Annotated in this window: 36 protein-coding genes and 2 riboswitches; of the genes, 12 read left to right on the top strand and 24 right to left on the bottom strand. The window is 71.1% G+C overall.

Translation table 11 applies throughout. The features are described from left to right. From AB0305_RS13690 to AB0305_RS13660, 7 genes are all read right to left on the bottom strand, one after another. Positions 1-282: hypothetical protein (locus AB0305_RS13690; protein ID WP_366173180.1), on the bottom strand; the 282-nt coding region annotated here is incomplete at its 3' end. 6 nt (positions 283-288) lie between these two features. Further along, positions 289-439, bottom strand: a riboswitch (cyclic di-AMP (ydaO/yuaA leader). A gap of 174 nt (positions 440-613) precedes the next feature. After that, positions 614-2,323 (bottom strand): AarF/UbiB family protein, encoded by a 1,710-nt coding sequence (locus AB0305_RS13685; RefSeq protein ID WP_364137577.1) that lies wholly within the window; start codon positions 2,321-2,323, stop codon positions 614-616. A gap of 5 nt (positions 2,324-2,328) precedes the next feature. Further along, positions 2,329-2,868 (bottom strand): PadR family transcriptional regulator, encoded by a 540-nt coding sequence (locus AB0305_RS13680; RefSeq protein WP_364137575.1) that lies wholly within the window; start codon positions 2,866-2,868, stop codon positions 2,329-2,331. A 104-nt stretch (positions 2,869-2,972) separates the two neighbouring features. Further along, positions 2,973-3,881 carry a polysaccharide deacetylase family protein gene (locus AB0305_RS13675; RefSeq protein WP_364137573.1) on the bottom strand — a complete coding sequence of 303 codons (909 nt, stop codon included), beginning with the start codon at positions 3,879-3,881 and terminating at the stop codon, positions 2,973-2,975. Positions 3,882-4,016: 135 nt separating this feature from the next. After that, complete coding sequence (locus tag AB0305_RS13670; protein ID WP_364137954.1) at positions 4,017-5,459, bottom strand: LCP family protein; 1,443 nt, start codon at positions 5,457-5,459, stop codon at positions 4,017-4,019. Between the two features lie 202 nt (positions 5,460-5,661). Further along, positions 5,662-6,090: a heme-binding protein gene (locus tag AB0305_RS13665; RefSeq protein ID WP_364137571.1), complete on the bottom strand. Its 429-nt coding sequence runs from the start codon at positions 6,088-6,090 to the stop codon at positions 5,662-5,664. After that, positions 6,087-8,273 carry a malate synthase G gene (locus AB0305_RS13660; RefSeq protein ID WP_364137569.1) on the bottom strand — a complete coding sequence of 729 codons (2,187 nt, stop codon included), beginning with the start codon at positions 8,271-8,273 and terminating at the stop codon, positions 6,087-6,089. Before AB0305_RS13660 ends, AB0305_RS13665 begins: the two co-directional genes overlap by 4 nt. A 310-nt stretch (positions 8,274-8,583) precedes the next feature. Between AB0305_RS13660 and AB0305_RS13655 the strand changes: the two genes are divergently transcribed. The 3 genes from AB0305_RS13655 to AB0305_RS13645 all read left to right on the top strand — a co-directional run bounded on the left by AB0305_RS13655 (position 8,584) and on the right by AB0305_RS13645 (position 12,752). Further along, positions 8,584-10,380 carry an L-lactate permease gene (locus AB0305_RS13655; RefSeq protein WP_364137567.1) on the top strand — a complete coding sequence of 599 codons (1,797 nt, stop codon included), beginning with the start codon at positions 8,584-8,586 and terminating at the stop codon, positions 10,378-10,380. A gap of 50 nt (positions 10,381-10,430) precedes the next feature. Then, the gene (locus AB0305_RS13650) at positions 10,431-11,813 is read left to right on the top strand and encodes an FAD-linked oxidase C-terminal domain-containing protein (RefSeq protein ID WP_364137565.1); all 1,383 of its coding nucleotides are present in this window, start codon (positions 10,431-10,433) and stop codon (positions 11,811-11,813) included. A 183-nt stretch (positions 11,814-11,996) separates the two neighbouring features. Further along, on the top strand, positions 11,997-12,752 hold the full coding sequence (locus tag AB0305_RS13645) for an IclR family transcriptional regulator (protein ID WP_290257998.1): 756 nt from the start codon (positions 11,997-11,999) through the stop codon (positions 12,750-12,752). Between the two features lie 25 nt (positions 12,753-12,777). Here AB0305_RS13645 and AB0305_RS13640 read toward each other — a convergent pair whose 3' ends face one another. After that, positions 12,778-13,479, bottom strand: a complete 702-nt coding sequence (locus AB0305_RS13640; protein WP_364137563.1) for an isocitrate lyase/phosphoenolpyruvate mutase family protein — start codon at positions 13,477-13,479, stop codon at positions 12,778-12,780. Positions 13,480-13,622: 143 nt separating this feature from the next. Between AB0305_RS13640 and AB0305_RS13635 the strand changes: the two genes are divergently transcribed. Beyond that, on the top strand, positions 13,623-14,534 hold the full coding sequence (locus AB0305_RS13635) for an NAD(P)-dependent oxidoreductase (RefSeq protein WP_364137561.1): 912 nt from the start codon (positions 13,623-13,625) through the stop codon (positions 14,532-14,534). 9 nt (positions 14,535-14,543) lie between these two features. On the opposite strand, the gene ligD is transcribed toward AB0305_RS13635, so the two are convergent. Further along, complete coding sequence (gene ligD, locus AB0305_RS13630) at positions 14,544-15,773, bottom strand: non-homologous end-joining DNA ligase (RefSeq protein ID WP_364137559.1); 1,230 nt, start codon at positions 15,771-15,773, stop codon at positions 14,544-14,546. Between the two features lie 159 nt (positions 15,774-15,932). Between ligD and AB0305_RS13625 the strand changes: the two genes are divergently transcribed. Beyond that, a complete protein-coding gene (locus AB0305_RS13625) occupies positions 15,933-17,096 on the top strand; it encodes an AI-2E family transporter (protein ID WP_364137557.1) in 1,164 nt (387 codons plus the stop codon). Between the two features lie 44 nt (positions 17,097-17,140). Here the strand turns inward: AB0305_RS13625 and AB0305_RS13620 are convergent, their stop codons facing one another. The 3 genes from AB0305_RS13620 to arfB form a co-directional block, all read right to left on the bottom strand. Next, positions 17,141-18,829: an alkaline phosphatase family protein gene (locus AB0305_RS13620; RefSeq protein WP_364137555.1), complete on the bottom strand. Its 1,689-nt coding sequence runs from the start codon at positions 18,827-18,829 to the stop codon at positions 17,141-17,143. Beyond that, complete coding sequence (locus tag AB0305_RS13615) at positions 18,826-19,932, bottom strand: alkaline phosphatase family protein (protein ID WP_364137553.1); 1,107 nt, start codon at positions 19,930-19,932, stop codon at positions 18,826-18,828. The genes AB0305_RS13620 and AB0305_RS13615 overlap by 4 nt, the downstream gene beginning before the upstream one ends. 171 nt (positions 19,933-20,103) lie before the next feature. Continuing rightward, a complete protein-coding gene (gene arfB, locus AB0305_RS13610) occupies positions 20,104-20,526 on the bottom strand; it encodes an alternative ribosome rescue aminoacyl-tRNA hydrolase ArfB (RefSeq protein WP_290257990.1) in 423 nt (140 codons plus the stop codon). 144 nt (positions 20,527-20,670) lie between these two features. Continuing rightward, positions 20,671-20,757, top strand: a riboswitch (Fluoride riboswitch). Between the two features lie 78 nt (positions 20,758-20,835). Here arfB and AB0305_RS13605 point away from each other — a divergent pair. The 4 genes from AB0305_RS13605 to AB0305_RS13590 are packed head-to-tail and all read left to right on the top strand — an operon-like array spanning position 20,836 to position 23,616. Next, positions 20,836-21,432, top strand: coding sequence for a universal stress protein (locus AB0305_RS13605; protein ID WP_364137551.1), 597 nt, complete (start codon positions 20,836-20,838; stop codon positions 21,430-21,432). Then, a complete protein-coding gene (locus tag AB0305_RS13600) occupies positions 21,432-21,968 on the top strand; it encodes a CrcB family protein (protein ID WP_364137549.1) in 537 nt (178 codons plus the stop codon). Before AB0305_RS13605 ends, AB0305_RS13600 begins: the two co-directional genes overlap by 1 nt. Then, positions 21,965-22,342: a fluoride efflux transporter CrcB gene (gene crcB / locus AB0305_RS13595; protein WP_364137547.1), complete on the top strand. Its 378-nt coding sequence runs from the start codon at positions 21,965-21,967 to the stop codon at positions 22,340-22,342. The genes AB0305_RS13600 and crcB overlap by 4 nt, the downstream gene beginning before the upstream one ends. Beyond that, a complete protein-coding gene (locus AB0305_RS13590; RefSeq protein WP_364137545.1) occupies positions 22,339-23,616 on the top strand; it encodes an MFS transporter in 1,278 nt (425 codons plus the stop codon). Before crcB ends, AB0305_RS13590 begins: the two co-directional genes overlap by 4 nt. Before the next feature lie 4 nt (positions 23,617-23,620). Here AB0305_RS13590 and AB0305_RS13585 read toward each other — a convergent pair whose 3' ends face one another. The 5 genes from AB0305_RS13585 to AB0305_RS13565 form a co-directional block, all read right to left on the bottom strand. Further along, on the bottom strand, positions 23,621-25,180 hold the full coding sequence (locus AB0305_RS13585) for a long-chain fatty acid--CoA ligase (protein ID WP_364137543.1): 1,560 nt from the start codon (positions 25,178-25,180) through the stop codon (positions 23,621-23,623). Positions 25,181-25,207: 27 nt separating this feature from the next. Continuing rightward, complete coding sequence (locus tag AB0305_RS13580; RefSeq protein WP_364137541.1) at positions 25,208-26,404, bottom strand: acetyl-CoA C-acetyltransferase; 1,197 nt, start codon at positions 26,402-26,404, stop codon at positions 25,208-25,210. Positions 26,405-26,468: 64 nt separating this feature from the next. Then, positions 26,469-27,731, bottom strand: coding sequence for an acyl-CoA dehydrogenase family protein (locus AB0305_RS13575; protein WP_364137539.1), 1,263 nt, complete (start codon positions 27,729-27,731; stop codon positions 26,469-26,471). A gap of 145 nt (positions 27,732-27,876) precedes the next feature. Beyond that, entirely contained in the window at positions 27,877-28,632 is a 756-nt protein-coding gene (locus tag AB0305_RS13570) for a TetR family transcriptional regulator (protein WP_364137537.1), read from the bottom strand. Next, positions 28,629-29,549 (bottom strand): helix-turn-helix transcriptional regulator, encoded by a 921-nt coding sequence (locus tag AB0305_RS13565; RefSeq protein WP_364137535.1) that lies wholly within the window; start codon positions 29,547-29,549, stop codon positions 28,629-28,631. Before AB0305_RS13565 ends, AB0305_RS13570 begins: the two co-directional genes overlap by 4 nt. Before the next feature lie 85 nt (positions 29,550-29,634). Here AB0305_RS13565 and ilvD point away from each other — a divergent pair, with 85 nt between their 5' ends. Together ilvD and AB0305_RS13555 are read left to right on the top strand one after the other, a co-directional pair. Further along, complete coding sequence (gene ilvD, locus AB0305_RS13560) at positions 29,635-31,494, top strand: dihydroxy-acid dehydratase (protein ID WP_364137533.1); 1,860 nt, start codon at positions 29,635-29,637, stop codon at positions 31,492-31,494. 85 nt (positions 31,495-31,579) lie between these two features. Then, positions 31,580-32,080 (top strand): DUF664 domain-containing protein, encoded by a 501-nt coding sequence (locus AB0305_RS13555; protein WP_364137531.1) that lies wholly within the window; start codon positions 31,580-31,582, stop codon positions 32,078-32,080. 51 nt (positions 32,081-32,131) lie between these two features. Here AB0305_RS13555 and ggt read toward each other — a convergent pair whose 3' ends face one another. The 7 genes from ggt to AB0305_RS13520 form a co-directional block, all read right to left on the bottom strand. Continuing rightward, positions 32,132-33,958: a gamma-glutamyltransferase gene (ggt, locus tag AB0305_RS13550; protein ID WP_364137529.1), complete on the bottom strand. Its 1,827-nt coding sequence runs from the start codon at positions 33,956-33,958 to the stop codon at positions 32,132-32,134. Between the two features lie 91 nt (positions 33,959-34,049). Next, positions 34,050-34,529 (bottom strand): NUDIX domain-containing protein, encoded by a 480-nt coding sequence (locus tag AB0305_RS13545; RefSeq protein WP_364137527.1) that lies wholly within the window; start codon positions 34,527-34,529, stop codon positions 34,050-34,052. Beyond that, positions 34,526-35,443, bottom strand: a complete 918-nt coding sequence (locus AB0305_RS13540; RefSeq protein ID WP_364137525.1) for an SDR family oxidoreductase — start codon at positions 35,441-35,443, stop codon at positions 34,526-34,528. The genes AB0305_RS13545 and AB0305_RS13540 overlap by 4 nt, the downstream gene beginning before the upstream one ends. A 395-nt stretch (positions 35,444-35,838) precedes the next feature. Continuing rightward, a complete protein-coding gene (locus AB0305_RS13535; protein WP_364137523.1) occupies positions 35,839-36,339 on the bottom strand; it encodes an N-acetyltransferase in 501 nt (166 codons plus the stop codon). A 256-nt stretch (positions 36,340-36,595) separates the two neighbouring features. Further along, complete coding sequence (locus AB0305_RS13530; RefSeq protein WP_364137521.1) at positions 36,596-37,639, bottom strand: NAD(P)-dependent alcohol dehydrogenase; 1,044 nt, start codon at positions 37,637-37,639, stop codon at positions 36,596-36,598. Between the two features lie 218 nt (positions 37,640-37,857). Further along, on the bottom strand, positions 37,858-38,130 hold the full coding sequence (locus AB0305_RS13525) for a hypothetical protein (RefSeq protein WP_364137519.1): 273 nt from the start codon (positions 38,128-38,130) through the stop codon (positions 37,858-37,860). Between the two features lie 30 nt (positions 38,131-38,160). Beyond that, complete coding sequence (locus tag AB0305_RS13520) at positions 38,161-39,183, bottom strand: LLM class flavin-dependent oxidoreductase (RefSeq protein WP_364137517.1); 1,023 nt, start codon at positions 39,181-39,183, stop codon at positions 38,161-38,163. A gap of 156 nt (positions 39,184-39,339) precedes the next feature. On the opposite strand from AB0305_RS13520, the gene AB0305_RS13515 reads away from it, so the two are divergent. Beyond that, on the top strand, positions 39,340-40,728 hold a 1,389-nt coding region (locus AB0305_RS13515; protein ID WP_366173182.1), incomplete at its 3' end, for a helicase-related protein.

Raw genomic sequence — 40,728 nt, 5'->3', positions numbered from 1 at the left:
GGCGGCGGCCGCCGTGCTGGCCGGTGCGGCCGGTGTTGCCGACGGCGAGGCCGGGGCGGAGGCGGGGGCGGCCTGGGAGACCTCCGACGCCTGCGCCTGGGTCAGGCTGTTCAGGGTGGCCTGGCCGAGTGAACCGAGGCCGACGACGGCGACGGCCGCCGCGGCGGCGAGGGACAGGACGCGGGGGGACTTCAGCCGAAGGGCGGTGCGTCGAAGGGGGGAGGGAGCGGACTGGTCACGACGGCGCGCGGGGGCGCACGTCTGATCCTGGGGTGCAGACATGGAAGGTTTACCTCTCAACGCCTGCGGAGTTAGCTGTCGGGTTCGGATGAGGTCATCCGGCCGTGGGACACCACGGCTTCACCCCGAGGGCAGGCCAACGCCATACCCGGGACACTTGGGTCCCCCGCCTCTGCCTTATATCTAGCGGATCCCGGGCGCGGCAGAGCTCAGCGACGCACGGAATTGGGACCAACGTTGACGGTCCACCCGTCGACCGTACGGCATCGAGCCGGTTAATCACAATTAAGTAACGGCAGTCACCGGCCTCCGCGTGGCGGCTTGAGATGCAGCCGGGCCGCGTCAGCGGCGGGCTTAGGGAACAAAGCGGCGGTCAGGGTCCGCGGCGTCCCGGCCAGGCGGAATGCAGCAGCGGGAGCACGGAGACGGCCAGGAGTGCCGTTCCGAGCACCGGGTCGTCGTGCCGGAGGATGGCGCCGGCAATCAGCAGGGCGGCGAAGAGGAGGGCGGACACCGCGCGGCGCACGGTGCGGTCCAGCCGGGCCACCTGGCGCTCCAGCCGGGGGTTGCCCACGGTCAGGGAACCCTCCTCGGCGCGCGCCGCCAGCCGGTCGAGGCGCTGCGGCAGGCGGAAGGCCACCGCCGCGGCGTCGAAGACCTGGCGGCCGGCGTCCTGCAGGAGGTTTCCGCGCTCCTCGCGCAGCAGCCGTGCCGCGTACGGCTCCACCGAGTCCCAGAGGTTGAAGCGCGGGTCGAGGGAACTGCACACCCCGGAGGTGAGCGACATCGCCCGGATGATGAGCAGGAAATTCTCCGGGACCTGAAACGGCAGCGAGCGGACCAGTTCGCCGAACTCGTTGGCGAAGGCCAGGAACTCCCGCGGGTCCACCTCGCGCAGTTCGGCGAAGCCCATGCCGCCGAAGCGGGTGAACAGCCGGGACATGGCCCGCTCCAGTTCGGCGGTATCCGCCGTGGGCAGCAGCACCCCGATCTCGCCGATCGCAGAGACCAGGCCTCCGCCGTCGCGCGCGGCCGCCGCGATGAGCAGCTTCCGCAGCCCGCTCCGGGTGCCCGGGGGCACCTCGCCCATCATGCCGAAATCGATGAACGTCAGCCGCCAGGGCAGCCCTCCGGCGCCGGGGGCCGGGGTGACGAAGATGTTCCCCGGGTGCGGGTCGGCATGGAAGAACCCGGTGGTGAAGAGCTGGTCGAACATCACCGATGCGAAGAGCGGAGCCACCTCCACGGGGTCTATCCCCGTGGCGCGGAGGCCGTCCGTGTCCGTGATCTTGATGGCGGTGACGTCTTCCAGGGTCAGGACCCGGCGGGTGGTCCGTTCCCAGGCGACGCGGGGGACCGCCACCCGCTCGTCGCCGGCGAAGTCGGCGTCGAACCGCTCGGAGTTGGCCGCCTCCTGCAGGTAGTCGACCTCCTCGAGGCTGGTCTGGGCGAACTCCTCCACCAGGGAGGGCATGTCCGCCCGGTCCGAGACCAGCCGGAAGTGGCTCAGCCAGCCGCCCACCCGGCGCAGGGCGGCCAGGTCGACGTCGACGATCGCCTCGATCCCGGGGCGCTGAACCTTCACCACGACGCCGCTCATGCCGGCATCCTCCGCCGCCGCGGGCAGCAGCGTCGCGCGGTGCGCCTGCCCGAGGGACGCCGCGGCGATGGGCGTCTCCTCGATGACGGCGAAGATGTTCTCCAGCGGTGTGCCCAGTTCTGCCTCGGCCAGGTCCCGGATGGCCGGGAACGCGACCGGGGGAACCTCGTCCTGGAGGTCCTCGAGTTCCCTGGTGATCTCCGGCGGGAGGACGTCCAGGCGCGAGGAGAGGAACTGGCCCACTTTGATCATCAGGCCGCCCAGCTCCACGGCCAGGGCGCGGAAGCGCCGGGCGAAGCGGATCATCCGTCGGGTCCGGCTGCGCTCGGTGATCCGTCGCAGGCCCAGGCGGGGGAGCAGCAGCTCGTGCCACCAGGTCACGGCGAGGTGCCAGGCCGCGAAGCGCAGGATCCTCCGGTAGCGGGCGCGGGTGCTCCCTGTCCCGGCCGCCGGGTCCGCCCGGGCCCGGCCAGCCTCCGCCACCCGCGTCAGTCCTGGGCCAGGATCGAGTACAGCCGGCGGCGCGCCTCGTCCAGCACGGCCACGGCCTGCTTGACCTGCTCCGGCGTGCCGGTGCGGCCCACCTGGGATGCGGCCTGGGCCAGCTCGATGCCGGCCTTCGGCAGTGCCCCGAAACCGGGGGCCTGGTCCGCGTCGGCGGACTCCCAGGGAGCGGAGGTGCCGCCGGAGACCTCTTCGCGGCCGGCGTCCGTCAGGGAATAGATCTTCCGCCCGTTGGACTCCTCGGCGCGGATCAGGCCCTCGTCGGCCAGCAGCTGCAGGGTCGGGTAGACGGAGCCGGCGCTCGGCTTCCAGCTGCCGCTGCTGCGCTCCTCGATCTCGCGGATGATCTGGTAGCCGTGCATGGGCCGCTCCGCCAGGAGCGCCAGTACGGCCGAGCGGACCTCGCCGCGGCCGGCGCGGCTGCCGGTGCGCTTTTCGAAGCGTGAACGCAGGTCCTCGACGGCCTGCCACATGCCATCAAAGCTGGGGGCGCCGAAACCGCCCATCGGGTATGAGTTACGCATGATGCTCTCCTCCAGGGGTTCGCTAACGATACTTAACGATACGTCCCGATATGCGGAAACAACAGGGTTGCGCTGTGGGCGATAGGGCTGCGGGTGTGGGAGCCTCAGGCGGCTGCGGGCCGGGGGAGGTGGACGAAGGCCTCGCCGCGCTGCTTCATCGCATCGAGGGCGCGGGCCAGGCCGGCCGCGGTCCCGCCGGCGGGGTGGTTGCCGTGGGAAATGACGATGTCCCCGGCGTGTGCGCCGGAGATTTCCTTGGCCACGGCCGGGGCGGGGAGCGTCGCACCGGCGTCGCCGTTGACGGAGAAGCCGACGGGTGTGACCCCGAGGGCGTGCACGATCTGGGCGGAGACATCGTCCAGATAGGCGGTCCCCGGCCGGAAGAAGAGCGGGCGCTTTCCGGTGAGCTCCGCGATGCGGGCGTCGTTGGTCATGATCTCGTCGTAGACCTCGCCCGGGTTGCGGGTGCCCGGAATGTTGTAGGCGCTCTTGCCGGACACGGACAGTGGCCGGTGTGAGGTGCCATGGTTGGCGAGCTCGAAGAGGGGATCCGCGGCGAGTTCAGCGGCCAGGGCGGCGTTGGCGGCGATCCAGCGGTGGTTGAGGAACAGCGTTGCCGGAACCCCGTGGCGGCGGAGTTCGATGAGGACGCCGGTGTCCGCGGCGTTGCCGCCGGTACCGCCGCAGAAGTCAAAGGTCAGGGCGACGCCGGCGGGCGCGGGCAGGCGCGAGAGCACGCCCGGGGCGGCGAGCCCCCAGTAGCCGGGGGTGCGATGGGAGAAGGCCCCAATGACCTGGTCGCGGGACGGGGCACCCTGGGGCTGGGCCGTGGCCGGGACCGGGGCAGGCTGCGCGTCGGCGCCGGCCGTCTCCACCAGCGGCCCGTCGGCCGGGGTTGCGTCGGGCTCGCGGAGATCCTTCGGGCGGCTGTCCTGAGGCAGCGCCGCCAGGGCCCCGAGGGAAAGGGCGGCAGCGGCCGCCAGGAATGACCTCCGGTCAGGGGTCCACGCCACGTGCATGTCCTTTCTCTTCGCGGCCCGGCTACTGGGTAGTCTGCGGAATCCTGCCGTCTCAAACCTCGCCCATCGTAGTGGACGCCGGGGCGTGCCGGCGCCCCGGTGACGCGGGGTCCGGTTGCGTGTCGCCCGCTACCCGCCGGCGGTGGCCTGGCAGGTCGTGTCGCTGCCGGTCTGGGACACTGCCCCGCCGGCCTGCGACGGCGGCGCCGCGGGCTTGGAACCCGTGGCGAAGTCCTCGCCGGCGTAGAGCTGGACGCCCTGAACCCCGGGGACCTGCTGCACGCTGGAGGCCGGGAGGCCGAACACCGCCGCCACGTCGGCGGCGACGTCCTCGAACCCGGAGCCGAAGTAGACCATGGTCTGCTGGCGCGGCTGGGCCGGGATGCGGGAGAGCTTCGTGAACCCGGCGTCGGAGAGGATCGTGCCGATCTCGGTGCCGCGGCTGGCGACGTTGGTGCCGTTGGCCACGGTGACCGGCTGCAGTGCCTTGTTGTAGGCGGGGGCGGCCGGGGCGCTGGAGGTCTCCGGGGCCGCCGAGGCCGGCGCGGGCTGGGACAGGTCCGGGCTGCGGCGCAGTGCGGCGAAGAGGTTGTCCGCCGCCGGCTCGTCCAGGGTCAGCCGGTTGGGATCCGACGGGGCCGGAACGGTGGGGGTGGTGATGAAGTTGACCTTGGCCGGGTCGATGTTCTTCAGCCGGTTGGCGAGGGTCAGCATGGTCGGGACCGAGGCGAGGCCGTCGTCGACGGTGAGGTTCTTGGTCATGGTGTCGGCAATGCTGAGCACCTTCTGCGGGTCGCTGAGCGTGCCGTCGGCCTTCAGCTTCCGGGTCAGGGACGCCAGGAACGACTGCTGGGCCTTGATCCGGCCGAGGTCCCCGCCGTTGGCGAAGGCGTGCCGGGTGCGCAGGAAGGCCAGGGCCTGTTCGCCCTGGACCTGGGAGGTGCCCTTGGGCAGCTTCAGGCCGGAGTCGGGATCGTTGACGGCGGTGTCCACGCAGACGTCGACGCCGCCGACGGTGTTGGAGAGTTCTTTCACCGCGTTGAAGTCGGCCATCATGAAGTGGTCGATTTCCATGCCGGTGAGCTTGTTGACGGTGTCCACCGCGCAGCCGATGCCGGCCTCGGCCATGGCGGAGTTGATCATGACTCCGGAGCGGGCCGCGTGCTGTTCGTTGGTGGCGCTGTCCTTGCAGGCGGGGACGTCCACCAGGAGGTCGCGGGGGAAACTGACGACGTTGACGTGGCTGTTGTCCGCCGAGATGTCCAGCAGCATCATCACGTCCGACTGTCCGTAGCCAGAGGAGTCGGCCGTCGAGCCGTATTGGCCGTTCTTGCCGCTGCGGGTGTCGCTGCCCAGGACCAGGATCTGCAGCCGGTCCTTACTGTCGTTGACCGGGCCCTCGGTGCGGACCCCGCCGGCGCCGAGCGCAGAGGTGCTGATGTTGGACTGGAGCCGCCAGAGCCAGTAGCCGCCGAAGGCGATCACGCCCACCAGGAGCACGGCCGCGGTGATGCCGGTGATCTTGAGCCAGCGCGGCCGGCGGGCCCGACGGTAGTTGCTGCTGCCCTCCACCAGGGTGCCGTAGCCCGGGTAGGGCTCAGGGGTCCCCTTGCCCGGGGCGGACGATTCGTGACGCAATGGAGCAACCTCTCGACAGACTCTCGAACCCGGCCATGATACTGGCCGTCGCTGGAGATTTGCCCGGAAAACGCCAGCGGCACCGGCCGGGGCGTGATGTCCCTGCCGGTGCCGCTGTCAACGAGCGAGTGGTTTCTCAGTCCACCTGGGCGGTCAGGCCGGCCGCCCGGACGGCGGTTGCGGCCGCCGTCTCGTCGTTGTCCGAGGTGTCCCCGCTGATGCCCACGGCGCCCAGCAGTGCGCCGTCGCTGTCGCGGATCAGGACCCCGCCCGGGACCGGGATCAGCCGGCCGCCGATCGCCGCGGCGGCCGCGGCGATGAAGTACGCCTGCTGCTCGGCGCGCGCCATGATCGAGCGGGAGCCCATGCCCAGGGCCAGCGCCCCGTAGGCCTTGCCCTGGGCGATCTCGAAGCGGTTGTTCGACGCGCCGTCCTGGCGGGCGGCCGCGGTGACGTGGCCGCCGGCGTCCAGGACGACCACCGTGAGCGGCTTGAAGCCGTGCTCGGCGCCCGTTGCGAGGGCCTGGTCGATGATGGTCCGGGCTGTGTCCAGGGTCAGGGTCATGAGGCGTTCCTTGCGAGGTCGTTGGCGTGCTTGTGGGCGGCCCGGCGGCGGTGCAGCACGGGTTCGGTGTAGCCGGAGGGCTGGGCGGCCCCCTCGAGGACCAGTTCGCGGGCGGCGAGGAAGGCCTCGCCGTCGAACGCGGGGGACATCGGCTGGTAGCCGGGGTCGCCGTCGTTCTGCCCGTCGACGACGGCGGCCATCCGCCGCAGCGAGGCCTCCACCTCCTCCTGCGTCACGATGCCGTGGAGCAGCCAGTTGGCCACGTGCTGGGAACTGATCCGGCAGGTGGCGCGGTCCTCCATCAGGGCGGTGCCGTGGATGTCGGGGACCTTGGAGCAGCCCACGCCGTCGTTGACCCAGCGGACCACGTAGCCCAGGGTGCTCTGGATGTTGTTGTCCAGCTCGTTCCGGCGGTCCTCGGCGGACCAGCCGGCCGGGTCGCCCAGCGGGATGGTGAGCAGCTGCCGGAGGGTGGAGCGGCGGTTGCCGGCCAGTTCGGCCTGCCGGGCGTCGACGTCCACCTGGTGGTAGTGGATGGCGTGCAGTGTCGCCGCGGTGGGGGACGGGACCCAGGCGCAGTCGGCGCCGGCCTGCGGGTGGCCGGCCTTCTGCGCCAGCATGTCCGCCATGTTGTCCGGGGCGGCCCACATGCCCTTGCCGATCTGGGCCCGTCCGGCGAAGCCGCAGGCCAGACCCGTGTCCACGTTTGACTCCTCGTAGGCCTTGATCCAGCTGGAGTTGCGCATATCCGCCTTGCGGACCATGGGGCCGGCGAGCATGGAGGTGTGGATCTCATCGCCGGTGCGGTCCAGGAAGCCGGTGTTGATGAAGGCCACGCGGTCCCGGGCTTCCTTGATGCAGGCCTTGAGGTTGGCCGAGGTGCGGCGTTCCTCATCCATGATGCCGATCTTCAGGGTCAGCGGCTCGAGCTTGAGTACCTTTTCGGCGCCGGCCAGCAGCGCGCAGGCCACGGCGACCTCCTCGGGGCCGTGCATCTTGGGCTTGACCACGTAGGCGGACCCGGCACGGGAGTTCCGGCCGGCCGTGGCGCCGCGCAGGTCGTGCACCGAGCCCAGCCCGGTGAACAGTGCGTCCAGGATCTCCTCGGGGACGGGCTGCCCGTCGGCGTCCAGGACGGCGTCGCTGGTCATCAGGTGGCCCACCTGGCGGATCAGCAGCAGGGAACGGCCGGGCAGGACCAGCTCGGAACCGTCGGGGGCGGTGTAGCTGCGGTCCTCGTTCAGCCGGCGGGTGTAGCTGCGGCCGCCCTTGGACACCTCGGCGGTGAGCGTGCCCTGCATCAGCTTCAGCCAGTTGCGGTAGCCGTCCACCTTGTCGCCCCCGTCGACGGCGGCCACGGAGTCCTCGAGGTCCATGATGGTGGTCAGCGCCGATTCGAGGACGATGTCCTTGACGCCGGCCGGATCACCAGAGCCGATCGGATGCCCTCGGTCCACCTGGATCTCGATGTGCAGCCCGTGGTGGACCAGCAGGATGGCTTCGGGCTGGTCTTCGGTGCCGCGGTAGCCGACGAACTGGGCGGGATCGGCCAGGCCGGTGGTTCCGCCGGGGGTCTCGGCGGCGAGCGCGCCGTCGGTGATCCGGTAGGCCGTGACGTCGGCGTGGGAGCCGGAGGCCAGGGGCGTGTGCTCGTCCAGGAGCCGTCGGCCGAAGTCGACGACGGCGGCGCCGCGGACGGGGTTGTAGCCTTCCGTGTGCCCGCGGCCGTCGGCGTCGTCGATGGCGTCGGTGCCGTAGAGGGCGTCGTAGAGCGAACCCCAGCGGGCGTTGGCGGCGTTGGCGGCGAACCGTGCGTTCAGCAGCGGGACCACCAGTTGCGGGCCGGAGACGCTGGCGATCTCGCTGTCCACGCCGTCGGTGCTGATGCTGAAGTCGGCCGGTTCCTCCACCAGGTAGCCGATCGAACGCAGGAACTCCTCGTACGCCTCGGGATCGATCTCAGCGCCGCCCTGGGTGCGGTGGTACTCGTCGATCTGCTGCTGCAGCCGGTCGCGGACCTCGAGGAGTTCGCGGACGCGGGGGGAGAATTCGGCGATCAGGCCGGCCGCGCCGTCCCAGAACTCCCCGGCGTCGAGTCCGGTGCCGGGCAGCGCCTCGTCCCGTACGAAGGAGTACAGCTCCTCCGCGACGTGGAGTCCGTTGGTCTCCAGGTGATTCGACATTCCGGTCACGCTCCGTTCAGTTGCTGTGGTGCATTGCGGTGGCTCTGCGGTGTCTCAGCAGTTCCGTAATGCGGAAATAAAATATCAATAAGTAAAAACTATCCAGCCCCGCGGCGGACTGTCAACGCCCGTTCGCGGACCGTCGACGGTGGTCCGACCATTCTGCGGCAACCTGTTGACTGTGATGTGGATCGCACATATGGTCTATCCACACAATAAGAGATTTATTTCGCCATGCGGAAAATCTTCCCGTCGCCCCATGACGCCCGGGTCAGAGGCCCGCCACCACTCGTAAAACAAAGGAGTTTTTGTGAGTCCCAGGTTTGAGCCGTTTCAGCAGGTCGTAGACCCGATCGCCGGGTCCCTTGCTGTTTCCGCCGTGGTGGCCGCGCTGCCGCTGCTCCTCTTGTTCGTCCTGCTCGGCGTGTTCCGGGTCAGGGCGCCGAAGGCAGCCATCGCCAGCCTGCTGCTCTCGATCGTCCTGGCGATCGTGGGCTGGCATATGCCGATTGTCCAGGTCCTCAGCGCCACCGCCCAGGGTGCCTTCTACGCGATCTTCCCGATCCTCTGGATCCTCATCAACGCGTTGTGGGTCTACAAACTGACCGTGGCCACCCCGTGGTTCGAGGCGCTGGGCCGCACCATCCGTTCCATCTCGAACGACCTGCGGATCCTGGCCATCCTGGTGGCGTTCTGCTTCGGCGCCCTGCTCGAGGCCCTCGCCGGCTTCGGCGCGCCGGTGGCCATCTCCGGGGCCATGCTGATGGCGGCCGGCATGAAGCCGCTGAAGTCGGCCATCGTGGCGCTGCTGGCCAACACCGCGCCGGTCGCGTTCGGCGCCATGGCCGCGCCGATCATCGCGCTCAACGGTGTCACCAACATCCCGCTGCACGACCTCAGCTCCATGGCCGGCCGGCAGACCCCGTTCGTCGCGGTCCTGGTCCCGCTGATCCTGGTCTTCATCGTCGACGGCAAGCGCGGCGTGCGCCAGACCTGGCCCGTCGCCCTGGTCTCGGGCGTCGTCTTCGGCGTGGCCCAGTTCCTGGCCTCGAACTTCCTGGTGGTGGAACTGACCGACGTGATCGCCGCGATCGCCACCGTGGCCGTCGTCCTGGTGATGCTCCGGTTCTGGCAGCCCGCCGAGATCGTGGGGATGCACGATGTCGCAGACACAGACACAGGCAGCGACACCGACGCCGCCGAAGCCGACCTGGTGGGCGCCACGGCCACCGGGCGCACCGGCTACGGCACCTCCTCCGGCCTGGGCGGCGTCAGCCGCAACGGCCAGCCCCTTCCGGCTCACGCTGCAGGCGCTGCCGGATCGGACGCGGCCGGGACCGGCACGGACACCGTCGCCCGGCCGCCGGCCCGCGATGTGTGGATGGCGGTGGCCCCCTACCTGATCATCATGGCCGTCTTCTCCATCGCCCAGCTTCCCGGCGTCAAGAACTGGCTCACCGCCGTCGGCTCCGTCACCTTCGACTGGCCCGGCATCGACGCCGTCGACCCCTCCGGCCACCAGGTCTCCGCCCACAAGTTCAAGCTGGACCACCTCAAGGCCACCGGCACCCTGCTGCTGATCTCCGGCATCATCACCATGGCGCTGTACCGGCTCAAGCCCCTGCAGGGACTGCGGATCTACCGCGACACCCTCTTCCAGCTGCGCTGGACGATCGTCTCGGTCACCTCCGTCCTGGCCCTGGCGTTCGTCATGAACGTCTCCGGCCAGACCAACTCACTCGGGTTCGCCCTCGCCTCCGCCGGCGGCTTCTTCGCCTTCCTCTCCCCGCTGCTGGGCTGGATCGGCGTGGCCCTCACCGGGTCCGACACCTCGTCCAACTCGCTCTTCGGTCAGCTCCAGGTCACCGCCGCGCAGCAGACCGGCCTCTCGCCGGTCCTGATGGCCGCATCCAACTCCTCCGCCGGCGTCCTCGGCAAGATGCTCTCGCTCCAGAACCTCGCGGTGGCCTCCGCCGCCGTCGGCCTGGACGGGGCCGAGAGCGTCCTGTTCCGCAAGCTCCTCGGCTGGAGCCTTGGCCTGCTGGCCTTCATCACCATCCTTGTCCTGCTGCAGTCCACCCCGGTCCTGGGCTGGATGGTCCCCTAGGGACCCCGCCCGCGCCGATCACCTCCTGCACCCGATAGAAAGCAGTCCCCGTGAGCACCACCGCCAATGACACCACCGCCACCCGTTCCGCCGCCGGCCTGATCGCCGCCGCTCGGAACGGCTCCACCGAGGAAGCCGACCGCCGGAGCGTCAACACGGACCGCTCCGGCTACACGCCTTCGTCCCTGCCGGACGGCGTCGTGTACGCCACCGCCGTCAAGGACGTAGTGGACACCATGGTCCGGGCGACGGCGGACCGGATCCCCGTCGTCGCCCGGGGAGCGGGGACCGGCCTCGCCGCCGGCTCCTCCGCCCAGGCGGGGGAGATCGTCCTGGACCTCTCGCGGATGAACCGGATCCTGCGCATCGATCCGCTGGAGCAGCTGATCGTGGTCGAACCGGGGGTGCTCAACGCCGAGGTCAACGCCGCCGCGGCCGAGCACGGACTCTTCTACGCGCCGGACCCGGCGAGCACGGCCATCTGCTCGATCGGCGGCAACATCGCCACCAACGCCGGGGGCATGCGCTGCGCCAAGTACGGAGTCACCCGCGAATCCGTGCTGGCGCTCAAGGTGGTGCTGCCGGACGGCCGGATCCTGGTCACCGGCCGCGAGACCATCAAGGGCGTCACCGGCTACGACCTGAATGCGCTGTTCATCGGCTCCGAGGGCACCCTGGGCGTGGTGGTGGAAGCGACGCTGCGGCTGCGGCCCATGCCGGTCTCCACCGCCACGGTAGCCGCCTACTTCCCGGACATCGTCGCCGCGGCCGAGGCGGCGTCGGCGATCATCGCCTCCCGCATCACGCCCTCGGTGCTGGAACTGATGGACGGGCCCACCCTCGCCGCCGTCGACGCCGCCCTCGGCACCGACTACCGCAGCCGGGGCGGGGCCTTCCTGCTCGCCCAGACCGACGGCTACGGCGCGTTCCTGGAGCAGGACGTGCTGATCAAGGCGATCGAACCGTTCGCCACCTCGTACGAGAAGGCCACGGACCCGGACCACACCGCGGAGCTGCTCCGGGCCCGCCGCGAGGCCATCCCGTCCCTGGAACTGCTGGGCACCGTCTGCATCGGCGACGTCGGCGTTCCGCGCGGCCGCCTGGCCGAGATGGTCACCGGCATCGAGGAGATCTCCCGCCGCACCGGCGTGAGGATCTTCACCGTGGCCCACGCCGCCGACGGGAACCTGCACCCGATGATCGTCCTGGACGAGGGACAGCCTTCCACCGAGGGCCCGGCGAAGGCCGCGCTGGCGCAGATGTTCGAGCTGGCCCGGAGCCTCGGCGGAACCCTGACCGGCGAACACGGGGTGGGACTGCTCAAGCGCGACTGGCTGGTGGACGAGCTGGGCAACGATTCCCTCGGCCTGCAGCACGCTATCAAGGGCGTCTTCGATCCGCTGGGCATCCTCAACCCGGGCAAGGGCATCTAGGGGCATCCTTCCGGGGGATCCGGTGGTGGCCGCGAGGCCCTGCGGTATCGTGGGCCTCGGAAACTTTCACGATGCGGATATTTCGCTCCGCGGTGCGCTCACCCGGCGCGAAGGGTGTCCACGCAACGTGAGTCAGGAAAAGGTGCCGGCCGGCGACGGCCGGCACCCAAGAGGAGGGGTGGCATGGCGGAACGGGCCGCAGGCGGCGTGCAGTCGGTGGAGCGGGTCTTCGAGCTGCTGGAGCTGATCGCCGACGCCGGGGGAGAGGTGATGCTCAGCGAGCTCTCCTCGGCCACCGAGCTGCCGCTGCCCACCATCCACCGGCTGCTGCGGACCCTGGTGACGCTGGGCTACGTCCGCCAGCTGCCCAACCGCCGGTACTCCCTGGGCCCGCGGCTGATCCGGCTGGGCGAGGGGGCGTCCAAGCAACTGGGAGTGCTCGCCCGGCCGCAGCTGAAGCCCCTGGTGGACCGGCTGGGCGAGACCGCCAACGTGGCCATGCTCGACGGGGACATGGTGGTCTATGTCGGCCAGGTCCCCTCCCGGCACTCCATGCGGATGTTTACCGAGGTGGGCCGGCGCGCGCACCTGCACTCCACCGGCGTCGGCAAGGCGATCCTCGCCCAGCTCGACGACGAGCGGGTGCGGGCGATCGTGTCCCGGACCGGCATGCCGGCCGCGACGCCCAAGAGCATCGGCGACGTCGAGACCCTGCTGCAGGACCTGGACACCATCCGGCGCCGCGGCTACTCGATCGATGAGGAGGAGCAGGAACTCGGGGTGCGGTGCTTCGCCGCCGCGGTGGCCGACGCCCCGACGCCGATGGCGATCTCTGTCTCCGGCCCGGTCTCCCGCGTGGACCAGGCGTTCGCCGACCGCGCCGTCCCCCTGCTGCAGGAGGCCGCCGCCGCGATCTCGGCGGAACTGAGCCTCGCCTAGGCCCCTCGCGGGCCTGCTCCCGGGGCTACTCCGGACCTTCCGCCCCACCTTCCGCCGGACCTTCTACCTGCGGCCGGAGCGCCGCTGCGTAAGACTCGAGCCGGTGCTGCATGTCCCAGTACGGGGTGGCGGACGGGACGGTGCGCCCGTCCCGCAGGGCCGCGACGGACGCGATGGCGGCATCCACCGCCGCGCGGTAGGGCAGCGACCCGGAACTGACGCGCCGCACCCCGAGCCCACCAAGTTCCGCCACGGTCAGGGTGGGATGCGGCAGGACGTTCACCGGCAGCTCCAGGGCCCCGGTGATGGCCTCGATCTCGGCCGGGTTCGCAAGCCCGGGGACGAAGATGCCGTCCGCCCCGGCGTCGGCATAGCGCCGGGCCCGCACCAGCACGGCGTCCACGGTCGGGTCCTCCTTGAACCACAGGTTGTCCACCCGGGCGTTGATGAACACGCCGGGGCAGCGGTGCCGGACGGCGGCGATCTTCGCGGCGGCGTCCTCCGGGGCCACCAGATGCCCGTCCAGGCTGTCCTCCAGGTTGATGCCGGCCACGCCCGCCTCCACCAGGCCCGCGACAAAATCGGCCGCCTCGCCGGGATCCGTGGAGTAGCCGTCCTCGACGTCGGCCGTCACGAACACCGGCAGCCGGCACAGCAGCGGCACCAGCGCCGCCGTCGCCGCCTTGCTGGCCCGCCCGCCGTCGGGATAGCCGGCGCTTGCCGCCACGCCGAAGCTCCCGAAAAGTGTCCATGTGTCCTCCTTCTCTCCTCCCCGCCGTTGTTCCAGCCGGTGCCCGCCCCTGGATATGGGTCTACGCCGGGTCCCGGAGTCCGTCAACGGCTGTCAGGCTGTGCGGCTAGCATGGCCGCATGAACGAGACGACGAAGAACACCGCCCGCACCGTGGCCGTGCTCGGCCTGGGCATCATGGGCGCCGCGATGGCCCGCAACCTTCTCCGCGCCGGCCTCGACGTCCGGGTCTGGAACCGCGACCCGGCCAAGACCGGCCCCCTGGCCGATGCCGGCGCGCACGCGGCCGCGACCCCCGCCGAGGCGGTCGAGGGCGCCGACGTGGTCCTGACGATGCTCTACGACGCCGCCGCGGTGACGGAGGTGATCCGGCAGGCAGCCCCCGGCATCACGCCCGGCACCGCCTGGGTGCAGTCCACCACGGTAGGCGTCCACGACGCCGGGGCCCTGGCGGAGCTTGCCCGCGAGGTGGGACTGGAGCTGGTGGAGGCTCCGGTGTCCGGCACCCGCGAACCCGCCGAGGCCGGCCAGCTGCTGGTGATCGCCGCCGGTGCGCCCGCGGTGCGGGACGCCGTGGCACCGGTCCTGGACGCGATCGGGGCGCGCACCACCTGGACCGGTGAGGATGCCGCCGCCGGTACCGCCGCCCGCCTGAAGCTCGTGGTCAACAGCTGGGTCATCGCGGCCTCCAACGCCACCGGCGAGATCCTGGCCCTAGCCGGGGCGCTGGGGGTGGAGCCGCAGCAGTTCCTCGACCTGATCGAGGGCGGCGGACTGGATCTGCCCTTCCTGCGGGGCAAGGCCGGACTCATCCTCGGCGACAAGCTGGACCCGGCGTCGTTTGCCGTGGACACCTCGCTCAAGGACGCCCGGCTGATCCTGGCGGCGGCAGCGGAACAAGGCATCCGCCTCGACGGGACCGAGGCCGCGGCGGCCCGGCTGGAGCGGGTGGCCGCCCAGGGCCGGTCCAAGCAGGACATGGCGGCCGCGTACTACGCCAGCACGCCGGCGGACGGCGGGGCCGGGGACTAACGGTAACCGTCAGGACCGGCCGGCCCAGGGATCGTAGTCGGCCAGCAGTTCTTCCTGCGGCGGCCGCCGGTCCTCCGGGATGTGCTGGAGGTTGATCCGGACCCGGTACCAGAGCGAGCTGGAGCCGCGCATCCCGTCGACCAGGACGTCGGCGGGGTGCAGGCCTGCCGCCGTCCCGGCATGGCCCGCCTTCCACGCCTCAAGGGCCGCGAGCGCCTCCGCCTTGGTCCTGGTCCGCGCCACCTCGATCAGCGGCATCACGGACTGGCGCCGCCCGGAGCCGTCCTTTCCGGCGCCCCTCGGCGCCTTTTCCGCCGGGCCCAGCGTCCCGGCCAGCTCCAGCAGGGCCGCCAGGCTGCCGGCGGCCTCATCGATGCCCGCATGCGGGTCGCCGTCCTTTGCGTACCGGTCCGGCAAGGTCAGCACGGTGAACTGCTCCGGCCGGGCGGACGGCACCTCCTGCCAGGTCAGCGGCGCGGACACCCGGGCGTCGGGGAGCGGACGCACCGAGTAGGCGGAGGCCACGGTGCGGTCCTTGGCGTTCTGGTTGAAATCGACGAAGACGCTCTCGCCGCGTTCCTCCTTCCACCACCGGGCGGTCGCTAGGCCCGGGGCCCGGTTCTCCACCTCCCGGGCCAGGGTCTCGGCGGCGAGGCGCACCTGCGGGTAGGACCAGTCCGGCGTGATGCGGACCAGGATGTGCAAGCCGCGGGAGCCGCTGGTCTTCGGCCAGCCGACCAGCCCGACGTCGTCGAGCACGCCCCGGGCGATCAGGGCGGTGTCCACGATCTGCTCCCAGCCGACGCCCGGCATGGGGTCCAAGTCGATCCGCAGCTCGTCCGGGTGCTCGAGGTCGGCGGCCCGGACGGGGTGCGGGTTCAGGTCGAGGCAGCCGAGGTTGACCAGCCAGGCCAGCCCGGCGGCGTCCCGGATCACGGCCTCCTCCGCGGAGGTCCCGGAGGCGTAGTGCAGGGTCGCGGTATCGATGAAGTCCGGATGGTTCTCCGGGACCCGCTTCTGGAAGAACGGCTCCGCGTCGATGCCCTTGGGGAACCGTTTGAGGACCATCGGCCGGCCGCCCGCGCCGCGGAGGGCGCCGTCGGCGACGGCGAGGTAATAGTGCACCAGGTCCAGCTTGGTCAGCCCCGGCCCGGGGAAGACCACCTTGTCCGGGCTGGAGATGCTCACCTCGTGCCCGGCCGCGGTGATGATCTCAGGCGGAGTCTTCGACGGGCTCATGCGGCCACGCTAGCAACGTTCCCGCGCCCCAACCAGAGGCCACCGCGGCCCGCTGCCAGCCGGCCATCAGGTTCTGCCGGGATAATCCGCAGTCAGCAACGGTACACACCGCGTGCGCCCGGTCCGCGGGCTGCTCGGCGGTGACGAAGGAGGATCCCCATGTGCGAGCAGGAATACCAGAATCCGGCGCCGGAGCCCGCCGCGCCGTCGCCCGCCGCGCCGTCGAAGGGTCCGGCGGCCCTCTGGTCCGACGGGCTGGGCCGCGCCGGGACGCGGGCGGCGCAGGTGCTCCTGCTGGTGGGGCTGGCGTGGGTGGTGATCCGGGTCCTGATCCTGGTGCCGCTCGTGGTCATTCCGGTGCTCCTGGCGGTAATTCTCGCCGCCGCCATCTCCCCGCTGGTGCGCTGGCTGGCCGGCCACGGCTGGCCGCGGGCCCTGGCCGTGCTGACCTCCTTCGTCGCGGTCCTGGCCGTGTTCGGCGGCGTGGTCACCGCCGTCGTCGCCCTGGTACGGATGCAGTTCAAGGAGCTGGTGACCCGCGCACTGGCCGGGATCGACCAGCTGCACGCCTTCCTGAATAACGGGCCGGTCCCGGTCTCGGACCAGGAGCTCGCCAACGCCAAGGAATCGGTGCAGAAGTTCTTCAGCAGCGGCAACCTGGGCTCCGACGCCCTCACCGGCCTGCGCACCGGCGGGGAGATCCTCGCCGGCATAGTCCTGATGGCCGTCATCCTGTTCTTCTTCCTCAAGGACGGGGCCGTGATCCGGGCCTTCCTCTTCGGGTTCCTCCCGGCCCGGCACCGTGACCGGGCGCACCGCGCCGCCGCGGCCAGCACCCGCGTCCTCGGCGGCTACGTGCGGGGCACGGCGCTGATCGCCGCGATCGACGCCGCCATTGTCGCCGTCGCACTGCTGATCCTCGGCGTCCCGCTGGCGGTGCCGCTGGCGGTCTTCGTGTTCATCGGCGGGTTCATTCCGATCATCGGCGCCACCGCCGCCGGCAGCCTCGCCGTCCTGGTGGCCCTCGTCTCCAACGGCCCGGTACCTGCCCTGGTGGTCCTCGCCGTCCTGATCGGCGCCAACCAGCTCGAACACCATGTCCTGCAGCCGCTGCTGATGGGCAAGGTGCTAAACATCCACGGGCTGGTGATCCTGCTGTCCCTGGCCGCCGGGACCATGCTCGCCGGTGTCATCGGGGCGCTGCTGGCGGTGCCGCTGGCCGCCGTCGGCTGGACCATCATCAAGGTCTGGACCGGGCGCGACGCCGCCGACCTGCCGGCATCCGGGCAGTCCCCACCCCACGAGCCGGCAGTCGCGGGGTAGGCCCGTCCAGAGCCACGAATCACTAGCCCGGGCCCGTCGCCGCGTCAGTAGGTCGCGGCGTTCGAGAGGATCAGCGGCGGCTGCGGGGCCTGGTTGAAGTCGAACGCCGTGGTCAGGTCGCCCAGCAGGGGGTTGGTCTCCCGCACGCTGGGCCGGCCGTCGGGGCGCCCGTCGGTGCCGGGGTCGATCCGCTGGCCGTGCAGGAAGTCGTCCTCGATGAACTTGATGTAGGCGTCGTGGCTGGTGGTCTGGTGGTCGATGTAGCCCTTCCGGGCGTACGGGCTGATGATCAGTCCGGGCACCCGGAGGCCGTAGCCGTTCTCGTCCGCCACGGGCGGGGCCACGTGGTCGTAGAACCCGCCCCAGTCATCCCAGGTCAGGAAGATCGCGGTGCTGTCCCAGTCCGGTCCGGACATGACAGCGTTGACCAGGCCGGCCACGTAGGCCTGGCCGGTCTTGATGCTGGCCGGGGCGTGTTCGCTGACCTTGTCGGTGGGCGCCACCCAGCTGACGGCCGGCAGGGTGCCTTGCTTGGCGGCGTCGTAGAAGTTCCCCAGCGCCTGGATGTTCCCCAGCTCGCCGTCCTCCTTGACCGTGTCGAAGTACAGCAACGGATTCCAGAGGCCCGGCGTCTTGGCGTCCTGCTTCACCGGGGCGCAGGTCGCGGCGTCGTCCCGGCAGTCCGGTTCGGTCCCGTTGAAAACGTAGTAGGCCCACGGAACGTGCTGCTGGTGGAGCAGATAGGTCAGGTCCGTCCAGGCGTAATCGGGGAGCTCGAGCTTCTTGGCGGCATCGCTGAGCTTTTTCTTCAGCGCGGCCGGGACCTGGGCCGCGTCAACCGCGGCCTGGCAGCTGGGGTAGGAGTCCGTGGGCTTGCAGCTGGCGCTGATCAACTGATCGATCTCGGTGGCCAGGTCCGGGCTGATGCCGGCCGCCTTGAGCGCGTCCTGGCAGGGCTGCAGGTCCAGGCCGGTCTGGCACTTGCCGATCAGGGTGTTACGGATGATCTCCGGGTCGGGTCCGCTGTCCGGGTTCTGCAGTTCGTTGACGCACGACGACGGGTCCCCGGCCCTGCTGCACTTCGCTGACCACTCCGAGACCAGATAGAGGTGGGCGGGCAGGCTCCAGGCCGACGCCGCGGCGAAGAGGTGGTCCTGCAAGGTGAAGTTCTGGGCGTAGGCCCAATAGTTCGGCAGGTCGGTGCCGTCGTGATAGCCCATCACGTCGGTGGCCTTGGTGTTGTACTGGCAGGCCGCAGCCGTGGCGGCGCAGCCGGAGAGCCCCTTCTCCGCCTGGGCCACGAAGCCGTCCATGGCCCCGCCGTTGACGTCGGCGACCTCGTCGGAGTGGCTGTGCGGTGCCCCCGCGTTGTTGACCTCCGGGTTGTGGTAGGGCCGGATGCAGCCACCGTGGCCCGGATCGGGCAGGCAGACCGACGGCGTCCCATCCTGCATGGGGATGCCGTCCGCCCCGGGGTAGGTGCCGAAGTAGCTGTCGAAGGACCGGTTCTCCTGGGTGATGATCACCACGTGCCTGATCTTGGCGATGCCCTGGGCCGGCGCCTGCAGCAGTTGGAGACCGCCCAGGACGTTGCCGATCAGCCCGGTGCCGCCCGCTCCGGCGCCGGCCAGCACCGCCACCAGCACCAGCAGGGCCACGGTGGAGCCGGCGGCGATCACCAGGCGTCGCCGCCCGAACCGGCCGATGCGGCCACGGAGGGTGCGCTGACTCATGGCTGCCCCTGGGATCCGGAGCGGTAGACATCGCCGCCGAAGGCGTTGACCCCGGGCTGGGCCGCGCCGGCCAGGCGGGGCAGGCCGAAGATGTCCTCCATGCTGGCCAGCAGGCTGTAGTGGTTGTACGCCCGGTCCGAGCTGCCGCCCGGGACCGTGAACGGCGAGAGCACCAGGGCCCCGACCTTGCCTCCCGCCGTGCCGCCGGCGACGCCCGACGACGGTCCGACGGCGCCGCCGTCGGCCTCGTCGAAGGTGATCACCAGCATGCCGTCCTGCTGGTAGGCGGGGGAAGCGAGGATCGCCGGGACCTGGCTCTTCAGCCACTCATCCGCCGTGCCCAGGCCGCCGGCGGTTCCGTCCACGCAGGGGCTGTCGTGGCCGTCGTGGCAGAGGTTTGGCGTGATGTAGGACAGGTTTGGGGTGGTGGCTGCGGAGGAGAGGTCGTGCGCCAGCGCCGAGTAGTTGACGACGTTCCGGCCGCAGCCGGAGCCGTCCGTGATGGAGCGGAAGTAGACGAACGGGTTGTGCCGGGTGGCGTACTGGTCCCCGGCGGTGGCGGCGACGTGGGTGTCGACGGCGTCCGGTTGCGGGTGCTCGCACGGGGTGGCCATGTCCTCCATGTAGCCGCGCCAGGTCTTGTGCGCCGCGTCCAGTTGCCCGGCGAGGGTGGGAACGTCGGCCGGGAAAAGGCACCCGTCGCCCAGCAGTTGGCCCTGGGAGTCCAGCCCCGTCCCGCTGAAGGGCGTGTACGTGTGGCAGTCATGTTCGGTGCTGGTGTTCGGCGGCTGGCCGGAGATCTGGGCCAGGTAATTCGGCAGCGAGTTGTGGGAGACGCCGTAGTAGCTGTCCAGCAGGACGCCCTGGGCGCGCAGGGTGCCGGAGAGGTAGGGGGCGGGGGAGCCGTTGCCCCAGACCCGGTCGAAGCCTTTGTTTTCGAGGTTGATCACGAAGATGTGCCCGGGCGTGCCGGTCCGTTGGGGCGCGGCGGCGGGAGGCTGGCAGGCCGTGACCGCGGTGAGAAGCAGGGCGAGCAGGAAGGCGACCCGTGCGGCATGGCGGCGCCGACTCCGGTGCGCGCTCCGGTGGGAAAGCAGGGTCACGGTCAGCTCCTCTCGGGACCGCCGGGGAAGCCGTTTCCGCGCCTCCGGGTGGGGGAGCAACGGGATACCCGGTTCAAAAACTGTGCCATGCCGCGGAGGCTCCGCTCCCGCGTGAAGGCTGTGAGTTCCCCTTGAATTTCGGTGGCCCGAAACTTACTGGCGTCTCGCCGGCTACTCGGCGCTGGGCCGGCGGCGCTGCTGCTTCGTCGCGGAGCGCAGTTTCTTCCCGGCCAGCCGCCGCCGGGTGGAGCCGCGGGTGGGGGAGGTTTTGCGCCGGGCGGCGGGTCCGGGCGCCAGTGCCTCCGCCACCAGGTGGACAAGGCGGGCTGCGGCGGCCTCCCGGTTGCGGAGCTGGGACCGGCGCTCGGACGCGGCGACGGTCAGGACACCGCCGGTCAGCCGGCCTTCCAACCGGCGGCCCAGCAACTCCCGCTGGTCCTCCCGCAGCGAGGGCGATCCGGTGACGTCCCAGGACAGTTCCACCCGGCTGTCCGAGGTGTTCACGTGCTGGCCGCCGGGGCCGGAGGAACGCGAGAACCGCCAGCGCAGTTCCGACGCCGGGATCGTCAGGGAATTGTTCACCTCCAGGTCCATGCCACCAGCGTGTCACAGAACTCGCGGCCGTCGGCGGAACGATTGGCGGGACGACCCGGCGCCGCGCCCGCCGCCGTCGGGCCCCTCACCCGGCGCTCCGCCCTGCGGTGCGGCGTGGCGCCGTTCCGGGTGCGGCGTGTAATCTCTGAACACGGCGATGGATCCCGCCGGAACGGCCTGCACTCCGCACCCCGTTCGAACCGCCTCCTGGCTGATGGTTCCTGCCTTTGCACCAACGAAGGTGGGTGACCCGGGCTGACAGCCGCGTCGCCGCGACGCCTCACACAGACGCCACAGGACAGGAGCATCATGACACCAGCAGGACCCGTCCCCGGCCCGGCGGACCCCGCCGCCGGAGGGCAGCACGCCGCGTCCGGACACACCTCCGGCTCCATCGATCGCATCGCCGGGCCCGTGGTCATGGGCGCGGTCCCGGGCCAGCCGCCGGCCGTCGCCCACCGGGCCGCCGAGCTTGCGCTCAGCCTGGGTGTTCCCCTGATCTGCGCCTACGTGGACGTCACCAGCTACCTCGCCGATGACCCCGCCGGCCGCCGTCCTGGTGATCCCAGCGGCGCCCGGCCGATCGATCCCGACGGCATCGACGACGACGTCGAGGGGATCGCCGCGGCGCTGAAGGCCCGGCTGGGGGAGACCCTGGACGCCGGCGGCGTGCCTTGGTCCTTCGTCGCCCTGGCCGGGGACCCCGCGCGGGCACTCGGCCGGCTCGCCGAGGCCAGCGGCGCCTCGATCATCGTCGTCGGGACGCGGGAGCGTGGCCTCGGCGCCCGCTTCGAGGAGCTGCTGGTCGGCTCGGTGGCCGTGCACCTGACCCACCGCCAGCACCGCCCTGTCCTGGTGGTCCCGCTCGCCCCGCAGCCCCGGCACCACGCACGGGAGGGCCGGTAATGGAACCCCGCACCCCGGACACCGTCCCCGCCGCCCGGCCGGACGGCACCGACGCCGCGGCGTCCGGCCCCGGGCACCGTGCCCCCGGCTCCGGGCACCCGTCGCCGGAGCCGGCACGCCTCCGGCGACCGCTGCACCTGCACCCGGGCTTCCTGCTGCTGGTGGTGGCCGGCGGGATCGCCGGAACGCTGGCCCGCTACGGCCTCGGCTCCGTCCTGCCCGCCCCCGGCGGCTGGCCGCTGCCCACCCTCGTGATCAACCTGGCGGGGGCGTTCCTGCTGGGCCTGCTGCTGGAGGCCCTGATCCGCCGCGGCCCCGACGCCGGGCGGCTCCGCGTCATGCGGCTGCTCCTTGGCACCGGGTTCATGGGCGCCTTCACCACGTACAGCACCCTGGCCTTGGAAAGCAACGGACTGCTCGCCGCCGGCCGCTCCCTCGACGCGCTGGCGTACGTGGGAGCCTCCCTGGTGGGCGGTTTCCTCTCCACCTTCGCCGGCATCCGGCTGGCCTCCGCGCGGAAGGGGGCAGCCGCATGAGCCCGCTCACCGTCGCCCTGCTGGGCCTGGCCGGGGGCCTCGGCGCCGCCTCCCGGTTCCTGCTGGACGGACTGATCCGCAGCCGGGTCCGCGCCGCCCTCCCCGTGGCCACAATCGTCATCAACGTCACCGGCTCCCTCCTCCTCGGCCTGATCGCCGGGGCCGTCGGAGCCCACGCCGCACCGCCGGAACTCCAACTCATCGTCGGGACCGGGTTCCTGGGCGGCTACACCACCTTCAGCACCGCCAGCTTCGAGACCGTGCGCCTGGTCCAGTCCGGCCGGTCCGGGCTGGCGCTGGTCAACGGCCTCGGCACGGCCCTCGCCGCGGTCGGTGCGGCCGCCGGCGGCCTGGCCCTGGGCGGGCTGCTGTGAGCTCCCTTGGCCAGCCGGCACAGGCCCAGCCGGTAACGGCCGCGCGCCGCGGAAACCGGTTCGGCCCGATGGGCTTCGTCCTGTCCTTCGGCGTGGTCAGCATGCTGGCCGACGTCGTCTACGAGGGCGCCCGCGCCATCACCGGCCCATACCTGGCCACCCTCGGCGCCAGCGCCGTGATGGTCGGCTTCATCACCGGCGTCGGCGAGGCAGTGGCGCTGGTCCTCCGGCTCGGAACCGGGCCGCTGGCTGACCGCACGCGCAAGTACTGGCCGCTGACCATCGCCGGGTACGCCCTGACCGCCGTCGCCGTCCCGCTGCTGGCCCTCGCCGGGTCCCTCTGGCAGGCCTCCGCCCTGGTGATCACCGAACGCTTCGGCAAGGCCGTCCGCACCCCCGCGCGCGACACCATGCTCTCCCACGCCGGGGCGACGCTGGGCCGCGGCCGAGCCTTCGCGATCCACGAGGCGCTCGACCAGTCCGGCGCCCTGGTGGGCCCGCTCCTGGTCAGCCTGATGATCGCGGTCTCCGGTTATCAGCTGGGATTCGGCGTCCTCGCCATCCCCGGCACGCTGGCCATCGCCGCGGTCGTCCTGCTCCGGCGCTTCGTCCCGGCCCCCGAGCGGTTCGACGCCGGGCTCGCCGGCGACGGCACCGCCACCATTGCAGCCGCCCACGTGACAGTGCCCGCCGCACCGGCCGTCCGCACGCCGCTGCCGGCCCGGTTCTGGTGGTACAGCGGCTTCACCGCCGTGTCCATGTTCGGGTTCTCCACCTTCGGCGTGGTCTCCTACCACCTGGAGGTGGAGAAGGTGCTGGCGCCGGCCCTGATCCCCGTGACCTACGCCGTGTCGATGGGCGCTGCGGCCTTGGCGGCGCTGGCCTCGGGTGCGCTGTACGACCGGATCGGATTGCGCGGACTGCTGGTGGCTTTGCCGTTCACCGCCGCCGTGCCGTTCCTGTCCTTTTCGGATTCGCCCGCCCTGGTGTGGGCCGGCGCGGCGGTCTGGGGTGCGGCCCTGGGCATCCACGAATCCACCCTGCGCGCCGCCGTCGCGGACCTGGTCCCGGCCGCCCGGCGCGGCACGGGGTACGGGATTTTCACCGCCGTCTATGGCCTTGCCTGGCTCGCGGGCTCAACCATCATCGGCGCCTTGTACGCCTCGGCCCCGGCGGGGCTGGGGGTCTTCACTATCGCCACCCAGGTGGCCGCCCTGCTGGTCTTCATCCCGCTGCTGCGTTCCGGCGCGGGGCGGCCCGCCGCGTCGGCGTAGGCGCCTATCCGGCCGGGTCGGCGGCGAGTTCGCGCTTGAGGATTTTGCCGCTGGGACCCAGCGGCAGTTCGCTCAGCAGCCGGATGATGCGCGGGTACTTGTAGGCGGCCAGCTGCGAGCTGGCGAACTCGACCAGTTCCGCTTCCGTGACCGTGGCCCCGGCGTCGAGCACGATCGCCGTGGCGACCTCCTGGCCGTGGACCTCGTGCGGGACGCCGTAGACGGCGGCGCTGACCACCTGCGGGTGGGTCAGCAGCAGCTCCTCGACCTCGCGTGGGTAGACGTTGTAGCCGTTGCGGATGATCATGTCCTTCTTGCGGTCCACGATGGTGAGGTAGCCGTCGTCGTCCTTGGTGCCCAGGTCGCCGGTGCGGAACCAGCCGTCGACCACGGCTTCCGCGGTGGCCTCGGGCCGGTTCAGGTAGCCCTTCATCAGCAGGTGGCCGCGGACCACCAGTTCGCCGAGTTCGCCGTTGGGCAGCAGTTCGATGCTCTCCACGGTCTCGGCCCGGGCGATTTCGATGTCCACGCCCCAGATCGGGATGCCGATGGTGCCCGGCCGCGGCGTCATGCCGACGTGGTTGAACGCCGCCACCGGGGAGGTCTCGGTCAGCCCGTAGCCTTCGTGGATTTCGATGCCGAACACCTCGCGGAACCGGTCCATCACCGCCAGCGGCAGCGACGCCCCGCCGGAGATGCCGTAGCGCAGATCCGCCGGCCGCACCGCCGTCGACTTTGCGGCCTCCAGCAGCGCCACGTACATGGTGGGCACCCCGACGAAGACGTTGACCTTGTGCTTGGCCACCAGCTCCAGGGCGCCCTGGCCGGTGAACCGCGGCAGCAGCACCACGGTGGCGCCCGCGCGCAGCCCGGCGTTCAGGACCACCGTCTGGCCGAAGGTGTGGAAGAGCGGCAGGCCGCCGAACAGCACGTCCCCGGGCTTGAAGTCCATCACGCTGGTCAGGATCACGGAGGTCTGCTCCACCAGCGCGAAGTGCGTCCCCAGCGCACCCTTGGGCTTACCCGTGGTGCCGGAGGTGTAGAGGATCGTGGCCGTGTCCGAGGGCCGGCAGGGTTCGTAGCTGCGGATCGGTTCCGCCGCGGCGGCCTCCGCCTCGAGCCGGGGCAGGTCCCCGCCCTCGGGCGACATGACCGTCAGGACGTCGACGCCGCTAGCCGCGGCCCCGGCGGCGCCCTCGCCCAGGAGGGCGTCCGCGCAGATCATCAGCCGCGCGCCGCTGTCCTGCAGGACGTACTCGATTTCGCGGGCCTTGAGCAGGGCGTGCACCGGCACCACGATCGCGCCGAGGGTCAGCACCGCGTAGTACACGCGGGCGAAGTCCGGCACGTTCGGGATCAGCACGGCGACCGCGTCGCCCGGGCCGATGCCGCGGGCCCGCAGCGCGCCGGCGTACTCCCGGGTCTGCCGCCAGAGATCGCCGTAGCTGGTCCGGTCCTCCCCGACGATCAGAGCCGTCCGGTCCGGGGAGCGGCGGGCGGACTCCGCCAGGATTGCCGCGACGGAAATGGTGGCGAAACCGTCGCCGCTGGTGGTGTTGGTCATGGCCTGCTTCTTCGTCGGAGGGGGTGGTTAGGCTTTGAGGACCAAGGCGTCGCCCTGGCCGCCGCCGCCGCAGAGGGCGACGACGCCGGTGCCGCCGCCGCGGCGCTTCAGGGCGAGTGCCTGGTGCAGGACCAGGCGGGCCCCGGAGGCGCCGACGGGGTGGCCGAGGGCGATCGCGCCGCCTTCGGCGTTGACGACGTCGGTGTCGATGCCCAGGTCGTTGGCGGACTGGATCAGCACGGAGGCGAAGGCCTCGTTGATTTCCACCAGGTCCAGGTCCTTGGCGTGCAGTCCCTCCTGGGCGAGGGCACGGTCGATGGCCCGCGCCGGCTGGGAGTGCAGGGAGCCGTCCGGACCGGCGGTCTGGCCGTGGGCGCCGATCTCGGCGATCCACTCCAGGCCGGCGGCGATCGCGGCTTCCTTGCTGGCGATGACGAGGGCCGCGGCGCCGTCGGATAGCGGTGAGGCGGAGCCGGCGGTGATGGTGGCGGCGGCGTCCTTGGAGAACGCCGGGCGCAGCTCCGCGAGGGACTCGGCGGTGGTGTCGGCGCGGATTCCCTCGTCGTGTTCCAGGGTCAGGGCCGGGCCCTTCCGCTGGGGCACCTCGATCGGGGCGATTTCCTCGGCGAGGATCCCGGCGGCGCGGGCGGCCTCGGCGCGCTGGTGCGAGCGGGCCGCGACGGCGTCCTGCTCCTCGCGGCTGATCAGTCGTTCGACGTTGCCGGCGTCCGTGGCCTCGCCCATCAGCTTGCCGCTGACCGGGTCCTGCAGGCCGTCGTGGTTGAGGGAATCGAGCATGGGCGCGTCGCCGATAACGACGCCGGCGCGCAGTCCGGGGACCAGGTGCGGGGCGTTGGTCATGGATTCCTGGCCGGCGGCGACGATGAAGTCGGCCTCCCCGGCGCGGATCATCCGGGCGGCGTCGATCACGGCCGTGAGGCCGGAGAGGCAGAGCTTGTTGATGGTGACGGTGGGGACGTCCCAGCCGATGCCGGCGGCGAGGCTGGCCTGCCGGGCGGGGCCCTGGCCCGCGCCGGCCTGGATGACCTGGCCGACGATCACGGCGCCGACCTGTTCGGGGGCGACGCCGGTGCGCTCCAGTGCGGCACGGATGGCGTGGGCGCCCAGTTCGCTGGAGGAGAAGGCGGACAGGCCGCCGCGGAAGCGGCCGAACGGGGTGCGGGCGCCGCCGAGAATGACCGGGGTGATGGCGTTCTGGTTCATGGGTGGGTCCTTTGGTGGGTGGCGTCTGTCAGGGGACGGCGAATCAGGCGAAGGCGTGGAGGGGTCAGGCGAAGGCGGAGGTGCCGGTGATGCCGCGCCCGATGATGAGCGCCTGCATGGTCTCCGTGCCTTCGTAGGTGTGGATGGCCTCGATGTCGGCCAGGTGCCGGGCGACGCGGTTGGCCAGCAGGATGCCGTTGCCGCCGAGCAGGTCGCGGGCGTTGGAGGCGATGCCGCGGGCCAGCCGGGTGCAGGTGTACTTGGCCAGCGCGGCCTGTTCTGCGGTCAGGGTTCCGGCCTCGTCCAGCCGGGTCATCTGCACGACCATCAGCTGCATGGTGGAGAGCTCGCTGAGCATGCGGGCCAGCCGTTCCTGCACGATCTGCGAGGAGGCCAACGGGCGGCCGAACTGCTTGCGCTGCTTGGCGTACTGGACGGCAGTCTCGTAGCAGGCGGTCGCGTGGCCGACGGCGGACCAGGCGACGCTGAGCCGGGTGGCCAGGAGCACGCGGGCGGTGTCCTTGAAGGTCCGGGCGCCCGGCAGGATGTTCTCCTCCGGAACGAAGACGTTCTCCAGCCGGATGTGGGCCTGCCAGATGGCGCGCAGGGCAAGCTTGCCCTCGATGGTGGTGCCGGTGTATCCGGGGGAGTCCTGCGGGACGAGGTAGCCGTGGACCTGCCCGTCCTCGCCGCGGGCCCACACCACGCTGAGGCCGCCGATGGAGCCGTTGCCGATCCACTTCTTCTCGCCATTGAGCAGGACGCCGCCGTCGGTGGGGGTGGCGGTGGATTCCAGGCCCACGGAGTCGGATCCGTGGGTGGGTTCGGTGAGGGCGAAGGCGGCGTACTCGGTGCCGTCGGCGATGGGCGCCAGCCAGCGCTGCTTCTGTGCCTCGGATCCGCATTCTGCGACCGAGCGGAGGGCCAGGCCGCCCTGCACGGCGATCATCGTGGCCACGGAGCCGTCGCCGCGGCTGATTTCCATGGTGACCAGGCCGGCGGCCATGCTGCTCATCGGGGAGTGGCCCTCGACGTCGATCCCGTCGCGCAGCAGGTCCAGTTCGCCGAGGCGGCGCAGCAGGTGCACGGGGTACTCGGCGCGTTCCCAATAGCCGTCGATCACCGGCAGCACCTCGTCCTGGACGAAGCCGCGGGCGCGGTCCCAGTAGGCGCGGTCCTCGCCGCCGATGCCGGTGAAGAGGGCTGCCGGGTCGGTTCCCAGCGCCTCGGTCAGGAGGTAGTCCGGCTCCACGGTGCCGGCGGGGAAGCCGGCCGGGACGGTGCTGGAATGTTCGGTGGCCGCGGAGGCGGGCGACGTCGTCGTCATGTGCGTGCTGGTCCTCGTCGATAGCGTCGGCGGCTGCGCCGCCCGTGGCGTGGCTCACACCACGTCGATCAAGGATGCAATGAAACGCAGTTCCACGTCAAGAAACTCCGTTCCAAGGTGGCTGCGGCGCGTTGGGGGGAACTCGTCAGGGGAGCGCGTCGCGGACCGCGCGGGCCACGGCGTCCTTGTCCGCGGCTCCGGCCAGCACGGTCACCACCACGGTGCTGGCTGCCGCAGTCGGGGCGGTGCCGAGCAGGACCGGGCGGAACAAGGCGGACAGGCCGCGGAGTTCCGTGGCGAGATCGCGCATCCGCCCGGTGTCGGCGTTCTCCTGCTGTCGGGTTTCTTCGGTGGCGGGGGAGCGCAGCCATTGGCGGAGGAAGGCGTTGTGGACGGCGACGACGGCGGCCGCGTAGGCGACGGCGGTGTGCTCACGGTGATCCGCCCCGGCCAGTTGGTCACCCGTTCCGGCGGCGGCGGAGGCGGCGGCCGGCAGACGGTCCAGCAGGTGCACGAGGAAGGCGCGCTCGTACCGGTGCGAGGTGACCAGTTCCCGGTCCCGGAGCGAGGGCACGGCCTGCATCAGTTCGTAGCGTGCCAGGGAAGTTTCGCGGTGGCGCAGGTGGTGCTCGAACACCAGCAGGGCGGCGTCCTCGACGGCGGCGAGCGGATCCTGCCGGGAGTCGGCCAGCCGTCCGGTGACCTGCGCCAGGATCCGCTCGTGGTCGGCGAAGACCACGTCTTCCTTCGACCCGAACTTGCGGAAGAAGGTGCTGCGGCTCATCCCGGCGGCCTCGGCGAGTTCCTCCACGGAGGTGGCGTCGAAGCCCTGCCGGGCCAGCAGCCCGATGGCGGCGGCCGCCGGGCTGTCGGCGTCGTGGGTCAGGGGCTGGCTGGTCATGGCCCGAAAGTAGCACACCGCCGGGCCCGGCCCGGGTCGGATCGCCCCGGATCGCCCAGGCCCGGGCCGGCGCCGGATTCCTGGCTGGCCGGCGGGATGAGCCGTCCCATCAGGGACCCGGCACCGCTGCCCGGAGCCGGCGTGTAGACCACCAGGTGAAGGTCCGGCCGGTCCGAGGGGGAGAGCTGATGGTGTTCCAACCGCAGGATGCCGACGCTCGGGTGGCGGAAGACCCTCTCCCGCGACTCGAAGCCAAGAATGTCGTACCGGTCCCAGCCCTCCTTGAACTCCGGGCTGGCGGACTTGAGCCGTTCCACCAGGTTCCTGACGTCGACGTCGCCCAGGCGCTGCCCGGTTTCGGCGCGGAACTCGGCCAGGAACCGCTGGCTGGTCACCTCCCAATCCGGCAGGAGGTCCCGGACGTAGGGGTCTGTGAAGACGAGCCACAGCAGGTTGCGGTCGGCAGCGGGCACCGTGGCGATGTTGGGGAAGAGGGCCGCGTAGGCGCTGTTCCAGCCCGCAATGCCCCAGTCAGGAAACAGGGCGAACGATGGGTTCGGGTCCAAGGCGTCGAGCAGGCGCTGGAGATGGGCGGGGGCGGTGGCCGCCGCGGCGGGACCCGGCCCGACGGCGGCGTAGCCCCCGAGGGAGAGGACGTAGTCCAGTCCGGCGTCCGAGAGATGCAGGGCCCGGCCGACCGCTTCGAGGACCTGGCGGGACGGGTTGATGTCCCGTCCCTGCTCCAGCCAGGTGTACCAGGTCACGCTGACGCCGGAGAGGAACGCTACCTCCTCGCGGCGCAGGCCCCGCTCGCGGGTGCGGGACAGGGGTGGGAGGCCGTAATCCACCCGAACGGCCTGGTTCCGACGGGCCCGCAGGAAGAGCCCCAGTTCTTTGCGACGATCGGCGTGCTGCACCTAGAAATACTATTACTCTGTTAGTTCTACTACTAGTATCAAGGCCGTCTTCACCCCGGCTGCGGCGCAGTGCAGGATGATACACATGCCTGCACTTCGCTCTAAAACAGTCACCCACGGCCGCAACATGGCCGGAGCCCGCGCCCTGCTGCGCGCCTCCGGCGTCGCCAACTCGGACATCGGAAAACCGATCATTGCCGTGGCCAACTCCTTTACGGAGTTCGTCCCCGGCCACACCCACCTCGCCCCCGTGGGGCGGATCGTCTCCGACGCGATCCTGGCCGCCGGAGCGGTTCCCCGCGAGTTCAACACCATCGCCGTGGATGACGGCATCGCCATGGGCCACGGCGGCATGCTGTACTCGCTGCCCTCCCGGGACCTGATCGCCGACTCCGTGGAGTACATGGTCAACGCCCACTGCGCCGACGCCCTGGTCTGCATCTCCAACTGCGACAAGATCACCCCCGGCATGCTGATGGCCGCGCTGCGCCTGAACATCCCCGTGGTGTTCGTCTCCGGCGGCCCCATGGAGGCCGGCCGCGTCACCCTGACCGACGGCTCCGTCCGCTCCCTGGACCTGGTGAACGCCATCTCCGACGCCGTGGACGAGTCGATCTCCGACGCCGACATCAACCTCATCGAAGAAAACGCCTGCCCCACCTGCGGATCCTGCTCCGGCATGTTCACCGCCAACTCGATGAACTGCCTCACCGAGGCCATCGGCCTGTCCCTGCCCGGCAACGGCTCCGTGCTCGCCACCCACACCGCGCGCAAGGCGCTGTACGAGAAGGCCGGGACCACCGTCGTCGAGCTCGTGAAGCGTTACTACGACGGCGACGACGAGTCGGTGCTGCCCCGTTCGATCGCCACCGCCAAGGCCTTCGACAACGCCATGGCGCTGGACATCTCCATGGGCGGATCAACCAACACCATCCTGCACCTGCTGGCCGCAGCCCAGGAGGCGGGCGTTGACTATGGCCTGGCCGAGATGGACGCCAAGTCCCGCCAGGTACCCTGCCTGGCCAAGGTTGCCCCGAACGTGGCCAAGGACCGGACCTACTACATGGAGGATGTACACCGTGCCGGCGGCATCCCCGCACTGCTGGGCGAGCTGAACCGCGGCGGCCTCCTGCACAAGGACGTCCACTCGGTGCACTCGTCCGACCTGGACGGCTGGCTGGACGACTGGGACATCCGCGGCGGCAAGGCCACGGAGGAAGCCAGCGCCCTGTGGCACGCGGCCCCCGGCGGCGTCCGGTCCTCCACCGCGTTTTCCCAGTCGAACGAGTGGACCTCGCTGGACACCGACTCCGCCGAAGGCTGCATCCGCTCCGTGGAGCACGCCTACTCCAAGGACGGCGGGCTGGCCGTGCTCCGCGGCAACGTGGCCGTGGACGGCGCCGTGGTGAAGACCGCCGGTGTGGATGAATCCATCTGGACCTTCTCCGGCCCGGCCCTGGTGTGCGAATCCCAGGATGAGGCCGTGGAGAAGATCCTGAACAAGACGATCAAGGAAGGCGACGTGGTGGTCATCCGCTACGAGGGGCCCAAGGGCGGTCCGGGCATGCAGGAAATGCTGTACCCGACGTCGTTCCTCAAGGGCCGCGGCCTGGGCAAGAAGTGCGCCCTGATCACCGACGGCCGTTTCTCCGGCGGCACCTCCGGCCTGTCCATCGGGCACATCTCCCCGGAGGCTGCCTCCGGCGGGGCCATCGCCCTGGTCGAGGACGGGGACATCATCAGCATCAACATCAGCCAGCGGTCCCTGCAGCTGGAAGTCAGTGACGAACTGCTGGCCGAGCGGCGGGAGAAGCTGCTGATCAACGGCGGCTACAAGCCCAGGGACCGGGAACGCGAGGTCTCGGCCGCGCTGCGGGCGTACGCCGCCATGGCCACCTCCGCCGACAAGGGTGCCGTCCGCGACGTAACGCTCCTGGGAGGCTAGGCACCGCCGGCCGCCTGTCCGCGCACAACAACGGGCCGTTCGTGTGCCAGCATGGGCGGACGAACGACGCCAGGGAGGGAATGGAATGAAATCCAACGAACTGCTGCTCAATGCTTTTGGCCGGATCCGCGAAACGGTGGAGGCCGTGCTGGACGGAACGGGCGAACGAGACCTGGCCCGGCGCCCGGGAGGGACCGGTAATTCCATCGCCTGGCTTCTCTGGCACCTGGCCCGGGTGGAGGACGCTCAGGTTTCCTCTGCGGCCGGCGTTCCGCAGGTCTGGACCGCCCAGGGCTTCGTTGCAAGGTTCGGCCTTCCGCTGCCCGAGCGGGACACCGGCTACGGGCACTCGTCCGACCAGGTGGACTCCGTGACCGCCGGACCGGACCTGCTGCTGGAGTACTACGACGCCGTGCACCGGCAGACCGCCGGCTTCATCGAAGGCCTGGACGACGGCGCGCTGGACCGGGTGGTGGATGAGCGGTGGGATCCGCCCGTCACCCTGGGCGTGCGCCTGGTCAGCACCGTGGCCGACTGCCTCCAGCACGTGGGCCAGGCCGCCTACGCCAAGGGCCTGGGCGGCTGATCCGCCCAGGCCCGTGGTCAGGCTGGTTGCTGCGTGTGAAACCGCCGGCGGCTACCGGCCGGCGCTGAGCACCATGGCCGAGCCGCCGCCGCGGCGGACCGGTTCGGCGGCGGCGGTTAGCCGTCCGCCGGGTCCGAACTCGATCGCCGTGGCGGCGCCGATCTCCGCTGCGGACGTGAAGGCGTCACCCGAGGGCGTGAACTGGTGCCCGAACGGGGTGAGCTGATCGCCGTAGGCCGCGATGAAGGCCGGCTCCGCGGTGACCTTCGCCGTGTTCCGCTGCGAGGCGCGGGGCGCGGCGATGGCCTCCGAGATGGTCATGCCCAGGTCCACCCGGTTCAGGATGGTCTGCAGGACGGTGGTGATGATCGTCGACCCGCCCGGCGAGCCCAGGGCGACGAACGGGGCGCCGTCCTTGAGGATGATGGTCGGGGACATCGACGAACGGGGACGCTTCCCGGGTTCGATCCGGTTCGGGTCCTGCGCGTCATAGACCGTGGAGAAGTCGGTCAGCTCGTTGTTGAGCAGGAAGCCGCGGCCGGGAACCACCATGCCCGATCCGCCGGTCTGTTCGATCGTGAGCGTGTACTCGGCCACGTTGCCCCACTTGTCCGCCACCGTGAGGTTGGTGGTGGAGATGTTCTCGGTGTCCTTTTCGCTGGCCGCCGGCGCCGTGGAGGCGGGGCACACGCCGTCGTAGTTGGCGACATCGCCCGGCGCCACCGGCTTGGTGGCCGCGTGCAGGGGATCGATCAGGCAGGCGCGCTCCTTGCCGAAGAGCGGATCGGTCAGGGCCGCCGTCGGGACCGTGACCTTGGCCGGGTCGCCGACATACTTGCCGCGGTCGGCGAACGACAGGGCGCTGGCCTCCAGGTAGTGGTGCAGCGCGCCGGCGGTGGACAGGCCGGAGAGGTTGGTGGGGGCCAGGATGTTCAGGGCCTCGCCCACGGTGGTGCCGCCGCTGCTGGAGGGAGCCATGCCGTAGACGTCCAGTCCGCGGTAGCCCACCCGCGTGGGGGCCTGGTCCGCGGCCCGGTAACCGGCCAGGTCCGCCGTCGTCATCGATCCCGCGGGCACGGGCAGCGTGGTCCCGGGGGCCTTGGCGGGGTTCTGGACGGTGGCCGCGATGTCGGCGGCCAGCGGCCCGGTGTAGAAGCCCGCGGTGCCCTGCTTGGCCAGGAGCCGGTAGGTCGCGGCGAGGTCGTGGTTCTGGAAGATGCTGCCGACGGCGGGGGCGTCGCCGCCGGGAAGGAACAGCTCGCTGGTGGCCGGGAACGCGGCGAACCGGGCCTTGTTGTCCAGGGTCTGCTGGCGGAAGGTGGGGTCGACGACGAAGCCGCGGTCGGCCACCTTGATGGCCGGTTTCAGGGCCTCGCCCAATCCCAGGCTGCCCCACCGTTCCAGGGCGCGCTGCCAGGTGGCCGGGGTGCCCGGGACGCCGACGGCGACGCCGCTGGTGACCAGTTCCGGGGTGAACCGGTAGGGCTTCCCGGTGGACTTGTCGATGAAGGCGTCGGGGGTGATGCCGGCCGGCGCGGTTTCCCGGCCGTCGATGGTGCCCACCGACTTGCTCTTGGCGTCGTAGTACACGAAGTACCCGCCGCCGCCGACGCCGGCGCTGTACGGTTCGGTGACACCCAGGGTGGCGGCGGCCGCGACCGCTGCGTCGGCCGCGTTGCCGCCTTTGCGGAGGACCTCGATCGCCGCGGCGGACGCCTCCGGATCGACGGTGCTCACGGCGCCGCCGTACCCGGTGGCGGTGGGGGTCTTCTCCGTCCCGCGGGGATCGGCGACGGCGGGGCCCGCGACGGCGCCGCCGGCCACGGTGAGTGCCAGCGCCGCCGTCAGGGCGGAGAGCCTGCGTCCTGGTGTTTTCATGAATGCTCCCGGTGAAGAGGTCTGTCGATTGATGTCACACTACGTGTCGATTTTGTGACATTCAATGACAAGACGTTCTGCGTCGGGGGCGTCAGGTCGGTTCCGGCCTCCCGTCGAGGCGCCGGACCAGGGCGTCGAGTATGGGGAGCTGGCCGCGGACCAGCCGGAGCCTGGCCTCGTCCTCGCCAACCCATTCGGCTGCGTCGATCTCGGGGAATTCCCGGATGGTGCCCGAGCCCCTGGGCCACTCCAGCGGGAAGGTGTTGCTGACGATCCGCTCCGGGGCGAAGTCCGTCTCCGCGGCGAAGACGGTGACTACCTTCCCGGATGACTGCCGGAAGCTGCCCAACGGAACGTAATCGGCCTCGGGCGGCGGGGTGCCGATCTCTTCGGTGAACTCACGCCGGGCCGCGGCGAGCGGGTCCTCCTGGTCCGTGTGGATGCCCTTCGGGATGGACCAGGACGCGGTTTTCTTGCGCGCCCAGTAAGGACCGCCCATGTGGGCGATCCAGACCTCCAGCCCGGCGCCGGTCCGGCGGTAGAGCAGCAGGCCCGCGCTGTGGACGGTCACTGGGCTGCCGGGTCCGCTTCGTTGCCGGTCCCGTGTTCCGGCGCGGCGTCCTTGAGCGCGGCCACGGCCGAACGCACCGCGTCGGGCATGGTGGTGGCCGGCCGCCCGATCAGGGATGCGAGCTGGCCGGAGGTGACCAGAAGGTCGCCGCGGGCAATGCCGACGTCGGAGTCGGCGAGGATGCCGGCGAAGTCCGCGGGGACCCCGAATCCGGCGAGCATCCCGGCGTAGTCCGCGGCAGGGAGGTCCTGGTAGGCCACAGGTTGTCCGGCCGCCGCGCTGATCTCGGCCGCCAGTTCCGCCATGGTGAAGGCCTGGTCGCCGCCGAGTTCATAGACCTTGCCGGCCTGGTCATCGGCCAGGAGCACGGCTGCGGCCGCGTCCGCGTAGTCGGCGCGGGCGGCGGCGCTGACCTTGCCGTCACCGGCGCTGCCGGCGAAGCCGCCCTGGGCCAGGGTGCCCGGCAGCTGTTCGGTGTAGTTCTCCAGGTACCAGCCGTTGCGCAGGAGGACGTGGGGTAGCCCGGATTCGGCGAGGAGCTTCTCGGTGGCCTGGTGTTCGGCGGCGAGCTTCATTTCCGTGCTGTCCGCGTTGGCGATGCTGGTGTAGGCGAGGAGTTCCACGCCCTCGGCCCGGGCGGCGTCGATGACGGTCCGGTGCTGTTCGAGGCGCTGGCCGACGGCGCTGCCGGAAATCAGCAGCACCTTCGACGCACCCTTGAGGGCCGCCGCGACCGACCCGGCGTCGTCGTAGTCCATGGCCCGGACCTGGACGCCGCGGCCGGCAAAATCATCCAGCTTGTCGACGGCGCGGCCGACGGCAACGAGCTCGCCTGCGGGGGCGCCTCGGCGGAGCAGGGCTTCCAGGACGAGGCGGCCCAGGTGGCCGGTGGCGCCGGTGACAACGATGCTCATGATGGTTCCTCTCGGGTGGTGTGCTCTTCCGAGGGCTTCAACAAGCGGGCGGCACCGGATCATCCCGGCGGCTCACGCAGTCCAACCATCCGGCCCGGGGGGGCGCCTGACCCGGGAGGCCGGGCCCGGGCCGCTACCAGTTCTGCGGGTCGTTGAGCCGGCACAACTGCGAACTGCACTGCCGGTCGCTGACCTGCCAGTCGGGTTGCCGGGCGGACGCCTGCCGCTGGTCGGTCCAGTTCGGAACCACCCGGGATCCGCACGCCGGACAGGGCGGCTCCACGTGGGCGCGTCGCTGTGCCTTATTCATATTTCCCCCAAGAAATGTTGAAACGTACCCGCCACGGTAGCAATAACTCCAGTGACGTTACAAAACCCGGGGGCGGGGGTGGGTCCTATGCGTCGTCGTCGGTGAGGCGGCGGAAGTCGCGGGAGAGATAGAACGCCAGTGCGGCGAAGTTGCCGCTGTCCACCGTAACCGCCACCGTGTTGCGGCCCTGTATCTGGAGGGTGTCGAGGCAGTGGCTCAGCAGTTCGTCGGCCAGGCCCTGGCGGCGGAAGTCGGGGTGGGTGAAGAGTTCGGCGATCACGGCGTCCCATTCCCCGTCGCTCCCGGGGGCCGGTTCGGTGACGATGATGGCCGCGGTCAGCTGGCCCTCTGGTCCGGTCAGGACGGCGGAGGCCTCGGGGAGGTGGGTGCCCTCCGCTCCGGCGAGGAGCGCGTCGATCCAGCCGGTGGCCCGCTCGGGCGGCTGGGGCAGGCTCTCCGCGTATGACTCGTGATACATCCGTGAGAGTTCGTCGACGTCGTCGGGCTTGATGGGGCGGAGGGGAACGCCGCGGCGGGTGGAGCCGCCGGCGGCCGTTTCAGCGGTGAGGACGAACAGGGGATTCACGGCGACCTGCACTCTCTCCTGGGCGGAGTCCGGGGATGCCCGGGCCGGGGCGGTGCGCTCCGGCCTTCCATCCAGACTGTACCGCCAATATTGCGCCCAGGTTTCGGGCCGGTGATATTTGTGGAGATCTTTCGGCTGCCCTGTAGCCCGGACACAGGAACGGCCCGGCGGCACAGGGGATTCCTGCGCCGCCGGGCCGTCTGCCGGCACGGTGGACGGGCCGCACGCGGCGGACCGTCCCGGGTGGAGGGTGTGCCTAGCTGAGCGTGGCCGTGTCGATGACGAAGCGGTAGCGCACGTCGGAGGCCAGAACCCGCTCGTAGGCCTCGTTGATCTTCTCGGCCGGGATGACCTCGATCTCGGCGCCCAGGTGGTGCTCGGCGCAGAAGTCCAGCATCTCCTGGGTCTGGCGGATGCCGCCGATCATGGAGCCTGCGAAGGAGCGCCGGCCGCCGATCAGGGCGAACGCGTTGACCGGCAGCGGCTCGGCGGGGGCGCCGACGTTGACCATGGTGCCGTCGAGGCGCAGCAGCTGCAGGTAGGAGCTGATGTCGAGCGAAGCGCTGACCGTGTTGATGATCAGGTCGAAGCTGCCGGCGAGCTCACTGAAGGTGTTCTCGTCGCTCGTGGCGTAGTAGTGGTCGGCGCCCAGCTTCAGGCCGTCTTCCTGCTTCTTCAGCGACTGCGAGAGCACGGTCACCTCGGCGCCCATGGCGTGGGCGATCTTGACGGCCATGTGGCCCAGGCCGCCCAGGCCGACGACGGCGACCTTCTTGCCGGGGCCCGCGTTCCAGTGCTTCAGCGGGGAGTAGGTGGTGATGCCGGCGCACAGCAGGGGAGCGGCGACGTCGAGCTCGATGCCCTCCGGGATCCGCACCACGAAGTCTTCGGTGACAACGACGTGGGTGGAGTAGCCGCCCTGGGTGATGGTGCCGTCACGGTCGACGGCGCCGTAGGTGCCGGTGTTGCCCTTGAGGCAGTACTGCTCTTCGCCGGCCTGGCAGTTCACGCACTCGCCGCAGGAGTTGACCATGCAGCCGACGCCGACGCGGTCGCCGACGGCGTGCTTGGTGACGGCGGAGCCGACCTCGGTGACGATGCCGGCGATCTCGTGGCCGGGAGCAAGCGGGTAGGACTGGGGGCCCCAGTCGCCGCGGACGGTGTGGATATCCGAGTGGCAGATGCCGGCGAACTTGATCTCGATCAGGACGTCATGGGGTCCGACGTCGCGGCGTTCGATCGTGGTGGGGACCAGGTCGCCGGTGGCGGACGGTGCGGCGTAAGCGTTAACGGTAAGCATGTATCTCCAGTGTGTATCTGTGATTCGTTAGCGGTCTGGGGAGAATCAACAACAGCTGCCGGCGGGGGATCAGCCCAGGGCTGCGCCGGAATGTGACCCCGGCCGGCGAACCGATCGGAGCCACAGTGGGAGACAACAGCGCCCCCGGCGGGATTGTTCCGCAGTGTGCTGATTAATTTTTCGTTTGAGTCCGACGCCGGCGCCGTGTGGAAGGCGGGTCAGGCGCGTCCGCGGGCCATGTCAGGGCGGACACGGACGAACTCGATCCGGTTGCCGGAGTTGGTCCGTGCCTTCGGTGTCCGGGAGAAGCCCTTCGCGTCCAGGTTGTTTCCGGCCCGGAACTCGGCCAGCGACCGGTCGTAGGCGGCGTTGAGGTCCCGTCCGGTGAACTCCGCGGTGGAGCCGTCGCTGAAGGTGATGGTGACGGGGGTGCCGGCCGGAAGGTGCCGAGGCATCCGGATGAAGCCCTCGTCGTCCTGCTGGAAGTGCATCAGGGGGTCTGCTCTCTGTGGGGGACAGGCTCAGCGCCAGCCCAGTTGCGGGGCGACGTGCTTGAGTACGGACTCGATGACGTGGGCGTTGTAGTCGACGCCCAGCTGGTTGGGGACGGTCAGCAGCAGGGTGTCGGCCGCGGCGATCGCCTCGTCGTCGGCCAGTTTGGCGGCGAGTTCGTCCGGGGCTCCGGCGTAGGAGCGGCCGAAGATCGCCCGGGTTTTTTCGTCGATGTTGCCGATCTGGTCCGAGCTGCGCCGGTCACGGCCGAAGTAGTGCCAGTCCCGCTCGTCCGTCAGGGCGAAGATGCTGCGGCTGACCGACACACGGGGTTCGCGCTGGTGGCCGGCGTCCTTCCAGGCCTGCCGGTAGAGCTCGATCTGTTCGGCCTGCTGGATGTGGAAGGGCTTGCCGCTCTCGTCGTCCTTGAGCGTGGAACTCTGCAGGTTCATGCCGAGTTTCGCGGCCCAGACCGCGGTGGCGTTGGACCCGGAGCCCCACCAGATCCGCTCACGGAGCCCCGCCGAGTACGGCTCAATCCGCAGCAGCCCCGGCGGGTTCGGGAACATCGGCCGGGGGCTCGGCGCGGCGAAGCCCTCGCCCTTCAGTACCTCGAGCAGCCGTTCGGTGTGGCGGCGGCCCATGTCGGCGTCGGATTCGCCGTCCGCCGGGGTGTAGCCGAAGTGCCGCCAGCCGTCGATGACCTGCTCGGGTGACCCGCGGCTGATGCCGAGCTGCAGCCGTCCGCCGCTGATCAGGTCCGCTGCCGCGGCGTCTTCGGCCATGTATAGGGGGTTCTCGTAGCGCATGTCGATGACGCCGGTGCCGATCTCGATGCGGCTGGTCCTGGCGCCGACCGCCGCCAGCAGCGGGAAGGGAGAGGCGTACTGCTGGGCGAAGTGGTGGACCCGGAAGTAGGCGCCGTCCGCGCCCAGTTCCTCGGCCGCGACGGCGAGGTCGATCGCCTGCAGGAGGGCGTCCGAGGCGCTGCGGGTGCCGGACTCCGGGTGGTCGGTCCAGTGGCCAAAGGACAGGAAACCAATGTTTTTCACACCAGCCCCAACGCGCCGCCGGGGGTTCCTATTCCGTCCGTCGGGCCGTTCTGCGGGTGGGGAACGGCGGCGTGCGGCCCGGTGCGCCGGGGCGGGGAGAATGGATGTGTGACTGCCCCCGCCAGGAATCCCCGCTTCCATCGCCATCCCTTTGACATGGGTGCCATCGGCGCGGGCCTGGTATTCGCCGGGTCCCTGGGAGAGCTAACCGGGGCGCTGGCGGCCGGTGGCCCCGGTGCTGCCGCGGTGGTAGAGGCGCCGCCGGGGACAGGAAAGACCACGCTGGTGCCCCCCTTGCTGGCGAACCTGGCACTGGCCGGCGACGCGGCCGCCGCCCCGAACGGGGCGCCCGCCCGGATCGTTGTCACCCAGCCCCGCCGGGTTGCCGCCCGCGCCGCAGCCCGCCGCCTCGCCGCCCTGGACGGCAGCCCGCTGGGGGAGCGGGTGGGCTACGCGGTACGCGGCGAGCGGCGGACCGGCCCGGACACGCTCGTGGAATTCGTCACCCCGGGGATCCTGCTGCGTCGCCTGCTCGCCGACCCGGGACTGGAGGGGACCGCCGCCGTCGTGCTGGATGAGGTGCACGAACGAGGGCTGGAGACGGATTTGCTGCTGGGCATGCTGGCCGAGGTGCGCCAGCTCCGCGGCGACCTGGCCCTGGTCGCAATGTCCGCCACCCTGGACGCGCGCCGCTTCGGCGAACTGCTTGGGGACGCCGAAGCCTCCCCGGCCGTTCCGGCGCCCGTCGTCGGCTGCCCCAGCGCGCTCCATCCGCTGGAGGTGCAGTGGGCGCCCCCGCCGGGACCGCGGCTGGACGCCCGCGGTGTGACGCGCTCCTTCCTGGACCACGTCGCGGACACGGCGGCCGCCGCCCACGCCGCCGCCCTCGCCGCCGGGGACGATCTCGACGCGCTCGTCTTCGTGCCGGGCGCCCGGGAGGTCACGCACGTGGCGTCCCGGCTGCGGGGACGGACGACGGCGGAGGTGCTGGAGCTGCACGGCCAGGCAGACCCCGCGACCCAGGACCGGGCGGTCTCCGGGCGCGTCTCCGGCGAACAGCCGCGGATCATCGTCAGCACCGCGCTCGCCGAATCATCCCTCACCGTCCCGGGCGTCCGCCTGGTGATCGACTCGGGCCTGGCCCGCGAACCGCGCCGCGACGCGGCCCGCGGCATGACCGGCCTGGTCACTGTGTCCTGTTCCCGGGCGTCTGCGGGCCAGCGGGCCGGCCGTGCCGCGCGTCTCGGCCCGGGCCGGGTGGTCCGCTGCTACGACGAGCGCAGTTTCGGTTCCGCCCCCGCGCACCCCACCCCCGAGATCTCGGTTGCGGACCTCACCGGGGCCGCGCTGGTGCTCGCCTGCTGGGGTTCCCCCGAGGGCCGCGGCATGGCCTTGCCGGATGCCCCGCCGGCCGCGGCGATGGCCGACGCCGTCGAGGTCCTGCGGGAACTGGGCGCCGTCGGACCCGACGGCCACGCCACCGGCCTCGGCCGCACCCTGGCACGCATCCCCGCCGACCCGCGGCTGGGCCGCGCGCTCCTGGAG

Source organism: Arthrobacter sp. NPDC080086 (assembly GCF_040702285.1).
This window is presented reverse-complemented; position numbering and strand designations above follow the sequence as displayed.

Excerpts from the sequence above, each read along its gene's own strand:
- AB0305_RS13555 (WP_364137531.1), top strand. The coding sequence starts at position 31,580 with ATGAAATCCAACGAACTGCTGCTCAATGCTTTTGGCCGGATCCGCGAA.
- AB0305_RS13570 (WP_364137537.1), bottom strand. The coding sequence starts at position 28,632 with ATGACCAGCCAGCCCCTGACCCACGACGCCGACAGCCCGGCGGCCGCC.
- AB0305_RS13660 (WP_364137569.1), bottom strand. The coding sequence starts at position 8,273 with ATGTCGAATCACCTGGAGACCAACGGACTCCACGTCGCGGAGGAGCTG.
- AB0305_RS13530 (WP_364137521.1), bottom strand. The coding sequence starts at position 37,639 with ATGCTTACCGTTAACGCTTACGCCGCACCGTCCGCCACCGGCGACCTG.
- AB0305_RS13620 (WP_364137555.1), bottom strand. The coding sequence starts at position 18,829 with ATGAGTCAGCGCACCCTCCGTGGCCGCATCGGCCGGTTCGGGCGGCGA.
- AB0305_RS13665 (WP_364137571.1), bottom strand. The coding sequence starts at position 6,090 with ATGACCCTGACCCTGGACACAGCCCGGACCATCATCGACCAGGCCCTC.
- AB0305_RS13580 (WP_364137541.1), bottom strand. The coding sequence starts at position 26,404 with ATGAACCAGAACGCCATCACCCCGGTCATTCTCGGCGGCGCCCGCACC.
- arfB (WP_290257990.1), bottom strand. The coding sequence starts at position 20,526 with ATGGACCTGGAGGTGAACAATTCCCTGACGATCCCGGCGTCGGAACTG.
- AB0305_RS13525 (WP_364137519.1), bottom strand. The coding sequence starts at position 38,130 with ATGCACTTCCAGCAGGACGACGAGGGCTTCATCCGGATGCCTCGGCAC.
- AB0305_RS13540 (WP_364137525.1), bottom strand. The coding sequence starts at position 35,443 with ATGAGCATCGTTGTCACCGGCGCCACCGGCCACCTGGGCCGCCTCGTC.
- ligD (WP_364137559.1), bottom strand. The coding sequence starts at position 15,773 with ATGAGCCCGTCGAAGACTCCGCCTGAGATCATCACCGCGGCCGGGCAC.
- AB0305_RS13680 (WP_364137575.1), bottom strand. The coding sequence starts at position 2,868 with ATGCGTAACTCATACCCGATGGGCGGTTTCGGCGCCCCCAGCTTTGAT.
- AB0305_RS13575 (WP_364137539.1), bottom strand. The coding sequence starts at position 27,731 with ATGACGACGACGTCGCCCGCCTCCGCGGCCACCGAACATTCCAGCACC.
- crcB (WP_364137547.1), top strand. The coding sequence starts at position 21,965 with ATGAGCCCGCTCACCGTCGCCCTGCTGGGCCTGGCCGGGGGCCTCGGC.
- AB0305_RS13645 (WP_290257998.1), top strand. The coding sequence starts at position 11,997 with ATGGCGGAACGGGCCGCAGGCGGCGTGCAGTCGGTGGAGCGGGTCTTC.
- ggt (WP_364137529.1), bottom strand. The coding sequence starts at position 33,958 with ATGAAAACACCAGGACGCAGGCTCTCCGCCCTGACGGCGGCGCTGGCA.
- AB0305_RS13585 (WP_364137543.1), bottom strand. The coding sequence starts at position 25,180 with ATGACCAACACCACCAGCGGCGACGGTTTCGCCACCATTTCCGTCGCG.
- AB0305_RS13635 (WP_364137561.1), top strand. The coding sequence starts at position 13,623 with ATGAACGAGACGACGAAGAACACCGCCCGCACCGTGGCCGTGCTCGGC.
- AB0305_RS13605 (WP_364137551.1), top strand. The coding sequence starts at position 20,836 with ATGACACCAGCAGGACCCGTCCCCGGCCCGGCGGACCCCGCCGCCGGA.
- ilvD (WP_364137533.1), top strand. The coding sequence starts at position 29,635 with ATGCCTGCACTTCGCTCTAAAACAGTCACCCACGGCCGCAACATGGCC.
- AB0305_RS13600 (WP_364137549.1), top strand. The coding sequence starts at position 21,432 with ATGGAACCCCGCACCCCGGACACCGTCCCCGCCGCCCGGCCGGACGGC.
- AB0305_RS13625 (WP_364137557.1), top strand. The coding sequence starts at position 15,933 with ATGTGCGAGCAGGAATACCAGAATCCGGCGCCGGAGCCCGCCGCGCCG.